The 55520-nt window shown below is 67.1% G+C and carries 52 protein-coding genes and 17 pseudogenes (1 of these 69 running past the window's edge); 33 read left to right on the plus strand and 36 right to left on the minus strand.

Annotation, left to right across the window (positions count from 1 at the left end; genetic code table 11):
* Positions 1 to 113: 113 nt before the first annotated feature.
* A pseudogene (locus IEY79_RS34560) lies at positions 114 to 517 on the plus strand (helix-turn-helix domain-containing protein); the annotation flags it as partial.
* 574 nt (positions 518 to 1091) lie between these two features.
* Here the strand turns inward: IEY79_RS34560 and IEY79_RS34565 are convergent.
* The 7 genes from IEY79_RS34565 to IEY79_RS34595 form a co-directional block, all read right to left on the minus strand.
* Positions 1092 to 2099, minus strand: a complete 1008-nt coding sequence (locus IEY79_RS34565) for an ABC transporter substrate-binding protein (RefSeq protein WP_229701381.1) — start codon at positions 2097 to 2099, stop codon at positions 1092 to 1094.
* A gap of 32 nt (positions 2100 to 2131) precedes the next feature.
* Complete coding sequence (locus IEY79_RS34570) at positions 2132 to 2905, minus strand: ABC transporter ATP-binding protein (RefSeq protein ID WP_189111627.1); 774 nt, start codon at positions 2903 to 2905, stop codon at positions 2132 to 2134.
* A gap of 1 nt (position 2906) precedes the next feature.
* Positions 2907 to 3962 (minus strand): FecCD family ABC transporter permease, encoded by a 1056-nt coding sequence (locus IEY79_RS34575; RefSeq protein ID WP_373292685.1) that lies wholly within the window; start codon positions 3960 to 3962, stop codon positions 2907 to 2909.
* A gap of 62 nt (positions 3963 to 4024) precedes the next feature.
* Positions 4025 to 5074: a pyridoxal-phosphate dependent enzyme gene (locus tag IEY79_RS34580; protein ID WP_189111628.1), complete on the minus strand. Its 1050-nt coding sequence runs from the start codon at positions 5072 to 5074 to the stop codon at positions 4025 to 4027.
* Positions 4995 to 6089, minus strand: a complete 1095-nt coding sequence (locus tag IEY79_RS34585) for a GHMP family kinase ATP-binding protein (RefSeq protein ID WP_189111629.1) — start codon at positions 6087 to 6089, stop codon at positions 4995 to 4997. The genes IEY79_RS34580 and IEY79_RS34585 overlap by 80 nt, the downstream gene beginning before the upstream one ends.
* Positions 6086 to 6940 (minus strand): Rossmann-like domain-containing protein, encoded by an 855-nt coding sequence (locus IEY79_RS34590; protein ID WP_189111630.1) that lies wholly within the window; start codon positions 6938 to 6940, stop codon positions 6086 to 6088. The genes IEY79_RS34585 and IEY79_RS34590 overlap by 4 nt, the downstream gene beginning before the upstream one ends.
* Positions 6937 to 7674, minus strand: coding sequence for a class I SAM-dependent methyltransferase (locus IEY79_RS34595; RefSeq protein ID WP_189111631.1), 738 nt, complete (start codon positions 7672 to 7674; stop codon positions 6937 to 6939). The genes IEY79_RS34590 and IEY79_RS34595 overlap by 4 nt, the downstream gene beginning before the upstream one ends.
* 350 nt (positions 7675 to 8024) lie before the next feature.
* Between IEY79_RS34595 and IEY79_RS34600 the strand changes: the two genes are divergently transcribed.
* Positions 8025 to 9311 (plus strand): MFS transporter, encoded by a 1287-nt coding sequence (locus tag IEY79_RS34600; RefSeq protein WP_229701382.1) that lies wholly within the window; start codon positions 8025 to 8027, stop codon positions 9309 to 9311.
* 192 nt (positions 9312 to 9503) lie between these two features.
* Here the strand turns inward: IEY79_RS34600 and IEY79_RS37725 are convergent.
* The 4 genes and pseudogenes from IEY79_RS37725 to IEY79_RS34615 form a co-directional block, all read right to left on the minus strand.
* A pseudogene (locus tag IEY79_RS37725) lies at positions 9504 to 9628 on the minus strand (MerR family transcriptional regulator); the annotation flags it as partial.
* Between the two features lie 849 nt (positions 9629 to 10477).
* On the minus strand, positions 10478 to 10678 hold the full coding sequence (locus IEY79_RS38260; RefSeq protein ID WP_308426715.1) for a DUF6766 family protein: 201 nt from the start codon (positions 10676 to 10678) through the stop codon (positions 10478 to 10480).
* A complete protein-coding gene (locus IEY79_RS38265; RefSeq protein ID WP_308426716.1) occupies positions 10675 to 10848 on the minus strand; it encodes a DUF6766 family protein in 174 nt (57 codons plus the stop codon). Before IEY79_RS38265 ends, IEY79_RS38260 begins: the two co-directional genes overlap by 4 nt.
* 159 nt (positions 10849 to 11007) lie before the next feature.
* Complete coding sequence (locus IEY79_RS34615) at positions 11008 to 11154, minus strand: hypothetical protein (RefSeq protein WP_189111633.1); 147 nt, start codon at positions 11152 to 11154, stop codon at positions 11008 to 11010.
* Between the two features lie 487 nt (positions 11155 to 11641).
* Between IEY79_RS34615 and IEY79_RS34620 the strand changes: the two are divergent.
* Positions 11642 to 12032, plus strand: a pseudogene (locus IEY79_RS34620) (VOC family protein).
* A gap of 57 nt (positions 12033 to 12089) precedes the next feature.
* On the opposite strand, the gene IEY79_RS34625 reads toward IEY79_RS34620, so the two are convergent.
* Positions 12090 to 12626, minus strand: coding sequence for a cysteine hydrolase family protein (locus tag IEY79_RS34625; protein ID WP_189111634.1), 537 nt, complete (start codon positions 12624 to 12626; stop codon positions 12090 to 12092).
* 193 nt (positions 12627 to 12819) lie between these two features.
* Positions 12820 to 13605: an Fpg/Nei family DNA glycosylase gene (locus IEY79_RS34630; protein ID WP_189111672.1), complete on the minus strand. Its 786-nt coding sequence runs from the start codon at positions 13603 to 13605 to the stop codon at positions 12820 to 12822.
* A gap of 337 nt (positions 13606 to 13942) precedes the next feature.
* Here IEY79_RS34630 and IEY79_RS34635 point away from each other — a divergent pair.
* The 3 pseudogenes from IEY79_RS34635 (at position 13943) to IEY79_RS34640 (ending at position 15685) form a co-directional block, all read left to right on the plus strand.
* Positions 13943 to 14752: pseudogene (locus IEY79_RS34635) on the plus strand (IS5 family transposase).
* A 64-nt stretch (positions 14753 to 14816) separates the two neighbouring features.
* Positions 14817 to 14954 (plus strand): annotated as a pseudogene (locus tag IEY79_RS37730) (SDR family oxidoreductase); the annotation flags it as partial.
* Positions 14955 to 15101: 147 nt separating this feature from the next.
* Positions 15102 to 15685: pseudogene (locus IEY79_RS34640) on the plus strand (Dps family protein).
* A gap of 121 nt (positions 15686 to 15806) precedes the next feature.
* On the opposite strand, the gene IEY79_RS34645 reads toward IEY79_RS34640, so the two are convergent.
* Both IEY79_RS34645 and IEY79_RS34650 read right to left on the minus strand, forming a co-directional pair.
* Positions 15807 to 16241, minus strand: a complete 435-nt coding sequence (locus IEY79_RS34645; protein WP_373292686.1) for an MDR/zinc-dependent alcohol dehydrogenase-like family protein — start codon at positions 16239 to 16241, stop codon at positions 15807 to 15809.
* Positions 16242 to 16290: 49 nt separating this feature from the next.
* The gene (locus tag IEY79_RS34650; protein ID WP_189111635.1) at positions 16291 to 16827 is read right to left on the minus strand and encodes a TetR/AcrR family transcriptional regulator; all 537 of its coding nucleotides are present in this window, start codon (positions 16825 to 16827) and stop codon (positions 16291 to 16293) included.
* 75 nt (positions 16828 to 16902) lie between these two features.
* Here IEY79_RS34650 and IEY79_RS34655 point away from each other — a divergent pair, with 75 nt between their 5' ends.
* From IEY79_RS34655 to IEY79_RS34665, 3 genes are read left to right on the plus strand one after another with little or no spacing between them, the layout of a single operon-like run.
* Complete coding sequence (locus IEY79_RS34655; protein ID WP_189111636.1) at positions 16903 to 17952, plus strand: aldo/keto reductase; 1050 nt, start codon at positions 16903 to 16905, stop codon at positions 17950 to 17952.
* Positions 17949 to 18668, plus strand: coding sequence for a DUF998 domain-containing protein (locus IEY79_RS34660; protein ID WP_189111637.1), 720 nt, complete (start codon positions 17949 to 17951; stop codon positions 18666 to 18668). Before IEY79_RS34655 ends, IEY79_RS34660 begins: the two co-directional genes overlap by 4 nt.
* An 11-nt stretch (positions 18669 to 18679) precedes the next feature.
* A complete protein-coding gene (locus IEY79_RS34665; protein WP_189111638.1) occupies positions 18680 to 19714 on the plus strand; it encodes an SDR family oxidoreductase in 1035 nt (344 codons plus the stop codon).
* Between the two features lie 507 nt (positions 19715 to 20221).
* On the opposite strand, the pseudogene IEY79_RS34670 reads toward IEY79_RS34665, so the two are convergent.
* Positions 20222 to 20864: pseudogene (locus IEY79_RS34670) on the minus strand (DNA primase family protein); the annotation flags it as partial.
* 280 nt (positions 20865 to 21144) lie between these two features.
* Here IEY79_RS34670 and IEY79_RS38125 point away from each other — a divergent pair.
* Positions 21145 to 21861, plus strand: a complete 717-nt coding sequence (locus tag IEY79_RS38125) for a hypothetical protein (RefSeq protein WP_268240669.1) — start codon at positions 21145 to 21147, stop codon at positions 21859 to 21861.
* A 177-nt stretch (positions 21862 to 22038) separates the two neighbouring features.
* Positions 22039 to 22261: pseudogene (locus IEY79_RS38525) on the plus strand (transposase); the annotation flags it as partial.
* A gap of 631 nt (positions 22262 to 22892) precedes the next feature.
* Here the strand turns inward: IEY79_RS38525 and IEY79_RS34685 are convergent.
* The 3 genes from IEY79_RS34685 to IEY79_RS34695 form a co-directional block, all read right to left on the minus strand.
* On the minus strand, positions 22893 to 23039 hold the full coding sequence (locus IEY79_RS34685; RefSeq protein WP_189111639.1) for a hypothetical protein: 147 nt from the start codon (positions 23037 to 23039) through the stop codon (positions 22893 to 22895).
* Positions 23040 to 23049: 10 nt separating this feature from the next.
* Positions 23050 to 23280: a hypothetical protein gene (locus tag IEY79_RS34690; protein WP_189111640.1), complete on the minus strand. Its 231-nt coding sequence runs from the start codon at positions 23278 to 23280 to the stop codon at positions 23050 to 23052.
* Between the two features lie 262 nt (positions 23281 to 23542).
* On the minus strand, positions 23543 to 23836 hold the full coding sequence (locus tag IEY79_RS34695; protein ID WP_189111641.1) for a hypothetical protein: 294 nt from the start codon (positions 23834 to 23836) through the stop codon (positions 23543 to 23545).
* Between the two features lie 145 nt (positions 23837 to 23981).
* Here IEY79_RS34695 and IEY79_RS34700 point away from each other — a divergent pair, with 145 nt between their 5' ends.
* The 3 genes from IEY79_RS34700 (at position 23982) to IEY79_RS34710 (ending at position 26996) form a co-directional block, all read left to right on the plus strand.
* On the plus strand, positions 23982 to 24347 hold the full coding sequence (locus tag IEY79_RS34700) for a hypothetical protein (RefSeq protein ID WP_189111642.1): 366 nt from the start codon (positions 23982 to 23984) through the stop codon (positions 24345 to 24347).
* Positions 24348 to 24513: 166 nt separating this feature from the next.
* On the plus strand, positions 24514 to 25071 hold the full coding sequence (locus tag IEY79_RS34705; RefSeq protein WP_189111643.1) for a hypothetical protein: 558 nt from the start codon (positions 24514 to 24516) through the stop codon (positions 25069 to 25071).
* Between the two features lie 935 nt (positions 25072 to 26006).
* A complete protein-coding gene (locus IEY79_RS34710) occupies positions 26007 to 26996 on the plus strand; it encodes a YihY/virulence factor BrkB family protein (RefSeq protein ID WP_189111644.1) in 990 nt (329 codons plus the stop codon).
* A gap of 28 nt (positions 26997 to 27024) precedes the next feature.
* Here IEY79_RS34710 and IEY79_RS34715 read toward each other — a convergent pair whose 3' ends face one another.
* The gene (locus IEY79_RS34715; protein WP_189111645.1) at positions 27025 to 27663 is read right to left on the minus strand and encodes a hypothetical protein; all 639 of its coding nucleotides are present in this window, start codon (positions 27661 to 27663) and stop codon (positions 27025 to 27027) included.
* Between the two features lie 73 nt (positions 27664 to 27736).
* On the opposite strand from IEY79_RS34715, the gene IEY79_RS34720 reads away from it, so the two are divergent.
* The 3 genes from IEY79_RS34720 (at position 27737) to IEY79_RS34730 (ending at position 30237) form a co-directional block, all read left to right on the plus strand.
* Positions 27737 to 28633 (plus strand): hypothetical protein, encoded by an 897-nt coding sequence (locus tag IEY79_RS34720; protein ID WP_189111646.1) that lies wholly within the window; start codon positions 27737 to 27739, stop codon positions 28631 to 28633.
* 47 nt (positions 28634 to 28680) lie between these two features.
* Positions 28681 to 29031, plus strand: coding sequence for a hypothetical protein (locus IEY79_RS34725; protein ID WP_189111647.1), 351 nt, complete (start codon positions 28681 to 28683; stop codon positions 29029 to 29031).
* 252 nt (positions 29032 to 29283) lie between these two features.
* A complete protein-coding gene (locus tag IEY79_RS34730) occupies positions 29284 to 30237 on the plus strand; it encodes a hypothetical protein (protein WP_189111648.1) in 954 nt (317 codons plus the stop codon).
* On the opposite strand, the gene IEY79_RS34735 is transcribed toward IEY79_RS34730, so the two are convergent.
* Positions 30215 to 30406 (minus strand): hypothetical protein, encoded by a 192-nt coding sequence (locus IEY79_RS34735; protein ID WP_189111649.1) that lies wholly within the window; start codon positions 30404 to 30406, stop codon positions 30215 to 30217. The two genes, IEY79_RS34730 and IEY79_RS34735, sit on opposite strands and share 23 nt — an antisense overlap.
* Between IEY79_RS34735 and IEY79_RS38130 the strand changes: the two genes are divergently transcribed.
* The gene (locus IEY79_RS38130; protein WP_268240672.1) at positions 30395 to 30529 is read left to right on the plus strand and encodes a hypothetical protein; all 135 of its coding nucleotides are present in this window, start codon (positions 30395 to 30397) and stop codon (positions 30527 to 30529) included. The genes IEY79_RS34735 and IEY79_RS38130 overlap by 12 nt on opposite strands.
* 32 nt (positions 30530 to 30561) lie before the next feature.
* Here the strand turns inward: IEY79_RS38130 and IEY79_RS34740 are convergent, their stop codons facing one another.
* Complete coding sequence (locus tag IEY79_RS34740; protein WP_189111650.1) at positions 30562 to 31380, minus strand: barstar family protein; 819 nt, start codon at positions 31378 to 31380, stop codon at positions 30562 to 30564.
* Positions 31381 to 31519: 139 nt separating this feature from the next.
* Here IEY79_RS34740 and IEY79_RS34745 point away from each other — a divergent pair, with 139 nt between their 5' ends.
* The 5 genes and pseudogenes from IEY79_RS34745 to IEY79_RS34765 all read left to right on the plus strand — a co-directional run.
* A complete protein-coding gene (locus IEY79_RS34745) occupies positions 31520 to 32155 on the plus strand; it encodes a hypothetical protein (protein WP_229701383.1) in 636 nt (211 codons plus the stop codon).
* Positions 32152 to 33414 carry a DNA cytosine methyltransferase gene (locus IEY79_RS34750; protein ID WP_229701384.1) on the plus strand — a complete coding sequence of 421 codons (1263 nt, stop codon included), beginning with the start codon at positions 32152 to 32154 and terminating at the stop codon, positions 33412 to 33414. Before IEY79_RS34745 ends, IEY79_RS34750 begins: the two co-directional genes overlap by 4 nt.
* A complete protein-coding gene (locus IEY79_RS34755) occupies positions 33414 to 34523 on the plus strand; it encodes a DnaB-like helicase N-terminal domain-containing protein (RefSeq protein WP_189111653.1) in 1110 nt (369 codons plus the stop codon). The genes IEY79_RS34750 and IEY79_RS34755 overlap by 1 nt, the downstream gene beginning before the upstream one ends.
* Before the next feature lie 635 nt (positions 34524 to 35158).
* On the plus strand, positions 35159 to 35920 hold the full coding sequence (locus IEY79_RS37750) for an SPDY domain-containing protein (RefSeq protein ID WP_229701392.1): 762 nt from the start codon (positions 35159 to 35161) through the stop codon (positions 35918 to 35920).
* Positions 35907 to 36647, plus strand: a pseudogene (locus IEY79_RS34765) (transposase); the annotation flags it as partial. The gene IEY79_RS37750 and the pseudogene IEY79_RS34765, both read left to right, overlap by 14 nt.
* A 3-nt stretch (positions 36648 to 36650) precedes the next feature.
* Here IEY79_RS34765 and IEY79_RS34770 read toward each other — a convergent pair.
* Both IEY79_RS34770 and IEY79_RS34775 read right to left on the minus strand, forming a co-directional pair.
* The gene (locus IEY79_RS34770; protein WP_189111674.1) at positions 36651 to 37010 is read right to left on the minus strand and encodes an acyl-CoA thioesterase; all 360 of its coding nucleotides are present in this window, start codon (positions 37008 to 37010) and stop codon (positions 36651 to 36653) included.
* 212 nt (positions 37011 to 37222) lie between these two features.
* Positions 37223 to 37783 (minus strand): OsmC family protein, encoded by a 561-nt coding sequence (locus IEY79_RS34775; protein ID WP_189111655.1) that lies wholly within the window; start codon positions 37781 to 37783, stop codon positions 37223 to 37225.
* Positions 37784 to 37946: 163 nt separating this feature from the next.
* Between IEY79_RS34775 and IEY79_RS34780 the strand changes: the two genes are divergently transcribed.
* Entirely contained in the window at positions 37947 to 38519 is a 573-nt protein-coding gene (locus IEY79_RS34780) for a TetR/AcrR family transcriptional regulator (RefSeq protein WP_189111656.1), read from the plus strand.
* 106 nt (positions 38520 to 38625) lie between these two features.
* On the opposite strand, the pseudogene IEY79_RS38530 reads toward IEY79_RS34780, so the two are convergent.
* The 4 genes and pseudogenes from IEY79_RS38530 to IEY79_RS34790 form a co-directional block, all read right to left on the minus strand.
* Positions 38626 to 38937 (minus strand): annotated as a pseudogene (locus tag IEY79_RS38530) (oxidoreductase dimerization domain-containing protein); the annotation flags it as partial.
* A gap of 82 nt (positions 38938 to 39019) precedes the next feature.
* Positions 39020 to 39436, minus strand: a pseudogene (locus IEY79_RS38535) (FAD-dependent oxidoreductase); the annotation flags it as partial.
* Positions 39425 to 40025: pseudogene (locus IEY79_RS37760) on the minus strand (citrate/2-methylcitrate synthase); the annotation flags it as partial. The pseudogenes IEY79_RS37760 and IEY79_RS38535, both read right to left, overlap by 12 nt.
* 298 nt (positions 40026 to 40323) lie before the next feature.
* Positions 40324 to 41061, minus strand: a complete 738-nt coding sequence (locus tag IEY79_RS34790; RefSeq protein ID WP_229701385.1) for a mycothiol-dependent nitroreductase Rv2466c family protein — start codon at positions 41059 to 41061, stop codon at positions 40324 to 40326.
* 942 nt (positions 41062 to 42003) lie between these two features.
* Here IEY79_RS34790 and IEY79_RS34795 point away from each other — a divergent pair.
* From IEY79_RS34795 to IEY79_RS34825, 7 genes and pseudogenes are all read left to right on the plus strand, one after another.
* Complete coding sequence (locus IEY79_RS34795; protein WP_189111657.1) at positions 42004 to 42744, plus strand: alpha/beta fold hydrolase; 741 nt, start codon at positions 42004 to 42006, stop codon at positions 42742 to 42744.
* A gap of 106 nt (positions 42745 to 42850) precedes the next feature.
* Positions 42851 to 43444: a TetR/AcrR family transcriptional regulator gene (locus IEY79_RS34800; protein WP_229701386.1), complete on the plus strand. Its 594-nt coding sequence runs from the start codon at positions 42851 to 42853 to the stop codon at positions 43442 to 43444.
* Positions 43445 to 43524: 80 nt separating this feature from the next.
* Complete coding sequence (locus IEY79_RS34805; protein WP_189111659.1) at positions 43525 to 44316, plus strand: SDR family NAD(P)-dependent oxidoreductase; 792 nt, start codon at positions 43525 to 43527, stop codon at positions 44314 to 44316.
* A gap of 732 nt (positions 44317 to 45048) precedes the next feature.
* A complete protein-coding gene (locus IEY79_RS34810) occupies positions 45049 to 45888 on the plus strand; it encodes a sulfurtransferase (protein ID WP_189111676.1) in 840 nt (279 codons plus the stop codon).
* A gap of 129 nt (positions 45889 to 46017) precedes the next feature.
* Entirely contained in the window at positions 46018 to 46722 is a 705-nt protein-coding gene (locus IEY79_RS34815; RefSeq protein WP_229701387.1) for a CatB-related O-acetyltransferase, read from the plus strand.
* A gap of 203 nt (positions 46723 to 46925) precedes the next feature.
* The gene (locus IEY79_RS34820; RefSeq protein ID WP_189111660.1) at positions 46926 to 47759 is read left to right on the plus strand and encodes a maleylpyruvate isomerase family mycothiol-dependent enzyme; all 834 of its coding nucleotides are present in this window, start codon (positions 46926 to 46928) and stop codon (positions 47757 to 47759) included.
* Positions 47760 to 47919: 160 nt separating this feature from the next.
* Positions 47920 to 48682: pseudogene (locus IEY79_RS34825) on the plus strand (transposase family protein).
* On the opposite strand, the pseudogene IEY79_RS34830 reads toward IEY79_RS34825, so the two are convergent.
* Positions 48645 to 49333 (minus strand): annotated as a pseudogene (locus IEY79_RS34830) (IS5 family transposase); the annotation flags it as partial. The pseudogenes IEY79_RS34825 and IEY79_RS34830 sit on opposite strands and share 38 nt — an antisense overlap.
* A gap of 20 nt (positions 49334 to 49353) precedes the next feature.
* Here IEY79_RS34830 and IEY79_RS38605 point away from each other — a divergent pair.
* A pseudogene (locus IEY79_RS38605) lies at positions 49354 to 50059 on the plus strand (transposase); the annotation flags it as partial.
* A 30-nt stretch (positions 50060 to 50089) separates the two neighbouring features.
* Here the strand turns inward: IEY79_RS38605 and IEY79_RS34840 are convergent.
* Complete coding sequence (locus IEY79_RS34840; protein WP_189111661.1) at positions 50090 to 51127, minus strand: GlxA family transcriptional regulator; 1038 nt, start codon at positions 51125 to 51127, stop codon at positions 50090 to 50092.
* Between the two features lie 43 nt (positions 51128 to 51170).
* Between IEY79_RS34840 and IEY79_RS34845 the strand changes: the two genes are divergently transcribed.
* Positions 51171 to 51938: an NAD(P)H-dependent oxidoreductase gene (locus IEY79_RS34845; protein ID WP_189111662.1), complete on the plus strand. Its 768-nt coding sequence runs from the start codon at positions 51171 to 51173 to the stop codon at positions 51936 to 51938.
* A gap of 300 nt (positions 51939 to 52238) precedes the next feature.
* Here IEY79_RS34845 and IEY79_RS34850 read toward each other — a convergent pair.
* The 6 genes and pseudogenes from IEY79_RS34850 to IEY79_RS34870 form a co-directional block, all read right to left on the minus strand.
* Positions 52239 to 52399, minus strand: a pseudogene (locus IEY79_RS34850) (IS1380 family transposase); the annotation flags it as partial.
* A 430-nt stretch (positions 52400 to 52829) separates the two neighbouring features.
* On the minus strand, positions 52830 to 53159 hold the full coding sequence (locus IEY79_RS34855) for a MafI family immunity protein (RefSeq protein ID WP_229701389.1): 330 nt from the start codon (positions 53157 to 53159) through the stop codon (positions 52830 to 52832).
* A 17-nt stretch (positions 53160 to 53176) separates the two neighbouring features.
* Entirely contained in the window at positions 53177 to 54112 is a 936-nt protein-coding gene (locus tag IEY79_RS34860; protein WP_189111663.1) for a site-specific integrase, read from the minus strand.
* 7 nt (positions 54113 to 54119) lie between these two features.
* Positions 54120 to 54449, minus strand: a complete 330-nt coding sequence (locus IEY79_RS38610; RefSeq protein WP_444544907.1) for a zinc finger domain-containing protein — start codon at positions 54447 to 54449, stop codon at positions 54120 to 54122.
* A gap of 157 nt (positions 54450 to 54606) precedes the next feature.
* Positions 54607 to 55161: pseudogene (merB, locus tag IEY79_RS34865) on the minus strand (organomercurial lyase MerB); the annotation flags it as partial.
* A 199-nt stretch (positions 55162 to 55360) separates the two neighbouring features.
* On the minus strand, positions 55361 to 55520 hold the final stretch of the coding sequence (locus IEY79_RS34870; RefSeq protein WP_189111664.1) for a dihydrolipoyl dehydrogenase family protein. 1190 nt of this gene lie beyond the right edge of the window; only the last 160 of its 1350 coding nucleotides appear in the window; the start codon falls outside the window, past its right edge; it ends in the stop codon at positions 55361 to 55363.

Consider the following 55520-nt stretch of genomic DNA (forward strand, 5'->3'; position numbering starts at 1 on the left):
CATCAGTCAACTCATGACGTCTCACCACGACTTACCAACGACCAACAGACTTTGCGGACACGCCCTAGGACTGCGCCGCACCGGAGGTCTTCGCGTCCCACCGTAATGCCCGGTTGACCGTTCATGGCAGGCGGTTGCTGGTCGACCGCGTCCGTTCCGGGCGGCCGGTGGCGCATGTCGCCGCCGAGCTGGGTGTTTCACGGCCCACCGCTCACAAGTGGGTGCGCCGGTGGCGGGCCGAGGGCGCACCCCCGCCACCGTCGAAGAACAGGTCTGCGAGCTGAGGCGGTCCCGCAAGCTCGGGCCCGCCCGGATCGGCCCGGTCCTGGGCCTGCCCGCCTCCACCGTCCACCGCATCCTGACCCGCCACGGCCTGCACCGCCTCGCCCGGCTCGACCGGCCCACCGGCACCGTGATCCGACGCCACGAACGCGACCGCCCCGGCGAACCGATCCACATCGTTGTGAAGAAACCCGGCCGGATCCCCGACGGTGGCGGCCACAAGGCCCTTTGGCGGGACGCCGGTCAACCGATCCGCGTTCAGCCCGAACGGTCGACTGCTGGCCAGCACGGCCGATGAGGCACCGTCCGACTGTGGGACACGGCCGATGTGCGCGAGTCAGCTGCGCTGGCCCCCATGAGCGCGCCCCCAAGGCCGATCAGGCCGACCAGGCTTTCGGTTTCCACGTGAACGATTTTCCTGGATCGCGTGGTTCGCTGAGAGCGATTCCCTCAACTGGTCACATCCACAGCTGGGTTTGGTCCACCAACCGCACGCCGCGCAGTACGCGTGTACACGGGCAGCTATGCGCCCGGCGATCTTCCGTCCTCACGCACACGGGTTCTCCTTTATCTCCGCCACGAGGGTCTCAGCTCGTCGGTGCTCCCGGCCCCGGCGGCCCGGGTTGCGGAGACGACAGCGCCCCGCCGTGCGACGCGGTACGAGCGGTCTTCTGCTCGGACGGTGTGTCCTTGGCGGTGTGGCGGTAGCGCGACGGTCAGGTACCCCGCCCCTCCACTTGTGTGCGTTGTCCCGGGGCGTCCCGGGCATGTGGATACGCCCCAGTGCTCCGGATCGGCCCCCATGGCGGTCAGGGATTCAGCGAGGTAAGGTATGACGCGAATTTCTCCAGGCCGTCGATGTTCCGAGGTCCGCTGATGCCCTCGTTGTAGTCGAGGACGAAGAACTGGTTCTTCCGCACGGCGGGCAGTGCACTTGTCAGAGGCGACGCCTTGAGGAAGTCGATCTTCTCCTTCGCGGGCTGGTCTCCGTAGTCGAGGATGATGATCACCTCGGGTTCCGCCTGAGTGACCGCTTCCCAGTTCACCTGGGTCCAGCGTTCGTTGAGGCCGTCAAAGATGTTGCGGCCCCCGGCGGTCTTGATGATGTCGTTCGGCGGGACCTGGCTTCCGGCCGTGAAGGGCTGGTCCATGCCCGAGTCGTAGAGGAATACCGGGAGTGGGTCGGCCGCCGGCGTGGGCGCCGTCGCCCTGACCGCGTTCACGCGCTTCTTCAGCCCGTTGACGACCTCGGTCGCCTTCTCCTCCACGCGGAAGATCGCGCCGAGCCGTTCGAGGTCGGTGTAAAGACCGTCGAAGGGAGCGGTCTTCTCGGGGAAGCCGGGGTAGTTGTAACAGCTCTCGGCGTGCATGAAGCTCTGGATGCGGAGCCTGTCGAGGATCTCGGGCGTGATGCCGCGCTGCTCGCTGAAGCCGGAGTTCCAGCCGGCGACGACGAGATCGGACTTCTTAGATACGACGAGTTCCTTGTTGAGGAGGTCGTCGCTGAGCATTTCGACCTTGGCGTACTCGGCGGCCCAGGGTGATTCGCTCACCGGCGGGTTGGCCGGGGGCATCACGTAACCAAGTACGTGGTCGGTCAGACCGAGGCTGAACAGCTTGTCGGCGCTGCCGCCTTCGTAAGCGACGGCTCTCTTCGGGACGGTGTACGGGACGGGTTCGCCACATCGCCGCACCATAACGTCGGCGTCGGCCTTCGGGTCGGTGTCGATGTCGGCACCGCAGCCGCCGAGCAGGAGGGCGACGGTCAGGGCCGAGCCCAGACGGGCGGGGCGGCGTATCGCGGGACGTGAGGACATTTTCGTCTCTCTCTTCATGGGGCTGATCGGAGTCATAGGTGTGGGATGAGTGCGTACAGCAGTTGCGGATCACCGGTGCGCGGATGGCGGACGACATCGGCGCGGACGCCGAACACCTCCCGGAGGAGTTCGGCGGTGAGGGCCTCCTCGGGGGTGCCGGAGGCGACGAGGCGTCCGTGGGAGAGGACGGCGAGCCGGTCGCAGGCCGCCGCCGCCAGGTTGAGGTCGTGCAGGACCACCAGGACGGTCGGGCCCAATCCGCGCAGCAGGGAGAGCAGTTCGATCTGGTGGCGGACGTCGAGATGGTTGGTGGGTTCGTCCAGGACCAGGATCTTCGGCTCCTGGACCAGGGCGCGGGCGACCAGGACGCGCTGGCGTTCGCCGCCGGAGAGGGTCAGGATCCCCCGGCGCGCGAGGTGGCAGATGTCGAGCCGGGCCATGGTGCCGGTCACCAGGTCCCGTTCTCGTGCGCTCAGGTTCTGGTTGCCGCGCAGGTGCGGGGCTCGGCCCAGGGCGACGACCTCCTCGACCGTGAAGTCGAGTTCGACGGTGCTGTCCTGGGTCATGGCGGCGACGGCCCGCGCGCTTTCGCGCAGGGTCAGTGAGGCGAGGTCGAGCCTGTCGACCAACACTGTCCCGCAGGTGGGTTTCAGCGCGCGGTAGACGCATCGCAGGGCGGTGGACTTGCCGCTGCCGTTCGGGCCGACGAGGCCGATCACCTGGCCGGACCTGGCCTGCAGGGACAGATCCCGCACCAGGGTCTTGCCGTCCAGGGAAAACGTCACGCGGTCAAGGGTGAGTTCCATGTCAGCGGCCTCCGAAGAGATAGCTCTTGCGGCGCATCAGGGTGATGAAGACCGGTACTCCGACGAGCGCGGTGATGACGCCGATGGGCAGTTCGCGGGGGGCGGCCAAGGTGCGGGCGATCAGGTCGGCCCACACCATGAACACTGCCCCGGCCAGGGGCGCGAGGGCCAGGACACGTGCGTGTCCGGCGCCGGTCAGCAGGCGTACGAGGTGCGGCATGACCAGTCCGACGAAGCTGATCGCGCCGCTGACGGCGACCATGACTCCGGTGAGAAGGGAGGCGAGGACGAGCAGGGATCGCCGCTGGCGGTCGGGGCTGATGCCGAGGCTGACGGCGGTCTCGTCGCCGAGTGCCATGACATCCAAGGAACGGCTCCGCCGGTGCAGCACCGCGATGCCGAGCAGGACGGTCGCGGTCACGACCGGCAGGACGGACCAGCTCGCCGCGCCGAAGCTGCCCATCGTCCAGTACAGGACCGTGCTCGTCGCTTCGCTGGTGGGCGCGAGGTAGATGATCACGCTCATGACGGCCTGGAGTCCGAACGAAACGCAGACGCCCGTGAGTACGAGTCGCAGCGGGGAAAGCGCGCCGCCGCGCGAGGAAGCGAAGTACACCAGGAAGGAGGCGAACAGCGCGCCCGCGAATGCTCCGCCCGAGACCGCGTGCAGACCCAGCCCTGCAAGCCCCCCGGAGACGGTGACGCCGACCGCGCCCACTGCGGCTCCGGAGGAGACGCCGAGGACGAACGGGTCGGCAAGCGCGTTGCGTACCATCACCTGGACGGCGACACCGACTGCGCTCAGCCCGGCGCCCACCAGAGCCGCGAGCAGCACGCGCGGGGTGCGGATCTCCCAGATGATCTGGTAGGTCGTGATGTCGACGGCCGCGACCTCGCCTCCGGTGAGCGCCGCCCACAGGAAGCGGGCGGTGTCGGCGGGAGGGACCGGCGCCGGGCCCAGGCTGATGGCGAGGAGTACTGATCCCGAGAGCAGTACGGCGAGGGCCGCGCACGTGGCCGCGACGGCCGCCGGGCGGTGGAGCCGTCCCTCGGGCACGGCGGCCGGAATCCCGGGGCTACTGGTCTCCGGGACCTCTGTGGGCGTGAGGTTTCGGAGTATCAACGGGTTGGCCGTTCCGTTGAGTTGGTCTTCAGGGGCGGGCCACCGGCCGGTTGCGGAGCGGGGGCGCGGTTCCAGTCCATCCGCGACCAGGGGTGGGCGAGATCGTCGAGAGCGGCCACGGTGCGCGGAGTGAGGGCATCGGCCTGCTGCGCTGTGTGATGGCGTGCGAAAACCGAGTCTGTGTAGCGGTGGCCGGTGTCGGCGGCGATGAACACGAAGGTTCGCCCGGGGTCTTGGTTCCGTTCCCACCGGGCGGTGAGGTAAGCGGCTCCCGTGGAGAGTCCGGCGAACACGGCGTACCGGCGCAACAGGTCGACGCTGCCGGCGAGGGCGCTGCCGAAGCCGAGCCAGTGCAGGGTGTCGTACAGGGAGTGGTCGACATTGGCGAAAGGGATGGAGCTGCCGATCCCGGCGATGATGATGTCGGGGTCGGGCACGCGGTCGCTGCCGAAGGTGACGCTGCCGAAGGGCTGGACGCCGATCAGGCCGACGCCGGGTGAATTTTCCCGCAGCCGGCGGGCCAGCGATCCCGTCGAGGCCCCGGATCCGACTCCGCCAACCACGCTGAGAGGGCCGGTGCCGGTCTCCTGGTGGACGCGATCGGCGATAGCCCGGTAGCCGAGATAGTGGATGTCGTCGTGGTACTGACGCATCCAGTGGTACTCGGGGTGCCGGGCAAGTATCTCGCCGATCCGGGCGACTCGTCGCCTCTGGTCGAGCTTCAGGTCGTCGCTGGGGTCCACCTGCTCGAACTCCGCTCCCAGTACGGCGAGTTGGGTGCGCAGGGTGTGGTCCACGGTCGTGGAGCCGACGATGTGGCAGCGCATGCCGTAGCGGTGGCAGGCCAGGGCGAGGGCGTAGGCGTAGATGCCGCTGGAGCTGTCCAGCAGGGTGTCGCCGGGCCGTACGGCTCCGGTGGCGAGCAGGTGTCGTACCGCCGCCATGGCGGACACGACCTTCATGGACTCAAAGCGCAGACAGACGAGACCTTCGTCCAGGTGAATCAGGTCCGGCCGTCCGATCGCGTCGGCGATGTGCTCGTCCATGGCGGGACTCCTCGGTGGTCGTGACGGCGGTGTTGGGAGTGAAGGAGGTGATGGACGCGATGGGCTCAGCGGGCGTGTGTGTCGTGAAGGTGCGGGTCACGGGAATGCCGTCGCGGTCCAGTGCGCTCACACAGCGGCGGAGGCGGGCTTCGAGGTCCGTGGCGGCGGGGTCGAAAAGCAGCCCGGCCACGCAGCCGCTGTGCGCGATCTGCACTCCCACGGCCCCGGTGCGCTCGGCGACGCGCGTCAGACGGTCGAATTCCGGCTGGCGCAGCACCCGTTGGGCGCGCCGCGCGCTCTCGGTACTGACGTGCCCGAGCAGCCGGGTGTCCTTCTCGGCGAGTGCTCGCCGCAGCAGCGAACGCAGCCGCTCGTAGGCGCGCACGTCGTCGTCGCCCCGGGCCGGAGACGGCAGGGCAAGGGTGTCGACGGGCCGCCCGGCGCCCAGCGCGCAGCCGACCACCACCGCGGGCGGCAGCGCGTCGCCGAGTACTTCGAGGATCCGGCCCTCCCGCTGGGCGAACAGCAGAGGCCGGCCGTCGAGCATCAGAGGGTCGGACGCCCGCTCCGCCCGTACGGCGATACGGGCGACGGTCCGCGAGGGCAGCCGCAGTCCGCAGGCGTCCGCGACCGCGCGTACGGCGGCGATGACATCGCTGCTGGAGGAGCCCATCCCCAGTCCCACCGGGACATCACCGCTGAGCCTCAACTCCAGTCCGCCGAGGGGGGTCTGGGGACGCCGCAGGCGGCACTCCCGCAGGGCGAGTACCGCGGCGCGCAGGGCTTTCGTCCGGTCGGGCGGGTTGACCGAGTGGCTCCCGGGCGGGGCGTCCGGGCGGAGCACGGCGTCGGCGCGGGTTCCGAGGCCGGTCAGCGGCAGGGTGACCAGGGCGGCGCGCCGTCGGCCTCGGGCGTCGAGGAAGACGCCTTGCAGAATCTCGCCGTGGTGGCAGCCGGCGTAACCCGTGCCCGATGATGTGCGGCCATCCCCATCGAGCGTATGGACATCGGTCATACGTCGTCCTCGGCAGTCGCGCGGTAGCGGTAAAGGGTGGTCGGCTCGGCGCTGAACTGGGAGAACGGGAACGGCTCCGCGGACAGGGCGGTGACGCCCGATCCCAGGAAGGCCCGTGCCACCGCGCTGCCCGTCTGGGCGTAGACGATCAGCGGCACGGCGCGTTCGCGGCAGCGGGCGAGGACGGTGTCGAAGGTGCCGTTGCTCAGCGTCATTCCGGTGGCGATCACAGCGTCGGCTTCTCCCAGCATCGTCTCCGTGCTGTCGCTGACGGGGTCTCCCCACTGGGTCGTACGGAGATTGAAGTCGCAGGGCAGCGGGACACCACCGCGCTCGCGGATCGCGGCGACCAGCGGGTTGACCACGCCGATGAGCCCGACCTTCGCACCCCGCGCGACGTCCAGCAGACCGGCCACGGCCGTGTCCCGGACCTTGGCCCGGATCTCCGGGGTTCCTGCGGGCAGCGGTACCCGTTCGGCGCCTGCCGTCCGGAGGTGCGGCTCGGCCTCGGTGAGATACGCGTCGAGGGCGGCGATCCGGATCGGCCGGGGAGCCTCTCGCAGCAGTACGTCCAGGGGCGCCCCGGACGCTTCGCGGCAGATGCCGGGGTCGACTTCACCGGCTTCGAAGGCGCAGGCGCCGAACGATCCGCCCAATCTGATCAGGACGTACTGGTTGAGATAGGTGGCGTCGCCGCCGGCGAGGCGTGTGCCGTGGTGGATCCAGAACGCGCTGGTGGCCGTGAGGCCGGCGGGGTCCGGTCCGTGTGCTCCCGCCAGGACATCGGACATCAGCTGGTCGACACTGCGGGGACGGGGACGGAGCCGGGTCGGGGACGTTCGCCCGGTCATGACCGGCCTCCCCGGGTCAGCCGGAACAGGAAAGTCAGGACGCCGTCCCGCCAGTCGTGGAGATGGTCGATCTCGACGGTGAACCCCTGGTCCAGGGCGTCGCCCACGATGGTGGGCAGGTCGGCCGTGTTGGAGACGATGAGGAAGACCTCACCATTCTCGGCCAGCAGATCGCGGTCGCGGATCTGCCTGAAGAACCGCGCCAGTAGGGGCGCGCCCACGCAGACGTTGCGCACCACGTCGGGGTCCTCGCTGACTCTCCGGCTGACAGCCGGTGGGTTGAAGGTGATGACGTCCAGCCGCACCCCCGGAGGCAGGCTGCCGAACATGTCGCCCACCAGGGGAACGAAGGCGGTGCCCTCGCGCGATCCGACCAGCCGCTCGTAGTGGCGGGCGGCGGTGCTCACGCTCTCGGCGTGGACGTCGAACGCGTAGATCTCCTGGGCTCCGCGGACACCTGCGGCGACGGCTTCGACTCCCAGCCCGGCACCCATCGCGCCGTACCTGCGCCCGCGCACCTCGATCCGGCCGTCGAGCAGCCGCTCGTGGATCATCCTGCTGGTCGCCCCCGGCAGGAAAACGCCCGGCGGGGCCTCGAACTCCCAGCTCTCCCAGGTGTAGGCGCGCGTGGTGTGCAGATCGGATTTCGGCTGGTTGAGAGCGATGATTCGCGCTTCGGGAAGGGGCGGCGGAAGCTGTTCCAGCAAAGCGGGTCCGGTCGCGGTCGGGTCCATCAGGTCTCCTTGGCGCAGCGGCTGTGAGCGGCTGGATCGTTCTCATCAACGGGTGGGGCGACTGCCGACTCGGCCTGGACGGAGGGGTGTTGGCGGCCGGGCGGGTTGCGGCGTCGGGTGGCGGCGGATATCGGGGTTACGGGACAGATATGGCCAAGCCCCCGGCGAGGAAGGGCGAACCAGTCCGCACTATAACGATAATCGTTTTCATCTTGCTACCCTTGGGCGTCCGCGAGCGGCCGGGCCGCTCCGTACACCGCCGCCGTACGACGTCACGAGGCCCGCCCTGGCGGGCAATTGACCATGGCGGAGCCATAGCAACCGACTCCCGATGTCAGGAGCGTCACACCGTGCCGAGCGCACCCAGCGCGACAGATCTCGCCAAGTCCGCCCCACCGCCGAGGCGTTCCGTGCTGCGGGACACCGCCTTCCTACGGCTGTGGTCGGGGGCCACCGCCTCGGGGCTCGCCACGTGGGCTCTGCCGTTCGTGCTCGGCCTCGCCGTGCTCGACCGCGCACTCTCGCCCGCCGCACTCGGCCTGCTCCTGGCCGCCCGTACCATCGGCTTCCTCGCCGCGGTCCCCGTGGGCGGGGTGCTGGCGGACCGGCACTCGCGGCGCGGAGTCGTCCTGTGGTCGGGACTGGTGGCCGCGGCCTCCGCCCCGCTGCTGGCCGCCGGACTCGGGCGCTCGCTCCCCCTGATGGCGTTCGCCGCCGCGCTCGCCGGAGCCGGGCAGGGCGCCTGCCGGCCCGCCTTCCAGGCGCTCACGGCAGAGGTCGTCGACGCCGGGCGCAGGCAGCAGGCCAACGCGGCTATGACCCTCTCGGTCCGGGTCAGCACCCTCGCGGGACCCGCCCTGACCGCCCTGCTCGCGGTCGTCCTCAGCACCGGGGCGCTGCTCCTGGGGATCGGCGTGCTCTGGCTCGCCGCCGCGTTCGTCCCCGGGCGAAGGACACCGGGCACACAGGGCACGCCAGTCGCGCCCGCCAACGCACACGAACGCCCCTCGTTCCTGGCGGAGTTCGCGGACGGAGTGCGTGAGGCGCGCAGGCACCCCTGGTTCCTTGCGACACTCGCCGCGCTCACCGCCGTCATCGCCACCGGATACTCCGCCACCGGAGTCGCGCTGCCCCTTGTCAGCCGGGACCGGTACGACACCGGCGTGGTCCTCGCGGCGGCCACCACCGCCTACACCGCCGGAGCCCTCGCCGCCGCGCTGCTCATCGCCCGCTGGCGCCCGCCTTCCCAGGGATGGGCCGCCCTCGCGGGACTGGCCGCCTACGGCTTCGCACCCCTGAGCCTTCTCTTCCCGGTGCATCCCACGGCCGTCATCGCCGCCTACGCCATCGCGGGAGTCGGGATCGAGCTCTTCAACGTCCCCTGGTTCACAGCGACCCAGCGTGAGGTGGCACCGGACAAACTCGCCCGCGTCTCGTCCCTCGACTTCATGCTGTCGTACGGCCTCGCGCCGGTCGGCCTCGCACTCATCGCCCCGGCGATCGACACCTTCGGCCCACGCGCCGTACTCACCGTCTGCGCACTGACCTGCTTCGGGGCCCCGACCGCCGCCGCACTGGTCCCCAGCGCACGCCACTTCTCCCGCCGGCGCTCGCCGACCGAGGGCCCGACGGCCTGAACGTAGGCGTCGTCAGGGGCGGGGCACTCAGTCGTCGTCCACGGGGTTGCCCTGGGGCCGTGCACTGTCGGACACCGACCGGCACATCTACACCGTGACAGTGGTCCTGGGCGCTGCCACGGTCGGGGCCCTGGTGGGACCGGCGGCACTGCATCGCATCGGTGAAGCGCTCATGATCTGACACCCGTTCTTCAGGAAAGCCTCGCCGATGGCGCGGAGGAAGGCGGGTGTGGTGCCGAGGATCTCGGCGGCCGGCCCATGGTGTAGGCGGGGTAGTCGTCGTCGTCGAGACGGCCGAAGGAGTCGTCTGCTGTCATCGCACCTCTCTCGTGGAACACGTTGGAGGGGCCCTGGTGCCGTACGGCACCAAGGCCCCGAAGGAACTGCTACACCATCTGCCGGCCCTGTTACTGCGCCGACCTTCTGTGTCCGCACGACCGTCCGGGAGAGGACGGGCACTGCGGGGATCGCGGTTGCTTGACCGGAGACCACCTCACTATCGATGTCCTGCGGTACCCGAGCTCACTGTTTCCACCCGGGCGATCCTGATGGCGCTCGGCTCCTCCGTTCTTCCCTCTGGGATCAATCACTTGCCTACTGCCGGTACTGCGCACTGCTCTGTACTACTGGTGATGCGAACCGCTGGTGACCTTGAGGAAGCGTCACTCTCCGGCAGCCAGCCCCGTCGCCCGTCCTGCGTCTGCTCTGGCTTCGGAACTCCACCAGCACCGACCTGCACTTACGTGTACTGCTACCGGCAGTTCATCTCTGCCGGGCCTGCTCGACCTCTTGGCTACAGGCAAAACACTAACCCCAGCAAGCCGCAGATGTCTACTCCGGCCATGACAGATTTTCTGCGAGGACTGGCAACGAAGTCCTGTCGTCCACAAGCCCGGAAACTGCACCGGAGCGGGGTGTGAGCACCGCGGGAGCACGACAATCCGGCGAGAGGGCTGATGGCGCCGAACGGCGACCCCGGTGCTCGATCCGCGGATCAAAAACGGTCTCCACCCGGACGTCCCTCTTGCCCTGCCAGGTCAGTGCGCGCATGTTCCGGCTCCCTCGGTGTGCTGTCCCGGTTCCGTTCGCGGTGCCTCGGTGTCCCCGTCGGCGGCTTCGAGTACCCACCCCGCACGGTTCAAACACCCGTAAAGCCCCCGGAAGACTCACCCCTCGACGCCGGTGGCGTCGTGCGGGGCGCCGACGGGTTGGGACTCCGGAGAGCCACGCTGGCGCAGGTAGACGGAGAGGAGGGCCATGGAGGCGACAGCAAGAAGCTCGGACGGCCAGTTCTGCAGGCTCCTGCTCCAGGAGTCCGCGGAGACCATGTACTCGGACCAGCCGATGGGGCCCTGGAGCTGCCTCAACTACTGCTCGTTGTAGGCGGCGACGCGAAGAAGCCGACCTGTGTGAGCCCGTCCGCGGCGAGCCGGTTGTTGAACTCGGCGCAGCCGGCGACCGCCTGACCTGCCAGAGCGAGCAGGAACGCGATTCCGAAGCCCAGGCTTATGCCGTTGTCGCGTACGAAGCAGCGCACGCCGCGCAGACTCGCGGCAGCACCTTCGGTACAGCTCGGCACCGCGTGTGGGGGGCGGCGGTGCGGCGCCGGTCATCGCTGCATCAACCCCACCGCGAGGAGGTAGGCGAGACCGCCCAGGACGACGGTCAGGCAGATCGCGAACATGGTGCACACGCGTCAGCCTCCTTTGACCGAACACCGGTAGGGGTGGCCGGGGTGGGGCTCGCACCCGGCGGGGACGACCTTCCAGCCGTCCGGGAACTGCGACAGGAACAGCGTGTCCGACACCAGTACGGCACGGGCCTGGCGCCCGAAGACGTCCACGTGACGTACCGTGCCCCCGGCCGGGAGGTCTTGAGCGCCGATGGCGCGGGCGCAGGTCTTCTTCTCCGAGTCCTCGACCTCATCCCGGGGTCTCCGGGCCCAGCGCCGCGCGAGCCGCCGCCGGGTCGCCCGCGTCCAGTCCGCCTCTAGCGGCAGCGACGCTCCCCAGTGCGCTCGTGGGCCCCGCCGCAGGCAGTCAGACAGAGCAGAAGAAGCGCCGACGTGCGACGAGTACCAGTGTGACGCGTAGTTCTCGGCTCATACCGGTCCCCTCTCCCGCAGGCACACGTAGCGCGCCGTGGTGGGCTGCCGCATAACCGGAACCACGGCGGACACGCCTGGCCCTCGCATCTGAATCGCAGTTCTCGGTCGATCGATCACCTCACGGATGCCCACCGCCCCGGGTGCGTTCTCAGGCGCGTCAACCGTTCGCCGCCGGGCAAGCCGGTCCCCAGATGCCAGAGCGACCCCCGAAGGAGGGCTTCTCGTGCTCAGGCTTGGTTTCCCGGTGATCGGCGTGGTGGACATCCCCCGTGCCGTGGCCTTCTGGACCTCGGCCCTCGATCTCGTGGCCACCACGGAGTGGCAGAAGGAGACATGGCGGACGCTGGACCACGCGGACGGATCCGGCAGAGCGCTGGCCCTGATGCGCAGCGAGTCGTCGGCATCCGCCCGTCCGCGGATCCATCTCGATCTGCTGGTCGACACCACCGCGGAGCAGACGGCGGAGGGTGGAACGCCTCATTGCGCTGGGCGCCGACAGGGCCGCCTGGGAGTATCCGCCGGCGCCGCATTTCGCCCTCCTCACCGACCCGGACGGAAACGCGTTCTGCGTCGTCGACCTGAGCCGATCGCCCAGCGGCAGCCACCCGGAATAGCTGCCGGGCGGTGACAGGCCCCGAACTGAAGCCGTCCCAACCGGGCAGCACCAGGAATCAGAACTCTACCGAGACGGTGTTCAGGAGGGTGACGTTCATGTTCCGTTCCATCATCCGGAGGGCGGCGTCGGCCAAGTCCGAGTGGATGTGGGCGACGGCATCACGCGGCACGGTCACCCGCAGATGCCGGATGTGCGCGTCCAGTGCCGAGTAGAGCACGCACTGTTCGGTGACCTGGCCGCAGAGAATCACGTGATCGACGTTGAGCTGGGACAACAGGAAAGACAACGGTGTTTCGTAGAAGATCGAGTGCCGCGCCTTGATGACGAAGAGGGAATCGTCTCCCGGCCGCAGGGGTTCGACCAGATCGGCATGGGGGCCCGCGAGCGCCGTATCGACGATCTCGCCGTGGTGGGAACGCCACTCGCCGAAGTTGTCGTTGACGTAGATGATCGGCACCTTCCGGCGCCGGGCCTCGTCGATCAGTCGCGCGATGCGAGGAACGGCCTTCTCCGCCGACGGTACGAGGAGGCCGGCGTCGGGGTGATCGTAGGTGTTGATCATGTCGATCACGATCAGCGCGGACTGCTTCATGATCTCCATGGTGCCGCAGCCTTCCCCGTCCCGCTTCCCGGTCGCGGACGCGTTCGGGGCCGGGCACTCAGCCGTCCGCGGGATTGCCCCGGTGCCGACGGGGCGGAGAGGCAACGCAAACCCACCCGTGCTTTGCCACCACCGGGGCTGCCGCCGAACATCCCGGCTTCCGGGCCACACATCAAGAGAGAATTCAGGACACCTCAGGTTGGCACCGCGGGCACCACACGGTGCCGCGCCCCCCGATACGGCCTCTGTGCAACGACTCACCGCAGCGCGGGCACGGAGCACCGGCTGCGTCACGGTGTCCCGTGAGCCACGTATTTCTCGGCGGCACGCGACCTGCACGTATCGCGGAACGCAACGTACGGCGCATTTCGGTATACAGATGGTCTTGTTCTTCACGGGTGAGCCCGTTTGCCTTCCGGGCCGGGTTCAGCCGGGAACGCCAAAGGATCTCGTCGACCAGGAGATTGCCCAGACCGGCCAGCGCCGACTGATCGAGGAGAGCCTGCTTGACGCTGCCACGCCGCCCGGACAGCAGTGCCTCGAAAGCGGTGGGTGTCACCTCTGTGGCGTCAGGTCCCTGATCGTGGAGCATCCGGGTGACGCCCGGCTCGTCCAGCAGCCAGAGCCCCTTGAGCTTGCGCTGGTCCCGGTAGCGGAGCTGCCGGTCGCCGGTCAGCGCGAACACGACACGGTCGTGGCGGTGGAGCGGGTCGTCCGGTCCGGAGCAGAGGAGTTGTCCGGTCATTCCGAAGTGCAGTAGGACCGTAGGGCCGTCGGTCCGGGCAAGCAGCCACTTCCCATGCCGCTGGGGCTCGGCGAATCTCCGGCCCTCCAGATCACGTCGCAGCCCTCGTCCACTCACCCCGTGTAGGACACCCGTGTCGTACACCTCGACTCGTTCGATCCGCCTGCCCACAGCGCAGGAGACGAGTACCTTTCGGAACGCTTCGACATCGGGCAGCTCAGGCAAGCCGCTCACCGCCACTCTTCACGTACGAACCCATATGGCCATGAAGCACCAATCACCACCGACGTGCCTGCGACGGCCGGGAGCGCTCAACCTCCTCATGGAGTCCCCGCATGGCCGTCCGATGGCCAGTTCACGCTGCAGGCTCTCGCGGAGTTCACCGCCCTCTCACTGATCGAGCAGCACTCGTACACGGCGAGCAAACTTGGCGATCCGGGGGCACTTCGAGACAACGACGACCGCGCGCCATCCGTCGTCGGTACGCCGCACGGCTGAGCCGCCCTCCGACACGCGCCCTAAGACGTCGTTTCTTATGGCTTGATCGTTCGTTGAACCGTGCATGACGGACTTGGTTGAGCGGTTGGTGCCGGATGAGTTGTGGGTGCTGTTCCGTCGGGTGGTGCCGCCGACGGTGGTGATACGTCCGCAGGGTGGTGGCCGGGCTCGGGCGGGTGATCGTGAAGTGCTGGCGGCGATCCTGTTCGTGGCGACGTCGGGCTGCACGTGGCGGCAGTTGCCGCCGGTGTTCGGGCCGGCCTGGCCCACGGTCTACCGGCGGTTCGCGCAGTGGTCGGAAGCGAGAGTGTGGGGCCGGCTCCACCGCGTCGTCCTCGACGAACTCGGCACGCAGGGCGAGCTGGACTGGTCGAGGTGCGCGATCGACTCCGTCAGCGTGCGGGCGGCAAAAGGGGGTCACTAACGGGACCGAATCCGACCGACCGTGGCAAGCCGGGATCGAAGATCCACCTGATCACCGACCGGAAAGGACTGCCGCTGTCGCTCGGCATCTCCGGCGCCAACATGCATGACAGCCAGGGCCTTGAGCCGCTCGTGCGCGGGATCCCGCCGATCCGCTCCCGGCGTGGCCCGCCGCCGCCGACGGCCCGCCAGGCTTCACGCCGACAAGGGCTACGACTACGACCACCTGCGCCGATGGCTCCGCAGGAGAGGCATCCGCCACCGCATCGCCCGCAAGGGCATCGAATCCTCACAGCGGCTGGGCCGACACCGATGGGTCGTCGAAAGGACCGTCTCGTGGCTGGCCGGCTGCCGACGTCTCCACCGACGCTACGAACGCAAAGCCGAACACTTCCTCGCCTTCGTCGGCATCGCAGCCACACTCATCTGCCACCGCCGCCTCACCAAATAAAACGACGTCTAAGACGGAAGAGTGGTCGGGGCTGCCGCGGAACTCAACCGGTCGGTCCTCCGGCACCGCCGGCTTCGGCAAGCAGTCACCCCTCGGCCGACCCGCCCCGCCTGCCGAAATGGCACCCGCGTACGTCTTCCTCGCCTCCACTCAGGCCAGTTACATCACCGCGGAGAGCGTCAATGCCACCGGCGGCACCCCTCCCCTGCCCCGGAGACGGACTCGCTGGCAGGGTCGCATGTTTGGGGTAGACGGGAGTGGTATCCGTGTGCGGTCGGGCGCCGGACGCTGCCGCGCCGGGAACTGCGATGCGGCAGAGGCAAAGCCATACGACCGTAAGGAGAGGCCCATGTCGGAATCACACAGCACCACCCCGCGGTACACCGGTGCCGGGCATGACAACGTCGCAGGGCGGCGAGGTCACCCTGCTGCTGCGCACGCGGCTGCACGCTCTCAATGAACTAGCCCTGACGCTCAAGCCTGTGCACTGGAACGTCGTGGGCCCGCACTTCATCGCGGTGCACCAGATGCTGGACCCCCAGGTGAGCGCCGTTACGGGAGATGGTGGACGCGACCGCCGAGCGGATCTCCACCCTCGGCGGCTCCCCCACCGGCACCCCCGGCGTTCTGGTCGCCGAGCGCAGCTGGGACGACTACGCGATTGGCCGCGCGGAAGCGATCGAACACCTCGGAGCGCTGGACCTGGTCTTCACCGGGATCATCTCGGACCACCGGGAGGCGGTCGCCGCCAGCGAGGAGTCGAACACCGTCAGCCAGGACCTGCTGATCGAGCACCTGCGCGGCCGCGAACTCTTCCAGTGGTTCATCCGCGCCCACCTGGAAAACTCGGGCGGTTCCCTGAGCACGAGCGACCAGACCTCCGGGACAGGGGCGGCACAGGCGGCTGGTGAAAGGGCACGCGGAGCGGAGTGAACCGGATCCCGCCCCCATGCTCTGCGGACCTCAGTCAGGCTTGGTCGTTGGGGCTTTCGCGTCGCTTGCACGTCAGAGGACGGGGGTTTTGATCCCCGTCGAGCCTGTCCTGGAGCGTCTTCTATGCCTGCGGCCCGTCCGCCGGCGGGCAGCCGGTGCGTCGCGAAGGGCCGACGCCCAACGGGTCCTCGTCGGTGAGAAGCGACAGGATGTCGTCGACCCAGCGTCTGTCATTGGCCTGGCCCATCCTGAGCTGGATCTGCTTGTCGAACATGGTCAGCATCGGAAGCGGGCCGGCCGTTCCGCCGTAGACGCCACACAGGGAGACGTTGCCACCGCGGCGGACCAGGTCGATCGCGGCATGGACGGCGCGGCGCCGGTCGACTCCCATGGTGGCCCTGAGACGTTCACCAACGGCGTCGACAGGCGCTCGGAGGCTGCTCGGCGCTGAGGGGGAGCCGGTAACGACGCCCCAGTGGTGAAGTGTTGGTATTCGAGAGCTGCGCAATTCGTGGTTCTTTGCCGCAGAGCCGAATGGCGCGTCGGTCACCAGCACGAACGGGACTGTAAGTCGTTCACTTGACGGGCGCCGTCGGGTCCGCGTTTTACGGGCGCGGGCGGAGTCCGTCGAGGATGAGCGCGAGCATGTGGGGAGCCCTGTCCGTGGGGCTGGAAGGGGCGCGCCAGAGGGCGCCGGTGAGTTGGAGGAAGTCTCCTGGGTTGGCGTCTGGGCGGATGCTTTCGTCCTTCTTGCCTGCGTCGAGGAGTTCTGTGATGGCGGCGATGACCGGTCCGTAGCTCTGCTGGCTGATCGCCTGGTGCGCTCCCGGACCGAGAGCGTCGCCGAGGCCGTGCTTTCTGCGCATGGCCTCGACGAGGTCGGTCGTCCAGTCGCGGAGCGCCTCCAGCGGAGGCATCTGGGCCAGCAGGTCGGGCACGGTGCCGACGATGCGTGCCACTTCGTCCTGGTATACGGCCAGGACCAGCGACTCGCGAGTGGGGAAGTTGCGGTACAGGGTGCCCGCGCCGACTCCGGCGCGCTGGGCGATCTGGTTCATCGACGTGGCGCCGTCCGCCGCGAGCGCTTCGCGTGCGGCGGCGAGGATGCGCGCCCTGTTCTCACGGGCGTCTGACCGGACCATGGGGCCTCCCATTGCTAAGTGGAGAGTTCTCCACTACCGTATGCGGGGAGCTCTCCACTTACTTTAAGGAGCGTCATGCGTTACATCAAGCTCGGCACCACAGGCCTCGACGTGTCCCCGGTCGCGATCGGCGCGATGTCTTACGGCGAACCCGACCGCGGGCACCCCGTCTGGTCGCAGGGTGAACAGGACGCACGCCCGCTCATCAAGCACGCGCTGGAGGCCGGGATCAACTTCTTCGACACCGCCAACATCTACTCCAACGGTTCCAGCGAGGAGATTCTCGGCCGGGCACTCCAGGACTTCGCGGACCGTGACGCGGTGGTGATCGCCACGAAGCTGCGTCATCCGACGCGGCTGGGACCCAACGGTCGCGGCCTGTCGCGCAAGGTGATCATGACCGAGGTCGACCACTCGCTGCGCCGCCTGGGCACCGACTACATCGACCTCTACCAGGTCCACCGCAACGACCACTCCACCCCTTGGGAGGAGACCCTCGAAGCGCTCAGCGACCTCGTGAAGGCCGGCAAGGTCCGCTACCTCGGCGCGTCGTCCATGCACGCGTGGGAGTTCGCGAAGGCGCTGCGCCTGCAGAGGCAGAACGGCTGGGTGCGGTTCGTGTCCATGCAGGACCACTACAACCTGCTCGCCCGTGAGGAAGAGCGGGAGATGCACCCACTGTGCCTGGACGAGGGCGTCGGCACGATCATCTGGTCGCCGCTGGCGCGGGGCCGCCTCACCCGCGCCTGGGACGACGCCCGCTCGACGGTACGCTCCGAGACCGACGGCGCCTACGCGGACCTGCTCTACTCGCCCGCCGAGGAAGCGTCCAACCACGCGATCGTCGACGCCGTCGGGAAGGTCGCCGCCGCGCACGGCGTCAGCCGCGCGCGGATCGCCCTCGCCTGGCTGCGCCACCAGCCCGTCGTCACCGCCCCGCTGGTCGGTGCCGGCTCGATCCTGCAGATCGACGACGCCGTGGCTTCGCTGGACGTCGAACTGACCGACGACGAGCTGCGCGCCTTGGAGGCCCCGTACACCCCCCGCTACGACTGGCAGGGAGTCTCGGACGAAGCCGAGATGGAGGCCATCCGCCAGCGCGTGCCCGGAATGGCTCTCGCATGAACCCCATCATCCGCTCCGGTCCTGCTGCCCGCGCCGGAGCCCTCCTCATCCTTCTTGGCCCGCTCGTGTCCTGGGTCGCGGAGTTCATCACCGCGGCCGCATGGCACGACCCGGCATACTCTCCCCTGTACAACTGGGTCAGCCACCTCGGTCTGACCGGCCCGCCGCAGACCGCATTCGGACAGGTCGCCCACTCCCCCCTCGGTGCGGTCATGGACACCGGCTGGGTTATCTACGGCACCCTCCTGATCATCGGCACGTTCCTCGTGTTCGACCCGCGCGAGGGCGCCCGCCCGATCATCATCATGAGCCTCGCCGTCCTCGCCGGTGTCGGAGTCTCGCTCGTCGGCATCTTCCAGGGCTCCAACGCCAACATCGACAACGGCCTGATCGCCTTCCACACCTTCGGCGCGCAAGGCGTCATGCTCGCCGGCAACATCATGGCGATCGCCGTCGGAACCAGCGGAACCCGCGTCGGCCTGAGCCGGGGCCGGTCGATCGCGAGCACCGCGCTCGGCACCACCGGACTGATCGCATTCCCCCTCTTCATGTCCAACGTGTTCACCGGCTGGATGTGGAACATCGGGCTGTTCGAGCGCACCGTCATCTACCCCATCATGATCGGCCACGCGCTCCTCGGAAGCAGCGTGGCCGCCGCCCAACGCCACCGTGCGACGCACCGGTCGGCGCCTGTCACCGTACGAATCCAGAGCTGAAGGAGAGACAGATGGCCCAGGTACTGGTCACCGGAGGAACCGGCTTCATCGGGAGCTGGTGCATCCAGGCCCTGCTGGATGCCCGGCATACCGTCCGCACCACGGTCCGTGACCTGAGGCGCGAACCGGAGCTGCGCTCTTGGCTGCATGAGGCCACGCCGTTCGACGACGACCGCCTCACGGTCGTACGCGCCGACCTCGAACAGCCCGAGGGCTGGGATGCTGCCGCCGCCGGCTGCGACTTCGTCCTCCACGTCGCCTCGCCGACGCTGCGTCATACACCGGCGAACGACGACGAACTGGTGGTCCCGGCACGCGAGGGCGTCCTGCGGGTGCTGCGCGCCGCCCGTGACTCCGGTGTGCGCCGGGTCGTCCTCACCAGTGCATTCGGCGCCATCGGGATCGGGCACCCCCCGCGCTCGACCCCATTCACCGAACAGGACTGGACAAACATCGACAGCGACATCCCGCCCTACCAGCGCTCCAAGACACTCGCCGAACGCGCCGCCTGGCAGTTCGTCAAGGACGAAGGCGGCGGCCTGGAACTGGCAGCGGTCCACCCCGTGGGGGTCCTTGGACCCTTGCTCGGCCTGGACGACCCGCCATCCCTGCGGCTGGTCCGCCGAATGCTCGAAGGAAAAGTTCCCGCGTGCCCTCCCTTCGGGATGGGCTTCGTCGACGTACGCGACGTCGCGGATCTACACTTGCGCGCGATGACCAATCCTGCAGCCGTCGGCGAACGCTTCCTGGCGACCGCCGGGCACAGCCTGCGCGTCATCGACATCGCACGCATTCTGCGTGACCGCATCGGCGAGCGCGCCTCGAAGGCCCCGTCCCGTGAACTCCCCGTGTGGCTCGCACGCACCCTCAGCATCGTCAACCCGGAACTGCGACTGCTCAGGCATCAGCTCGGCCGGGATCTCGACGTCACAAGCGCCAAGGCGGAGCAGCTCCTCGGATGGCGAGCGCGCCCCATCGAGGACACCATCCAGGACACCGCCGAGAGCCTCCTCGCCCACGGCATCGGCACAAAAGCCGACTCGTAACCGACCGCCGCGGCAGTCCTCCACCAGCCCTACGCCGCACGCTCCTCGGCCCCCACCTCGCGCCAGCCGCACTCGCTCGCGCGGCCCACAGGAAGTGAAGAAGGTCCGCAAGTCCCCTTGCATCGCGCGGCCTGGGTATTCCACGGCGAGTGCGCCAACCACACCAAGAAGTACCGGTTGAACGGCACATCGTACGTAGCGGTCGGCCGAACAAGAAAGGCTGGCCCCCGCCATCCCACCCTCGTCGAGCTTCGCCTCCATGGACGAGCGCCACGGCGGCCAGCACGGCCGGGCCGAGTTCGTGCAGTACCCGACCCGATCACCGACATCCGTGACCTGTGTCGGGGCCGCTTCAGCAGCAAAGAAGTCCGCGCCAGAAAGGCTGTCCGTCGCCTCCACCGCGGTTCGGCCACGAAGGCCACCGAGTACCTCGCCGCACGCGCCGTCGAGGCTCTGGCGTCCCCCGTCGACCCGCGCAAATCCGGTTCCCCGGTCCAACTCGTTGGTGCGGACGGTGGCGGGTCCGGTGAGGGGGCCGCAGGTTTCGAGGTAGAGCTGGGCGCCGTGGATGAGCCACGTGAGGATGCCGGGGCCTTCGCTCTCGACGAGTTCCTTGGCCAGGTTGTCGATCTTGCGTGAGGCGGGGACGACGCGGTCGAAGTGGATCAGGCGGATCCGGCGCCAGAAGGCGTGGCCGCCGGTGCCGACTTCGGGGCGGTGGTTGCCGAGGGGCCAGAGTTTGTGGGTGGGCTTGAAGTTGAAGAAGTTCTGCCGCATGCGGCGGGCCATGATGCGGTCGCCGCCGGTGAGGAGTTGCCGCGGGATTCGTCGAACTTGTCCTTGGGCTTCAGCTCGGAGCACACGACGATGCGGCGGCCGTGGAGTTCGGTGAGTTCGGTGGAGTGCTCGGAGAACTTGCCCTTCTCCATGAGGAAGCCGGGCGGGCCGCTTGGGCGTAGTCGCCGAGGATCTGTGTCATGACATCGAGCAGGACGGACTTGCCGTTGGCCCCGGTGGCGTAGAGGAAGGGCAGGACCTGGGCGCCGATACCGCTGGTGACGGAGTAGCCGAGCAGCAGGTGAAGGAAGCGGATGGTCTCCTCGCCCTTGGCGTCGTCGCCGAAGGTGTCGTGGAGGAAACGGAGCCAGCGCACCGCCTGCGCCCTGGTCGCCGATCCGCTGGCCGACATGGGAGCCCACCAGCCCTACGTGCTGACGTCACATGGGGACATCCTGATCGACCGGCTCGGCGACTTCCGCAGCGACGTGACGGGCTGGGACGGGTAGAACCGCCCTGTGGCGAGGACGCGAGGTTCCACCGGAGTGACCCCCGGCCCAGGTGTGTTCTCTCGGATCCTCGGAGGGAACACACCTTGCTCGTACAAACAGCAGAAGGCCCGGCCCCGGGCATTCGTGGCCCAGGGTCGCGGCATGCGTCTGCGCCCTCTTTGCCAGCGCGTTCTGCCTGAGTGCGTCATCCGCTGCTCGTGTGTGTATCCGTGGCTGCTGTACCTCTGCCGTGTCCTTATCGGGGAGGCTGGAGGGGGCGGCATGCTGATTGAGACGGTGTTCCGGAGAGATGACGTGCCGGTGGCGGACCGGTTCGACTGCTGGCGTGAACTGATCAGCCAGACGCATGCTCCGCTGGAACTTCACAGTGACCACCGGGCGGATTTCCGTGCTTCTCAGCGCCTGCTGGACCTTGGTGCCGTGGGCGTCACTTTCAACGGGGTGTCGGCCACCGGGGTCACCGTTAACCCGGCGGGAACGTCGCTGACGGGTAACACGCCGGTCGGCACCCCGGGCAACGCGACCATCCAGGTCGGCACCCCGGGCAACGCGACCATCCAGGTCACCACCCCGGGTGGCAGTGCGACAGTTCCCGGCGGATTCACCTACGTCCTGCGGCGCGTCTACGTCACCAACGCCTTCTCGAACAGCGTCTCGGTGATCAGCACCGCCACCAACGCCGTCCTCACCACCATCACCGTCGGCAACAACCCGAGTGGGCTCGCCGTCTCCCCGAACGACACCCGCGCCTACGTCACCAACAGCGGCTCCAACACCGTGTCGGTGATCACCATCGCCACCAACACCACCAGCTCCATCACCGCCGGCACTGGCCCGTTCGGCGTGGCAGCCGCCTGACCGCCCGACGCGGACGACCCCCGCGAAAGCGACACGAGACCCCTAACTGCGTCGGTCAACATCTGACACCTCCAGGCAGGGCAGGCCTGACTGACGGCCGCGTTCCCTACACAAAGCGGTCAGTGGCCGTCCGGGGTGATCGGCACTGGCACCGCCCATTTCACGCCGAACTTCGCGAGGGCGAACCTGCTCGGCATCACCCCGAAGCCCGCCCGGAAAAGGCACCGCGCAGGGCTCCGGACCGGGGAAGACCCGCTGGGTCGTCGAGCGGACCTTCGCCTGGCTCCACGAGTTCAAGCGACTCCGGATCCGCTTCGAGAGACATGCCGACCTCCACCTCGGACTCCGCCACCTCGCCTGCGGCATCATCTGCTTGAGACGACTCCGAACCTCATTCTGAAACAATCAGTTAACACCGACACCGCATGGACCGAACGGACCAGCGCACCCCTCACCGAACGCACTCTCACCACGGTCACCCGCCCGCTGACCGAATTCGGCTGGACCAGACCATCAACGGACACCACATCAACTGGCCCACACCCCACGGCGAAACCGGCCTCCGCCTCCACCTCGCCGCCGCAGTCGGCGCAACCATCGTCCGCTCCAGCCCCATCTGGACCCTCTGGGGCGGCAACACCACCGAACAGCCCGCCCGGACCATCGAAATCTCCCGCCACACCCCAGCAGCCGTGCCCCAGGGCCTCGCCTACGAACTCGCCCTCACCCACCCAGTACCCACCGCCCACGCACCGAAGGCGACCCGCAATGGACACGAAGCCCTTCGTACGGCGGCACGCACAGCACCGCCAACGGCTGCAGGCCACCCCATCCGGAGCAGGTAGCCAGGCACCGACTAGGTGTAAAACTGACGGTGGTTATTGACAGGTGGGTCTCCCTCGTATCTAGGAGATCTGCATGCTGACCGAACGCGATCTATCAAGGCGTGCTAAACACCGGCCAGACACCCTACGAACGACTCCGACAGAAGGCCCAGGCCCCACTGTCATAAGCCTCCGTCAGCTGCACACCTAGGGCAGGCTCGGGCCTTGGTATCGAGGCGCCTCGGATAGGCCGGCTTCTTCCAGAGCGAGCCGCAGTACTTCGGCCATCGGGACGTCGACCGACTCGGGGGTGAGCATCGGCTCGGGCGCATCGCCGCGTATCACCTCGGTCATGTCGACCCCGTCAACCGTGAGGCCCCGGATCGGGTTGTGGTTGGTCCCGATCTCCATGACCTCGATCGATGGCGGGGACCAGGTGGTCGCGGACGAGGCGGACGAGGGGGTACTCGATCCGGTTGTGGTCGATGCCTTGGGCGTCGCACCAGTCGAGCCAGACATCCGGATCATCGCCGTCGTTGAAGCCCCACTTGGACAGCAGGTCATAGCTGAACAGCGTGATGGTCGGCTCCGTCATGCTCGGCATCGTCTCACCATCTCCGGGTGGTCTTGAGCTTGGGCGCCCCGGTGCGGTTCCCCCCGCCCGAGTTGCAGGCGCGGTGCGCTGGCCGGGTTGAGGAGGCTGCCGCCGAGGGCGTGGCCTGCGGGGTCGTATCCGTGGCGGGTGAGGTGGCGGTGGATCCGTACATGGATGGTGCCGGGCTTGATTCCGGTGGCGGTTGACGCTGCGTAGGCGTCGGTGAGGACGGGCTGCTGCATGGCTCCATGCTGAGTGAGCGCTACCAGCCATCCGGGTAGGTGGCCCACATCTTTTTGATGCTGTGTTCCAGATCCGGGCGGGTCGCGCCAATCAAGAAGAGCACGTACAGCATTCGGTCCAAGCCGCCGCGATCGTACAGGCGTCGTCCGATGGCGATGATCTCGGGCAGGTACCTGAGCGCTCTTTCACGGGTCTTGGCGAGTCTGATTAACCGGTGGGCCATGAATTCCGCGTAGCGGGGCGATCCGTCGTCCACCGGTATGCGCCGTGCTTTTCTAGGGCCGTAAGCCCACTCATGCAGCTTCTCTATCAAGATCAAGGCCCCTCTCCCAGGCGCTCGTTGTGCGGGTCCCATACCGCAGGTTCTTCGCGTTCACGCCCCGGTGCGGCAGGAAGACCATGAGGCCCCGCCGCACAATGAGTATGCGGCGGGGCCTGGTTGGTCAGGGGCAGGGGAAGTGCGACGGCGGGTAGTGCCCGGCGGCGAAGACCTGCCCGGCGGGTGGTCGATGGGCCAGTTCCTCCACCTCGACATCGCAGCCGGGACCGGCGCCGAGTTTCTCCCGGCCCGAATCACCACCACCCCCGAGCGCATCCAGCGCAAGCACACAAAGGGCTGGACATCGAAAGGCGCCCGATACGTCGGCCGCGGCGCACGCTGGGACAACCCCAGCCGAGTCATCCGACGAGCCGACACCGGCGGCTGGCACGTCGAGCACGACAACGTCGGCAACGTCGGCGCATTCTCCAAGACCGAGGCGCACCGCTTCGCCGTCGACGCCTACCGCGCCCACACTCCGACGCGGTCGGCGACAGCAGGGTGAGGGACAGGAGGTGACCGCGTGGCGCACGGGTGCGGACGAGCACCCTGCCGTTGCGCAGGTGGTCGCTCTCATAGACCCCGCCGGAGTGCGAGGCGTCTGCGGGAATGGTGGTGTGGGTGTGTCGGCGCGCGCCCGCGTCGTCCTCGCGAGGAATTGTGGAGCAACGATGACGGTGACGGGTTGGCGGAGTACACACGATCTGGGACTGGCGGTCTGGTTCGGCGGTGCGCTGATGGGCGCAGTCGCGGTCAATCGTGCTGGTGAGGGCGAGGAAGCGGCCTCGACGGAGGGGGTGGCGGCGCACGGGTGGGCGTTGTGGGCCCCGGTGAACGCCATGGCCATCGCCGCGCACCTGGCCGGCGGTGCGGCAGTGCTGGCGGACAACGCCCCTCGGGTTGCCGCACAGAAAGGCGTGATGGCCACGACAGTCGCGAAACTGGCGGTCACCGCCGGGGCGCTGGCGGCAACCGCGTACAGCGGGGTCCTCGGCAGCAAGGTGAAACTGGCTGCCTCGCACAAGCCCAGCCACCGGGAGAAGGCCGAGCGGCATCCGATCGACCTCGACTCGGCACGCCGGCAACTGAAGATCGCCCAGTGGGCAGTACCCGCGCTGACCGGAACCCTGGTCATCCTCAACGCCTGGCAGGGCGAACAGCAACGTCCGGCCGAGCAGGCAGGCGGCATCCTCGAACGGGCGCGCCGCATGGCCGACCTCGCCAGCTGACCCACCCCGGCCCGTGCGCCCAGTCTGTACGGGCCCGCCCAGGGCGTCCGTCCGGGCCTTCGGCTGCACGGCCCGAGCTCCTTCACCCCCTCGGGCAGCCCGCCGGCGAACTCCCCGCCTCGTCGATGTTCAGAACGCGGGAGAGAGCGCCATGCGGGGACGATGTCGCCCTGTGCGTCCCGCGACAGCACCCTTCTGCGCAGGAGTGGTGGAGGTGCGGTAGTGATCTCCCTCGGCGCCCAGTGTGTGATCCGGGTCGATCGGCACATCACTGCTCCAGCTCCGTCCGCGCCGGCTTGCCTGGTTGAGGTACCTTGCGCGGATGCGGGAGGCATGGATGCACGGCGCGGCCATCCCGCGTCACCGCTTTCCGCCTCCTCCGCATGCGCCTGGCGGCGCAGCGGCTGCGGCAGTCAGGGGGTCACCCTGACGCCGGGCGGCGCGACTTCGCCGCTCGGCCTCCGGCCCCGAGCAGGCTCGTCGCCGAGAACTCCCCGCGAGTCAGTTCCGGGCGCGCGACCCTGGAAAGGAGGGTCGGAAGGCCGGCCCGCACCGCCTGCACGTCCCGAAGCCAGGCAGGCACGTACACGGTGGACGCCCGGCGCTCGATCGCGTCCACCAGACGGCCGGCCACATGTTCGGCGGGGTTCGACGTTGCGGGCGGGCGCGGTACGTCCGTGGGGTTCGGGCGCGCTCCCGCGCGGCGAAGCGCGGTCGGCCGTCACGATCTGGGCGTGTCCGGGACGCGCCCCGCGACCTCGCAGTTAGGGCCGTCCAGCAGCTTGGTCTGCGGATCGGTTCATTGGCCCGGTCGAACTTGGCATCGGATGGGTCAGGCCGATGGCGGGAGGCGTCACGCCTGTCGAAGCTGGTTCTGTTGTATTGAGTCGCGACGAAGCGCTTGTCGCGTGCCCGCCCTATGGAGCTGATGAAGAATGGTGGACAACGTCCCTGACAGCGGTCCCCAACGTGGCGACGGGCGGGGGGAGCAGGGCGGCGGGGGCCCACATCCGGTCAAGGGGCCGACGGACTTGCCGAAGGAGTCGTGGCGTGGGGTTCTGAAACGTACGGTGCGGGAATTCAGGGAAGACAACCTGACGGACTGGGCCGCCGCCCTGACGTACTACGGGGTACTGTCCATCTTCCCGGCGTTGCTGGCCCTGGTGTCGATTCTCGGGCTGCTGGGCACTTCCAGCATCCAGCCGCTGATCGACAATGTGGGGAAGCTCGCTCCGGGGACCATCAGGACTGTGCTGAACAGCATGCTGACGCAGCTTCAGAACGGTCAGGGCAAAGCGGGGCTCGCACTTGCCATCGGAATCGTCGTTGCCCTGTGGTCCGCTTCGGGATACATCGCCGCGTTCATGCGCGCGTCCAACGCTGTCTACGACATCGGCGAGGGTCGGCCCGCGTGGAAAACCCTGCCCACCCGGTTCGGTATCACGGTCGCGGTGATCGTTCTTCTGGCAGCCATCGCGGTGGGGGTGGTGTTCACCGGTTCATTGGCGCACGAGACCGGGCGGGTCCTGGGAGTGGGGAACACCGGCCTCACCGTGTGGACCTACGCCAAATGGCCGGTGATGATCGTGCTGTTCAGCCTGGTGATCGCCGTGCTCTATTGGTTCGCTCCGAACGTCAGACGCGGATTCCGCTGGATCAGTCTCGGCAGCATTCTCGCCGTCCTCATCTGGATTATCGCCTCTGCCGCCTTCGGCGCGTACGTGGCCAACTTCAGCAGCTACGACCAGACCTACGGCAGTTTCGCCGCGATCATCATCTTCCTTGTCTGGCTGTGGGTTTCCAACATCGCCATCCTCCTCGGACTCGAATTCAATGCCGAGCTGGAACGTGGCCGCGCCATCGAAGAAGGCCATCCGCCGGACGACGAGCCCTACGCCGAGCCCCGCGACACACGAAAACTGTGACCGGTACCAACCACCCGACGCCCAACGGTTAGCCGAACCCGGCCTCCGCGGAGTGTTCGCGTGCGTATTGCGCTGGTGGCAGAGCCGCCGCGGTGGTGGTCGTCACTACCAGGCTCATCTGCATCACCGCCGCCAGGTCCGACCAGCCGGCGAGTACCGCGACACGACCCCGCAGGAGTGGAGCGAGTTCGAGGAGCACTTCGACCGCCGGAAGGTCGAGCTCGGGACCTGCGGGCGCCCCTACGGGACACCCTGCCAGCACGAACACGCTTGCGTCCGCTGCCCGATGCTCCACGTCAACCCCAAGATGCTGCCCCGCCTCATCGAGCTGGAAGAGGACTTGCTCGGCCGACGAGCGCGGGCTGAGTCCGAAGGCTGGATCGGTGAGATCGAAGGCATTGACCTCACCCTCACCTTCCTCCGCACCAAACGCGAGGAATCCCAACGCCGAGCCCAGCGACCCGCGGTTGACCTCGGCATCCCCAAGACCCGCACATCCCCCAGACCACGGGAGGTCCATTGACAAGCTACATACCCAATCCTCACCTAATCGGGTGATGTGCAGAGCGGCACCGCGACCCTGAAGCGTGACAAGATCGCCCCGCTGCTCAAACAGATCATCGACGCCCCCGGCCTGGACGAGCAGGTCCTGATCCTCTCCGCCCATGGAATCCGGTCCGCCGGATCCTCCAATCCACGGACACTCGTGGGAGGAACGGCTGCCGTTCTACGATCGGATCGTGAACACGGAACGGGCTTCTGCCCTGCTGCTCGTAGCGATGTACCAGCGACTCGACGGTGTTGCAGGCACCGAGGTTGAGGTGAACAAGCTGCCCGGTTGGGAGGACTTGGGAGACGAACGGCTGCTGACGTTGACGGCCCACCTCGAGCGGGCAGGCATGGCTGTTTCGGGGCTCGCGGCGTCAGGGATGTCGTGGTGCCTCTCCCCCGCTGGCGTGCTGAGGGCAGAGAACCTGCTTGAGCAGCGGAATCGTCCGGTTATCCGGTACGACACGGCGCTCAACGGGCTCATCACGGCGGCAACGGACAAGTTCCCGAAGCACAGGCTCAAGGTTCAGGACTTCCTGTCGTCTGAGCACGCGCAGATCCTCGATGACGTGTTGACGCTCGACGAGATTTTCAGCGCGATCGACTACCTCGAGACTGAACAGTTCGTCACAGTTGAACGTGACGCCAGCCGTCCAACGGCGATCACGCTTACTCCCCGCGGCCGGAAATGTGGATGGAATACCAAGGTAGACGTTCAGGGCTTCTTGGCTGGTCAGCACCCTGTGGGCATTCAGAATTCCTGGTCCGTCGAGGTCTACGGTGGCGCCAATCAGATTGGCCCGGGCAACGTCCAGACCAACAACTTCGGCCTCAACGCTGAGCAGGTCATGAAGCTTGTGCGCGAGGTCAAGGGGTTGGTTCCTTCCATGGACGTGCCGGATCCTGTCCGCGAGCGGATCACCGAAGATGTCGAAGCCCTTGAGCGTGAGGCAGAGCGCGAAGAGCCCCAGCCTGCCAGGATGCGCCGGCTCCTCGAAGCACTCCGAGAGAACCTCGACCCCGCGAAGACGACGTCCTTCGGGGCCGCCGCGGCCGCCGCACAGAGCGTCATTTCGCTCATGATGTGAGTGGACCAAGATCCGAAATAACACAACGCAGCCACATGGAGGAAGCCTTGAGCGATCAGCAACACAACAACACCTGGAACGTCACGGTGAACGGCGGGGCACCTCAGATGGGCACCGGCAACGTTCAGCACAACACCTTCGGCTACGACCCGCAGCAGCTGGCTGCCTTCACCCGAGAAGTCCTGGAGGCCGCTCACAGGGGAGACGTGCCGGCTGAAGTCGAGGCCGACGCAGAAGCACTCCAGGCTGAGCTTGCCACGTCTGAGCCTGACGAAGGGCGCGTGCGTCAGCTCACGCAAAGGGTCTGGGAAGGCACCGTGAAGTACGCACCGCCCGTGCTTGCGACGGGCGCCGCGCAGGCTGTGGCTGGCTTCCTCGGAATTCCTATCGGGTTCTGACGTTCCTGCCGTGGCTCGCGCGGTACCGGCTTGGCCGACACCGTGGGCGCCCTGGTGTCCCTTCGCGGCGGCGTCACCTCCGTACGCGGCGCCGCTGCCGACCATCTCCGACTGTCCCCGCCCAGCCAGCCCGGACGTTTGGCCGCTGGCGGGGCCTCGGTCCCAGGCCATGCCGTTCTTCAGCGGCCCACTGGCCAGGCCCCATGCCTAGGAACCCATCCGGGCCGCACACCCAACACATACGATCGGCTCGTGACGTTTGAGACCGAAGCAGACCTGCTCCTGCTCTGGCTACGTGAAAAGACAGCAGGCATGGACAACCGCATTTCTGTCGACCCTCACAGATCGTGCGACTGGTCCGAGGTCGCGAAGGGGGAAGTGTTCAGACTGGTCGCGTGGCTTGCCGAGCGCGGCCTCGTCAACCACGACGGACAGCACCACGGACAGCGAAACGCCGGGTGCAACAGCTTCACGACCAGGTGCACTTTGACCCCCAAAGGCGTCCACGAGGCGGAGCGTCTCCTCCAGCTACGAGGCAACAAGCTGCACCGGTTCGACACCGCAGCGAACGGTCTCATTGTCGCTGCAATGGACGATGTCCCTGGCTACCACGTTGTGGTGCAGGACTTCGCTGCATCCGACCGTGCTGTCTTCCTCGGCCAGCGAATCGACGCGGAAACGATCGCGAAGGCCGCGGCCTTCCTGGTGGACAGCAAGCTGGCCACCGTGTACTCCCGATCGGTCGCCATTCGTCCCCGAGAGGCTTTCGACCCGTCGTACGCACTCGCCCTGACCCCGCTTGGTATCCACTGCGGGGACCAACACGTCAACGTGAGGAAATTCGTGACCACCCAGAGAGACGCCCGCCCGGTCACCCACAACATCTACGGCGGCAACAACCAGATCGGGGACCACAACACCCAGACCAACAACATCGGGTTCCCCCCAGACGACCTCGCCCAGTTCGCCCAGCAGGTCCTCGCCGCCGCCGTCACCATGGACGTCCCTGAGCCGATCCGTGAGCGGATCACGGAGGACGCTGAGGCGCTGCAGCGCGAAGCGGAGAGGGAGGAGCCGCAACCCAGCCGCATGCGACGAACCCTCGAGGGCATGAGGGAGAGCCTGCTCCAGGCGGGCCAGGATCAAGCCGCGCAGAAGCTCATCGAGATGACCGGAAGCTTCCTCATGACGGCCAGCGGCAGCTGACCAGCAGCACGCGACGCGAGCGCGCCCAGTCGTTCATGGTCCCGTCTTCGCCCGCGCCTTCCTCGTGGTCGTGCCGTACGGCCAGGCGCGCGGGCAGGACGGAGATCCTGCCGTGGCCCGGCGGCCGTACCGGCCGACCGACACCGTGCGCGCTCTGGTGCACTCCCACGATGGAGGCTCCTGCCTGTGCTGCGCCACGGCCGCCGACCTGACGACCCACCACCGGGTGAACCGCGGGATGGGCGGCGCCGAGGAGGACGGCGAGCTCGCGCGCGCCGAACTGGCCGCCTGAGTCCAGGACCAATGCCTGGAAGCGACCAGCCGTCACCGAAGGATGACGTTCACGCCCCGTTCCTCGAAGATCTCCAGGAGGAGGTCGAACAGCACAAGCTCACGGTCACCGGCGGGCACGCGCTCTACCAACCGTTCCCGAGCCTCGGCCGAGGAATCCCAGTGCAAGGTGAATGGAGCAGTGGCGCCCCACCCGCCGCGCAGGCAGTCGTCTAGAGCGTCAAGGTTCCAGCCGAAGTATCCGCCGGGTCCGTTGATGGCCTCACCGATTGCACAGTAGAAGCTGTCTTCGTCGACCATGTGCTGGCCGTCCAGGGCGAACACCTGGCCTGCAGGCTCATCGTGCTTCCCCTGGCGTTGGTATGCCCGGGACCACAGGGCTACCGACAGCCACGCGTGTCGATCCTCGGGTGCGAGTTCGTGCCACATGCCGGTGCGGTTCAGTTGACCCGTGCGGACCAGGTCCCACGCTCGTTCTGCTCCGGGCAGGGCGTTCTCGCACCACAGCGTCACTGTGACGTCGACGAGGCCGGTTCCAAGGGCGGAAGGTTTGGCGTCGACGATGTTGACCTCGTTGACGAAGTAGGACCCCATGGTGGCACCGTTACCGTCGAGAAGGGCGAGCCATGCGTTCCCCGCCATGGCGCGACGACTACCGACATGATCGAGGCTCTTCAGTAGGCCACCCTGCGGAAAACAACCTTCCAGGTGCACTCGGCGTGCGCCCTCCTCATCCGGCAGAGGCGTGAAGAGCCCCTCGGCCTCGTGAGCAAGGCCCCAGAAGTCACTGTCGTCCTCGTCCGAGGTCAGCGCGTACTTCTGCCCCTCGCTGGCCCGCCCTGATGTTCGCATCGCACCCCCAATGAGAGCGCTGATCTTACCGACGCTCGACAACTCACCGGGCAGTCGTCGGCGCTGCCCCCACTCCCATCCCATCTATCTCGGAGGCCCATTGACGAGCCACATAGCCCCGTTCACCCATGAGAGTGAAGTGCAGAGAAGCACCGGTGAATATAAAATAAAACCAATCAAAAAGAAGGTGCGTGAACTCCTCGGCTGCCCGCACCCAATACGTATCCCCAAGGGCGTGTTCGTCGAGCAGTGGGTCGGCATCTCCAGCGACGAGTTCCACCGCGCCAAGGACGCCGATGTGAAATACATGCGCAACCGGCATCCACTCATTACCGATATGAACTGGTCCCGGTCCGACTGCGTCCGCTACCTCACCTCTCTCGGGCTCGCCGACACACCCAAATCGAGCTGTCTGGGGTGCCCGTTCCACGGCAACGCCCAGTGGCGGCACATCCGCGACACGAGCCCCGAAGAGTGGCAGGACGTGGTGGAGTTCGACTCCGCGATCCGCAAGGGCAACGCCCGCGCGAACGCGGCCGGAAACCGGCTGCTCGGGCAGGCGTTCCTGCACCGCTCGCGCATCCCGCTCTCCGACGCGCCGATCGACCACGTCACGGCCTCCGAATGGGCCGCCCGCCAACAGCAGCTCGGCGACGGTGAAACACCCGACGCGGACGAGGCGGAGCACGGGGCGGCCGACGGGTGTTCCCCATGGGCCTGCCGCGGCGACACCGAACAGGGTCCGGCGCGGGACGGCTTCGGGCTGGCTTCTTGATCCTGGACCTGTTCGCGGGTCCCGGTGGCTGGAGCCATGCCCTGACCGTCCTCGGAGTACGGGACATCGGACTGGAATGGGACCCATGGGCGTGCAGAACCCGTGTGGCTGCCGGTCAGTTGACGGTCCGTACCGACGTGGCGATGTATCCGGTGTGGCCTTTCACCGGTCGGACGTACGGGCTGATCGCCTCTCCGCCGTGCCAGGCGTGGTCGATGGCCGGCAAACGCCTCGGGCTGCTCGACCAGCCGCTCGTCCATCAGGCAGTCGCCGACCTCGCCCAGGGGCGCGACACCCGCGAACGGCTCCTCGCCTCCTGCCGCGACGAGAGATCTCTGCTCGCGGCCGAGCCCATGCGCTACCTGGCCGCCCTCAACCGGCACGGCCAGCCGGAATGGGTCGCCATGGAAGAGGTACCCGACGTCCTGCCCTTGTGGAAGCAGTACGCCGCGATCCTGCGCCACTGGGGATTCTCTGTCTGGACGGGGATCCTCAACGCGGCCGACTACGGAGTACCGCAGACACGGAGGCGGGCCATCCTGCTCGCCTCCCGCGTACGGACCGCCGAACCACCTGAGCCGACACACGCCCAGGCCGCCGAGCCCGAGAGCCTATTCGGGCCCGGCCGCGAGCAGTGGGTCTCCATGGCCACCGCGCTCGGCTGGGGAGCCACCGACCGCCCCGTGCCCACCGTCTGCGCCGGCGGCGGACCCGGCGGCGGGCCCGAGCCGTTCCCCTCCGGATCACGCAAGACCCTCACCGACGCCCGCGACCGCGGCACCTGGACACCACGGGCAACCGGTAGCCCGTCGTCGCCCCAACGGGAAGACCCTGGTCAGCCCGCGCCGTCCGGCACACGGGACAACCCACCCGTCGGCCGACCGGCGACGGCCGAAGCGCACCGCTGGTCGTGGTCGCTGCGCAGCAACAACCAGGCCAACGCCACCATCCGGTCGCTCTCCGAGCCGGCCGGCACGCTGTTCTTCGGACACCGCGCCAACGAGTGCGTCTGGGTGCCCGAGCCCTCGGAAACCCGTCGGGCAGACGTCGGGCAGCTAGTGGTGCCGGAGTCGATCCGGATCACCGCCCGGGAAGCCGGTCTGCTGCAGACCTTTCCCGCCGACTACCCCTGGGCGGGGAACAAGGGGCAGCAGTTCTCCCAGATCGGCAACGCCGTCCCCCCGTTGCTCGCCGCGCACCTCCTCGCCCCACACCTCCAACTTCCCCTCAACCCCGACGACTTCACATTGGCTGCCTGATGCTCCACACCGCCGGCCCCAACAGCGACGACGTCTCACCGCCTCCGCCCCCGGTGTTCCACGTCGAGCAGGCACTCCTCGGCGCTCTCCTCCTCGAACCCCACCGTGCCGCCGACCTGACCGGCATCACCGCCCAGGCGTTCTCCACCGCCGCGCACGCCGCGCTGTTCACCTCGATCCGCTCCCTGCCAGCCCCCGAACCCGCCGAGCACGCCACGAGCACGACGTGGCTCAACCAAGTGCTCACCGCCGCCGACGAGCAGACGCGCGGACTGACCACCGCCTACCTGCACCGCCTGGTCCAGCTCTGTCCCCAGCCCCGGCACGCACCCGCGTACGCGCGGATCATCGAAGCGGAGCACTCCCGGAGCCAGTTGCGCGCCGCCGCCCACCGCCTCATCCAGACCGCCCTGGACACCTCGCTCCCCCACCCCGTGGCCACCACCCTCGCCGAAGCCGGCGCCTTCACCACCGTGGTCGACAACATCGCGAACCGGTTCCCGCCACACCCAGGCTCCCTGCCCCGCACCCCCACCACGCCGGTCGCCGTGCACGACGAGGAAGCGAATGAGGAGGAGCAGGTGCTCCTCGCGGCGGCGACCGCCCGGCCCGCCAGTGTCGAACGGATGCGGTGGCTGACCCCCGGCGACTTCACCCACCCCCTGCACGCCGGGCTGTGGCAGTGCCTGACCACCATGGCCCGGCGCGGCACCCCCATCGACCCCGTCACCGTCCGGTGGGAAGCACAGCACCACGGTCTCCTCACCCACGGGACTGAGCCAGCCGGGGCGCTCAGCTTCCTCGGCGAGCCGTCCGGGTGCGACCCGCAGTACTGGGGCGAGCGGATCCTCCAACGTTCCCTCCTCCACATCGCCCAGAACACCGGCCGGACCGTCGAGACGCTCACCCACGACCCGGCCACCACGACCTACCAGCTCATCGTCGGCGCCCGCCGCGCACTCGCCGACCTGAACACCGTGCGTACCCGCTGGCATCTCGCGACCACACCCCCGCAGGTCAATACCCCCACGCAAGCCAGGACCTCGGCGCCGCCACGCGCCGGCCCGCCGCCGACCACGGCCCCTCCCGCCGTACGCGCCTCCCGCTGACCCCCGAACCCACTGGTGGCCGGACCACGTTGGTCCGGCCACCGACAGAAGAGAGCACCGCCTTCGTGAGCACACCGTCCGTCGACGCGCAAGTCCGCCTCGACACCCACCCCACGCACCCCAGCGCCGTGACCGCCAACCTCACCGGAACCCAAGCTCACATCCCCCTCGTGGGCCTAGCAGCCGCCGACTGGCACGTCACGGCCGACAACCGCCTGGTCCTGGCCCGTATCGACCACGAGGAGTCCTACTGGGCCGAACAGGCCGCCCGGCAACTGAGAGCCGACGGAATCACCGTCGAGATCACCCCCGAACTCCGGGAAGCGATCGACGAAGAATGGACCTGGGCCAACTACCCCATGCCCTGGTGCACCCGCGATGAAATCCGCGAGGTCTCCAACCAGGCACAGAAGATCTACGACGACATCCGCCACAGCCGCCTCCTCATCCACGCCCACGCCCAGGACGGGCACACCACCGTCGCGGTCGGGACCTACCTCGACACCGGCAAGAGCGTCTACCTCCACGGCGAGAACCACCTGCGGCAGATCGCGAACACCTTCGACTCCCCCGCCCAGGCCCTGACCGCCTTCGAGGAAATGCACGCCGACACCATGCTCCCCGGCCCCGCACCGATGACCGACACCGAACGCGACACCGCCGAAGCCCGAACCACACCCGCCACACCGACAACCAAGCCTGAACTGTCCAGCGCGGGGGCGGACACCGCGCCCGCCCTCGTCACCGCCGGCGCCCACGAGGCGCTGTTCGCCTCGTTCGTCGAGGATCACGGTGAGTGGGAGAACTACCGGACATGGTCCGACGACGCCTCCGTCGCCAACCATGAATCCCTCACCCTGCGCGTCCAGTTCGACCACGAAGCCCGCGACCGGGACATCGCATGGACCATCGCCTCCTACCAGTCACCCGTCGGGGAACGCACCTGGCACGTCACCGCTACCGCCGGCACACCCACCGACATGATCGAAACCCTTCTCAAGAGCCTCGATACCGACACCGCATGGATCGAGCGGACCAGCCCGCCCCTCACCGAACGCACCCTGACCACGGTCACCCGCCCGCTGACCGAATTCGGCTGGACACCGACCATCAACGGCCACCACATCAGCTGGCCCGCACCCCACGGCGAAACCGGCCTCCGCCTCGATGTCGCCGCCGCCGTCGGCGCAACCACCGCCCGCACCGGCCCCGCCTGGACACTCTGGGGCGGCAGGAGCGCCGAACAGCCCGCCTGGACGATCGAGTTCTCCCGCCACACCCCGGCCGCCGTCCTCCAGGACCTCACCTACGAACTCGCCATCACCCACTCCACACAAACCCAGCGAGCGCCGAAGACCCCCCGCGGACACGAAGCCATCCGCCGCCGCTTCCGGTGAGAAGGCCCTGCGGGCCATCCGTGCCGCGCGGGCTGAAGTCCGCCGACATATCTGGCGGTTGGCCGACCGGAAAGCGCCTGATGCGGGCGGGACGGTGACCGTGGACCTCGACGGGGTGCTGGTGATCGCGCAATCGGACAAGGAAGACGCCGCACCCACGTGGAAGAAGACCTACGGCCACCACCCCCTGATGGGGTTCGTCGACCACGGGCTGGGCGGCACCGGGGAGCCGGTCGCGGCCCTGCTCAGACCAGGCAACGCGGGATCGAACACGGCCACCGACCACATCACCGCCGCCCAGCTGGCCTTGGCCCAACTGCCGAAGAAGTACCGGCGCGGGCGCCGGACCCTGATCCGCACCGACTCCGCGGGCGGCACCCACGACTTCGTCGCCTGGCGCGCCCGGCGGGGACGGTGGCTGTCCTACTCCGTCGGCATGATGATCACAGCCGCGATCCACAGCCGCGTGCTGAGGGTTCCGGCATCGGCCTGGACACCGGCCGTCGAAGCGGACGGCGAGATCCGTGACGGCGCCTGGGTCGCCGAACTCACCGGAGACATCCTGACCGGCTGGCCCAAGGGCATGCGGCTGATCGTCAGGAAGGAACGACCCCACCCCGGGGCCCAGTTGCGGCTCACGGACGCGGACGGCATGCGGCTGACCTGTTTCGCCACCAACACCTCGGGCCGGCCGATCGCCGAGCTCCGCCATCGACTGCGGGCGAGGATCTCAGGCTTCAGGGCCCTGGATTCGATCGAACCCCGCTCGATGGCCCTCAGACCACTCGGTGGGGCGCATCGTCTCTCCGCTTACATTCACGATGGTCCGCGTACCGCGTGCATATGTGGTGCTGCCATCACGGTTACATACGCGGAATCCCATTGTTGCCGATGTGCGGCCTATCCGTTCGGTCCAGAGGTGGACGGCGATTTCTCCATTGCCGATCAAAGGGAGGTCGAACACGATGGCGACTGCCTTCACGACGTGATGGGACGGCACGGCTTCTTCGGATCTGCCGAACCCCAGACTAAACGCGTACGTGTTGAAAGCACGTTCAGCCATCACAGCGTAACGGCTGTTATGCAGCATCCCGTACGGGTCAAGGTCGTCGAAGTAAACATCCAGCGGGATCAAGACTCCGTAGTCGACGGAATCGAATATGGGAGATGATCCAGTCGCGTCAACCACAAGAAAGTCCTTTCATGCCGTTTCTTCTCCGGGCCCTCCCTGACTGTCGGGAGGGCCCCTCCTCGGCCCTGTTCGCGGCGTGTGGCTGCCGTGCACCAGCCACGCCTCTGTGGCTACTGAGCCTTGTCCGTCACCAGCGTCGTCGTCACCTTGACGGAGTTGGCCAGTGTCTCCCTGATCGGGGAGCGCTGCTGGACGAGCTCGGTCAGCTCCTCGAGCTGCTCGGCCGTCGCGTTCGGCGACTGCGCGTGGACGTCCACCCGGATCTCCTGTGCTCCCGGACGGATGGACTTGTCGATGCCGAGGAAGCCCTGGAGATCGAAGTCGACCTGCAGATCCAGGCTCAGAGAGCTCAGCTCGATGCCGCGCGTGGCTGCGACCGACGCGTAGGTCACCGCGTAGCAGCCTGCCAGGCCCTGGAGGATGTACTCGCCAGGGTTTGCCGCCTTGTCCGTGCCGAGCAGCGCTGTGGGCTCGTCCGACTCGAAGGTGTACGTGGCGGTACGGCTGGCGATGACTTCACCGTTCTGCCGGGGGACGGTCGTGGTGGCCCGCTGGTGAGCGCCCCCGCTCCATTCGGACTGGACGCCGAAGGTGACCTGGGCCAACTCCGGCTTGTCCCGGACCGCGTCCACGGTCTGTCTCAAAGCGTCCATGTCGACACCGTTGATCATCAATCTCTCCCTGTCGCCTTCATGTAATCGATCCACCGGTCCTGGGTGACGGCCTGATCCTGCATCCACGACTCGGATCGAACAGAACTGTCCGTTCGGTTGTACCACGGTAAAGATTCCGGCCTGTCGTGTCAAACAGATCTGTTCGTTCGATACTGGTGACATGGAGAAAAAATCAAGCGCGGTGCGTGAACGGCTCCTTGAGACAGCGGACCGGCTGTTCTACGCAGAGGGCATCCATGCGGTGGGCATCGACCGGGTGATCGCTGAGAGCGGTGTGTCCAAGTCGACCATGTACGTCCACTTCCGCACCAAAGAAGATCTGGTGGCGGAGTACCTGCGCCGCCGCAGCGACACCATGCGCGTCCGCGTCACACGGGAGGTGGAGGCTCGGGAACAGATGCCGGTCGAGGGGCGGATTCTGTCCGTCTTCGACGTGCTCCACGAGGTGATCTCGGAGCCCGACTTCCGGGGCTGCGCATTCGCCAACGCGGCAGCCGAGTACCCCCACCACGAGAGGGTGAAGGAAGCCGTCGCGCGCGACCGCGTCTGGTTGCCGGCTCTCTTTTCCCGTCTCCTAGGTCCCCCTGGGGCGGAGGATGGCCTGCTGGTGGCTGCGCTCGTGCAGGTGTATGACGGCGCCAATGCGGCCGCTCATCTCGACCGATCGAAAACGAGCGCACGCACCGCCCGGAAAACCGCCGAACTGCTCCTGGCCGCCAGGCAGCCGGCCTGAACAGCAGAAGGACTGCCGACGTGGGGACTGACCATGCACCGGCACCTTTCGAGCATGGCCGGATGGATCCAGTACTCCCCCCCTTGGCCATGGAATGGGCCTGCGGGCCGATGGGCATTGCCTGGACGAGCGGCTGGATGAGTGTCGATGACTCAGGCCCAATGATGTGCGCGCCCAGCAGCTTTCCGGTGGACGGATCCGCCAAAACTCCGGCGAAGCTGGTGGTGTCCTCCTTCGCCCACCCGTATGCGACACCGCTGTACTCTCGTGTCGCGGACACATAAGCACGCCCCGTCGCCCAAGCTTCTTGCTCGGTGATCCCAACCGAGGCAATCCTTGGGGACGAGAAGACGGCGTGAGGCACGTAGCGGTGGTTCGAGGTGCGGCGCTCGTCGGGGTGTACCAGGTTGTGCTGCACGGTCTTGGCTTAGTGGTTGGCGACGTGTTTTGAGCTTCCATGGAGAGGAGACGTCGCCGAGGGCCCAGACTCCAGATACCGACGTCACCTGCTGAGCGGCCACTACAATACGGCCGTCTGGATGCAGTACGAGGCCTCCCGCAGCAGCGTCCACAAGGTCGGAGTTGGGGCGCCGGCCTGTGGCAACAAGCAGTTCGTCAGTCTCCAGCATTTCCGCACCTTCAGGACTCTCAAGGTCGAGCAGCAGGACGCCGCCTTTGCGGGCGGCCCTCAGTAGTTTGCGGTTGAGACGTACATCCCACCGGTTCTGTGCCGGTTCGGTAAAGCGTCGCGCCACGTCGATGTCCTCCTTCCGCAGCAGTACATCGCCTCGGGCGATGAGGGTGGTCTCGACGCCGTTGGAGGAGAACACAGGGCTAGCTCGCTGGCGACGAAGCCTGATCCGAGGATGGTCATGCGGCGCGGGGCCCGGTTCATGCACATCACAGAGGCAGGCCACCAGATCGGCGCCGGTGGACCCGATCACCCGCGCGGTGAACGTCGATGGGTTGAAACCGTGGTCTAGCGTCGCCACCAGGTACTGCTCGATCACTCGCGCATGCACTGGGTCCGACTCTGAACCCGTCATCATGTAGAGGTAGTTGGCGGCGAGTCCGAGGTCGTCGCGCGGCGCGAGCGGCTCCTGGCCACGAGATCCGCTGCAGTGCCGTCAGGATCGGTGTCGTACAGCGGGCCCAGGCCCGTGGCGGAGCCGTACAACGACAGCGCGGTGCGCAGTCCGGCGAGCGGACCGGTCGCCCGGGCGATCGCCTGCAGCGCCTCGGCGACCTCGTCTGCCAGGTGGCGCAGTGCGGCGACGCGGGCGGCGAAGGCGGCCGAGGCCCCACATCAGGCACCGTCCCGTGGAACATCAGGTGCCAGACGTCCTCGAAGCCCCGGCTCGCCGCCAGTTCGATCGCGGAGTACTGGCGGTAGCGGTAGAAACCGTCGGTTCCCCGCACGTCCCCGAGTGCGGTATCGGTGACGATGGCGCCCGCCAGTCCTCGCGGTACCTCGACGGCCGCCTGCCGCAGCCTGGCGTCGGACATGATCTCTCAATGTGAGGCGCCTACGCCCCGACCGAGGGGCAGGGCTGAGCATGTGCGAGGCCGCGCGAAGGCACGGATCGAAGCCGAAGCCCCCTAACTTGTGGCTTGGCTCCCGGTAGCCCCGCTGGTCGTGGTCGCCGTGCTCGCCGACCTGGCCGCACGGCCGGATAACAGATTGACCGTTTCGTGCTCCGACCACGCGATGGGTTGCTCCGACCACATCGCACGACCGCGGTAGTGGATCGTGTTCCAACCTGCGGCGGGATCCGCCGCCGGCTGCCGGGGGGCCCTGGCAGAGCTACTTCTTGAGTCTGCGGCTTCCGGCGTGCCAGTCCTCGGTCTTGCCCGTCTCCTGCGCTGTTACGCCGAACGACGGTAGTTGCGGACGCTCGCGCAGGCTGCGCTTGAGTTCGGCGAAGCCGGGGAACCGGGCGAGGCCGATGACGTGATCCCACAGCACCCCTGCCTGTTCCTCATCGGGCAGCCGGCTGATCACCGGTCCGAAGAAGGCGATGCCCTCCGGCGGCTCGAAGTGCACAATCGGCGTGCCGACATCCTTGCCCGTCAGCGACAGCGCCTCGTCGGACTCGGCCTGTATCTCGGCATCTCGGGCCGTGTCGTCGAGTGCGTCGACGAGCGAGGTCGGAAGGTTGGCTTCGGCGAGGGCACCGGCGGCGAGGTCGGGGGCACCTTGCCAGCCGGGGTCCCGGCCCTCGTCGGGTCCGGCCTCCATGATGCGCGCGCCGAAGGCCGCGTAGAGCGGGCCGATCGCCTCGCGTCCGTGCTTCTCCCGGGCCGCAGACGCCACTCGCAGCAGTCGCAGGCCCGCGGTGTGCTGTGCGTGGTACTCCTCAGGAAAGTGGGTGTCGTAGTCGATGTGCGAGTTGATCAGACGCAGTGAGATGAACCGCCAGTCGACGGTGTAGTCGCGCTGTGCCTGAACGATCCGGATCCACTTGCTCGTCATCCACGCGAACGGACAGATGGGGTCGAAATAAAAGTTGATGTCGGCGTTCTTTACCGAAGTCATGTCCATGTCAGCATCCTAGGTCGACTGGCTTCACGATCAGGGGCAGGAGGGGCAAACGTTCCGCAGACAAGGTCCGTGGAACGTCTATCTGGTAGTGGTCACGACGACTGTCCTTCATGATCAGAGCCTCGGAGAGATGGCCTCCGGCTCACATCGAGCCTCCGCAAACGCGGCGACTCGGACCAGCCTCTAACCTTTACATCAGTGTGAAAGCAAATCGCTTTGCGAAAAGCTTCGCCTCAACTCATGCAGGCGGCCGATGAACGAGCAAGCGAGCGGTTCGGTTCGAGCAGGGGGGAAGAGGCGACGGCTTGGGCTCCGCGCACAGCCGCGCCCAGGGGGCGATGGCGACAGTCTGCCTGGACTGCGCGGCTGGGCCGCTCGGGGGCAGGGTGGCTTTGCAGGACCGTCGCCGACACGGGTGTCAGGCATCCCACCGCCACCGCGAAGCACTTCTGTTCCCCAGGAACAGCAGCACGTGAGACGCCTCGGCGGTCGGGTGAAAACGAGCGGCCGGCGTACGCAGGACCTGGCGAGAGAAGAACACCACACCTCCCGCACATTGGGGTACCGGTAAGAACCGTGCCACCAGCCGCAAACGGGAGTGATCAGTCCGCGGCCCTGGAGTGTCGGCGCAGTTCCGGCGCACCCGTCGCCTCGGCGAGCGCGAGGCGACCGCCCTTCAGATCAGGCACGCAGTTGTAGATCGTTCCTGGAGACGCCGAGGAGCTCGCGGTCAAGGTGACGGTGTTCTCCGGTCCGGTCGGACAAGCAGGTAGCGGGCGTGGCGCAGCCGCTTCTCCGGCCTCGCGAGCGGGCCCGCGATAGACGGACGTCGCCCAGCGATGAGCATGATTGAACATACTGTATGGTCATTACGTAAGGGTCTCGTCGACCGATTCTGCGCCGTGGGGCGTGCACGGCAGGACCTGCTTGAGGAGATGTGCTGTGAATGCGAGTGTGAGCCGCCCGACGTTCCTGTTGGTTCCGGGGGGCCACCACGGGCCGTGGGTATGGGAGCGGTTGCAGCAAGTTCTGGAGAGCGATGGCTGGTCCACGCGAGCGGTGAGCCTCGTGAGTGCGGTGGAGGACCCGTCGGCAGTTGAGCCGCTGCCGGGCATGCATGACGACGCCAAAGTGATCAAGCGGTCCTTGGAGGCGATAGCCGGCCCGGTGATCGTCGTGGCGCACTCCTATGGCGGGGTACCGGTCACTGAGGCGATCGACGCGGCTTCCAATGTCGTGCACGCCGTGTACGTGGCGGCCTACATGCTCGAGGTGGGCGAGGGGATGTTCCAGATGCACGGCGTGCCGGTCCCCGACTCGCTGGTGGGCCTGCGTCCGCCGGAGAACCCCGATCTGAATCTTCCCGCAGGCTTCTATGACGGTGACGCCTCGAATCCGGAGACGGTCGAGGCGATGGCGAGGCTCGTCCCGCAGACCGTGCGTGCCGACTTCGAGACGGTGACGCGGGCGGGCTGGAAAACCGTGCCCAACAGCTATGTGATCCCGGACAACGACGTGTCCACCGTCGCTGCGGTCGAGGAAGACATGGCGAAACGTGCCGATGCTGTGTACCGCGTCCCTGGTCACCACGCGCCCTTCTACTCCCACCCTCGTGAATTCGCAGAAGTTCTGACGAAGATCGCGACGAACGCGGCGGCGGTCAGGCCGACGCAGGATGCATGAGAGCCGCGCGGAGCGAGGCATTCCCTCTCCCTCTGCGTAATCCCACACAGACGAGAGGAAGTGCGAGTTGCGATCCGTTACGCGACGCAGGTCCACCCACCATGCGGTGCAAGCAGAGGCGACCGAGGCTCGCCTGCTGTCGGCGGTGACGCAGCTCCTTGGTACAGGCGAGCCCTTCACGGCGATCAGCGTGCAACGCATCATCGACCAGGCTGGCGTCTCACGAGCCACTTTCTATGCACACTTCCGCGGAAAGTCAGACATTCTGGCGCGCCTGTCCGCTCAACTGCGTGAGTCGCTACTGGCACTGGCCCGCCAGTGGGATCCAGCTGTCGGAGAAAACGGAGCAGACCGGTATACCCGGTTCTTCGAAGAAGTGATCGTTGTTCACCGTACCCACCGCAGCCTGATCACCGCGATCCGCGAGGTGGCGGCCTACGACCCAGAGGTGAGCGACTTCTACACAGCCGACCTCGAAGGGTTTGACGAGCACGTGCTGGAGACGCTGCTGGCCGAGCAGGAAGCAGGGTCAACGACACGCGATCTCGATGCTGTGGCCGCGAGCCGGATCATCGTGTGGGGAGGCGGACAGGCGATCGCCCGCCACATCAGCGTCGACGACGGAAGCGGCGACGCCTCATTCGCCCGTGAGCTCGCCAGGATCTGGTGGTACGGCGCCTACCGCCGACCCGCCGAGTGACGCGTATCACGAATTCGAGGGCAAAAAATAATCCCTCTGTTGCCCTGAATGCCATATTCGACGATTAAAAGGACACAACAATGACGGACAATACACTCGATGGTCTGCCCACTCACCCGCTTGCCGGCAAGACGGCGGTGATCACCGGCGGTGGGCGGGGAATAGGAGCGAGTACGGCTCTCCTCCTCGCCCGTGCGGGTGCGCGGCTCGCGCTGGTCGGCCGCCGTGAAGAGTCGATGAAGGCGCTGGCGGACAGTTTGCCGGGTGTCACGGTAGTGATTTCGGCAGACCTGTCCCGGCCTGAGGCTCCCGAGGCGGTCTGGGAGGCTCTTATCGCACAGCTGGGCCAAGTCGACGTCCTCGTCAACAACGCCGGCCAGTTGGGCAGCTTGACGCCTGCTCAGAATATGACGGCCGAGGAAGCCGACGCGCTGTGGGCACTCAATACGCGCGCACCTTTGCTGTTGGGCGCGAAAGCTGCCGCGCACATGGCAACGGTCGGCGGCGGGAGCATCGTCAACGTGACCTCCGCAGTGGGAAGCGACCGGAGCATGGCCAATGTAAGCCTCTACGCCACCACCAAGGGCGCAGTGGACGCACTCACGCTCGCTCTGGCCGCAGAATGGGGTCCCGCGAACGTACGGGTCAACGCGGTCAGGCCTGCCGTGGCCCGTACGGACTTCTCCCGCGCCGTCACGGAGAATCCGGCGCTGGAGGAGATGCTGACGAAGGAATACGTCCTCGGGCGGCTCGGCGAGCCGGAGGACATCGCGCAGGCCATCCTCTTCTTCGCCAGTCCTGCCAGTTCCTACGTGACCGGTCAGCTGCTCAGCGTCGATGGAGGGTGGGGCTCCGTTCACGCACGCGGGTGACGCACGGCCTACCCGCAAAGGTCGGCACACAATGCAGCGTCAAGTGACGGTCACGCTCACCCGCGAGGGGGCTAGGTCCTGTCCTCAAGACAGGCCACCGGTCTACCACTGCCAGCTCGGGTGAGGGCCAAGCACGGCGTTTTCTGGGTGCTTCAGGGTGTAGGCGAAGCTCCGTGAAAGCGAGGAAGTGCTTAGCCTTGCGCAAATGACCGCCAGCGAAAACGACGGCAGTCGGCAAGACCACACACTGCACGTTCGATGGTCGACCAGGAGTGTTGCTACGACTGGTTGAACCCGGACAACACGGATCACGGGCCTTCGCCGACCTCTGCGACCGGCTCGGAGTGACCCGGTCGACATCAGCCGACAACGCGGCCTGCGAAAGCTTCCACGCCGGCGTAAACGCGAGATCTTCCAGGGCGCCCACGGCTAGGGCTGTCCCGTAATCCCCGGTGGATTGGCGCGCGGCGTCGGATGCGGTGCGTCGCAAGGCGGAGGGTCATCCTCGTACTGGGCGTATTCGGGCGATCCGACAACGCGGCGAGGTGCCGTAGCCGACGTCGTGCGCCCACCGGGGATTACGGGACAGCCGTTAAGGCGACGATGGCACCTACCGTCGGACCGTCTTTGCCCGGTTGACTCGCTATTTTGCCTCCAGGACAAAAAACTTGCCACTCAAGTGAGCCTATTACTATACAGAGCTGCAGTAAGACGACTTCCATGGAGAACAATATGAGCCGAGCCAGCACACTGGTCGACGCTGATTGGGTGTACAAGCACCTCGATGATCCTAACCTCGCTCTGATTGAAGTCGATGAAGATACGGCCGCATACGACACCAATCACATCCGCGGGGCGCTCAGAATCGACTGGCGTTTGGATCTGCAGGATCCTGTTCGCCGAGACTTCGTGGACCAAGACGGTTTCGAAAAGCTCCTGTCTCGCAAGGGCGTAAAGCGCGAAGACACTGTGGTTCTGTACGGCGGGAACAACAACTGGTTCGCGGCATTCGCCTACTGGTATTTCAAGGTGTACGGGCACGAAGACGTACGACTGCTCGATGGCGGGCGCAAGAAATGGGAACTCGACAGCCGGGAACTGGTGAAGGAAGTGGCTACCCGCCAGCCCACCACGTACAAGGCATCAGATCCGAACTCATCTCTTCGAGCCCTGCGAGATGACGTCCTGGCGGCCACCGGTTCACTCAATCTCGTGGACGTGCGTTCGCCCGAGGAGTTCTCGGGCAAACTCAGTGCCCCCGCCCACCTGATCCAGGAAGCGGCCCTCCAGCGAGGACACATCCCCACCGCAGTCAATGTGCCATGGTCCAAGGCCGCCAACGACGACGGCACCTTCCGCTCCGATGACGAGCTCGCGGCGCTGTACGGAATTCTCGATTCCGAACGAGAGACCATCGTCTACTGCCGTATCGGAGAGAGGAGCGCGCACACGTGGTTCGTACTCAGCGAAGTCCTTGGATACGAGAACGTGCGCAACTATGACGGATCATGGGCCGAATACGGATCCCTCGTGGGTGTTCCCATCACACTGCTGACCGCAGACGAGACCTGATCCACTCCGTCCTGGCCCCATCTGGTCGGCGAGCGTCAGCCGAATGGGGAACAGGGGCTGCGAGCCACCGAACGCCGCGTGGCGAGCCACTGATACACACCGACACAGTCACCAAGGATGGTCCACAGCATGACCACGTTCCCCGATCCCGCAAACCCCCGCATCCCCGGCATGATCAAAAGCGAGCGACGTCCCGGACTCGTCGAGGCGGCCGAGGACGTCACCGTCTTCCTCAAGCCGCTCATCAAGTCACCCAAGATCGAGGTCGGTGAATTCACCTACTACAACGACACCGAAAACGCCGCCGGCTTCGAGGACAACAACGTTCTCTATGCGTATGGACCGGAAAGACTGGTCATCGGTAAGTTCTGCTGCCTGGCCATGGGGACGAAGTTCATCATGTCGCCGGGAACGGATTACCACATGCCCGGTGGCGCCACCTCGTATCCCTTCTTCATCTTCGGCGGATCGTGGCTCGAGAAGACGGCCGACTTGCTGCCCAATCTTCCTAGCAGGGGCGACATCGTCGTAGGCAACGATGTATGGATCGGTCGTGAAGCCGTCATCATGCCCGGCGTCACCATAGGCGATGGTGCGGTCATTGGAGCGCGGTCCCTGGTCACCAGCGATGTCGCACCTTACAGCGTGGTCGGAGGCAACCCCGCGAAAGAGATCAAGAAGCGACTTCCAGACGAGGACATCGACCGCATGCTGCGCATCGCCTGGTGGAACTGGCCTGCCGAGGACATCACCGAGCACGTTCGCACCATCTGGTCTGCAACCCCGTCGGATCTGGAGGAGCTTGCCAAGAAGATCGGCCGTCTGGGCGGCTGATTAGATTCCCGTCTCGTAGAGAGACAGGAATCCTCAGCGAAGCTGCCCGAAACACGAGTTGCGTTTCGCCGGCCTCGACGAGGCCTCTGTAGTGGCCGATTCCTGCATCTTTGGACCGGGCCACTGCAAAGCCCTTCACTGAAGATCTATAACCAACTCAGAGGCAGTTGCGCGAGCCGTCACTACCGCTTCAAAAAGCACGAATGGTTGATCCGGTGAACTCACGTACGACTTACACGATTTCCGAGATTGAAGGATGGAGCGAAGGCGCAGAGGCGGTCTACGCAATATTGCGTCGCCGTCGGCACGCACTTCTTGAGCTCTTGAACAACATCGACGAATCTCAGTTCAACGCACAGTCTCGATGCACGGACTGGTCGGTGCACGAAGTGGTACGCCACGTTCGTGATATAGCCAACGTGCATATATCTATGCTAGATGAGACCGAATTTCCTTTCGGAAACCCCAGGAGCTTCAGTCCGAAGACCTCCCCCGCCGCATGGATGAGGCACTCGGAGGGTGAATCCGTGAAGGAGACGGTGGATGAACTATCGCAATTGATCCAACGGGAAGGGGAGTTGTTCCTCCGGCGCGTTATGGAAGGGTCCTCCGAAGTGAAGCAGGGTCCACTTCGGAGAGAATTGCACTGGTCCGTGTTCAGCACCCATACGATCTGGGATGCATGGATGCATGAGCGAGATATATGCCTTCCCCTAGGATTTGACGTTCCACTGGATGGCGAGGAATGTCGCCTCATGGTGATGTACACCCTGCTTGCCGCCTCGGCGCCTGCCGCTTATTCTGGAGACTACGTGGAGACAGCGATCAAGCTATACGGATCACCTGACTGCACGTACCGCATAAGCCACAACAATTCTCACGTCTACGTCCAGACGGGAGGCCGAACAGACGTCGGTGGCGATATGGCAGTGATCCTGGACAGCCTCGCAGGACGTGGGCCTGAACTGTCGGAGATACTCAGGACGTCAAGTGAAGCAGTACGGAAACTCTCGCTTCTTAGGGCCGTGGCGACCTGATGACGCCACCACCTGATAGGACTCCGTTAACAACGGCTAACACAATGAGCCTTTTCCAAGCTGGCAGCGCTGACCCCGAGCTGAACAGCCCTGCGCAACGACGCAGCTCCTGGTAGACGGGTTCTCCACCAAGATCACCCGTGTCTGCCAGAAGCTTTGGCTGCTTGTCTACCCGTCCTCGATCGATCTGTCCAGCCGCACCTCGCGGTTCCTGACCGGACAACCGACGGCTAAAGGGCAGGGCATCGGGACCGGTGGCGGCGCCTTTCCGCCGCGCGTCCGGCCCTGCTCGCCCTGGCCCACCTGCGGTGCGGTACCTACGCCCAACTTGCCGCCGAATTCGGCATCGGGATCGCGACCGTCTACCGCTACGTACGCGAAGCCGTCGACGCCCTGTCCGCCCTCGCCCCTTCCCTGGCCGAGGCGATGCGGACGATCCGGGATAAGGCGTTCGTCATCGTGGACGGCGCCCTGCTGCCGATCGACCGGATTGCCGCCTACACCGCCTACTATTCCGGGAACCATAAGCGCCATGGTATGAACATGCGGGTCCTGACCGATCCGTTCGGACGGCTGCTCTGGGCCTCGCCGGCTCTGCCCGGCTCGACGCACGACCTGACCGCCGCGCGATGGCACAGGATCATCGAAGCCCTCACCGAAGCAGGACTCAAATGTTGTGCAGACAAGGCGCGTCAAGGCGTTGGCGGACCTGTCCGGGTGCCGTTTCGGGGCCGGGCCTCAAGCAGCGGAAGCGCCGCCACAACACCACCTACGCCAATATCCGCTGTCTCGGTGAGCAGGCCATGGCCACCCTCAAAGGCTGGCGCCTCCTGCGGAAGCTCAGCTGCAGCACCAACCGAATCACCGACGTCGTGAAGGCCGTCTGTCGGCTCTGCGTTCCCAGCGGATGCGGAGGCGTTTGAAGCCGTGGAGCCGGGCGAGGCTGCGTTCGACGACCTAGCGGTAGGTGCCCAGTCCGGTGCCGTGGAGGGGTGCCGTGGCGGGCGATGGCCGGCACGATGCGGCGTTGTCGGACCTGGTCGCGGTAGATGTCGTGGTCGTACCCACGGTCGGCGAAGAGTGAGTCCGGCTTGCGTTGCGGGTGCCCGATCCGGCCGCTGACCGGTGGGATGGCGTCGATCAGCGGCATGAGCTGGGTGCCGTCGTTGCGGTTGCCGCCGGTGAGGATGACGGCAAGCAGTGTGCGGTGTCCGTCGGTGATCAGGTGGTGTTTCGATCCCGTTCGGCCACGGTCGACCGGACTCGGTCCCGTCCGGCTCCCCCTTTTACAGCCCGCACGTGGCTGGAGTCGACCCCCGCACGCGACCAGTCGGGACGGGGCGCCTCGTTGAGCTCGGCCAGCAGCACTTCGTGCAACTGCTGCCAGACGCCGGCCTCGTTCCAGTTCGCGGTCGCCGCCAGCAGGTCATGCCCGACCCGAAACCCAACTCTCGGGTCAGGAACTCCCATTGGATGCCGGTGTGCAGCACGAAGAGGACCCCGCACAACACCTGTCGGTCCGGCAGCGGCTTCCGTCCAGGGTGCCGGAACCGGCCTTCCTTGCGTGGCAGCAGCGGCTCTGTCCACTACCCGGGTGGAGGGGACATGGCGACTGCTGAGGCGTCATGGCCGGTCCTGGCAGCAGCCGGCCCGCAGGGCAGTCGAACGTGACGGCGAGGCAGTGGGGTTGTGGAAGGAGGAGGTGTGGCCGCAGGTAAAGGCACGGCGGCGGCCCAACGGAGCCTGGATCGTCTGCGAGGATGAGGCCGGCCAGTCGCTGAGGCCGCCACGGGCGAGGTCCTGGGGCCGGGTCGGTCGGACGCCGGTCGTGCGCGTCCGGGCACGGGGTTCAGGGCGGGTTTCGACGGCGGGACGGTCTGTTTCCGCCCCGGAGACCGCTCCCGGCTGATCTACAGCTTCCGCGTCCACCGGGGCCGCAGGGGCGAGCCCAAGGGGTTCACCTGGCAGGGCTACCGCGACCTCATCGAGCGGGCGCACAGCCAGCTCAAAGGCCCCGTCGTCCTGGTCTGGGACAACCTGCGTACCCGTCTCATGCCGCAGATGAAGGAATCCATCGCTGCGAACGAGGACTGGCTGACCGTCTTCCGCTTCCGTCCTACGCACCTGACCTCAACCCGCAGGAAGGCATCTGGTCTCCGGGGAAACGGACGATCGGCAACCTCGCGGCGGCGAACCTCGACCAGCTCGCCGCCGTGAAGCGCAGTCTCAAGAAGTCCCGGTACCGACCGCAGCTCATCGACGGTTGCCTCACAGGCACCGGTCTGACCCTGACCAGCTGACACGATCAGGCCGACAACACATATTCAAGTTCAGTAGCCGGGCTGGGCCGCCGGTTCGCCGCGGAACGTCGACCGGTACGCGCTCGGCGACACGCCCAGCGCCGCCTGGAAGTGCTGGCGCAGCGAGGCTCCCGTGCCGAAGCCAGCTTCCGTTGCCACCCGGTCCACCGGGAGGGCCGACTCCTCCAGGAGCTGGCGGGCGCGCTCGATTCGTTGCTGCGTAAGCCACTGCAGCGCTGAGACGCCGACCTCCTCGCGAAAGCGGCGGGTGAACGTGCGGGTGCTCATCGACTCGCGTGCCGCCAGCTCGCGTAGCGTCAGCGGGCGGTGCAGGTTGTCCAGCGCCCAGGCTCGGGCGGCCTTTGTCGACGACGTTCGGGGCTCGAGCACCGGGCGGCGGACGAACTGGGCCTGGCCGCCCTCGCGGTGCGGGGAGACGACCGTGCCGCGGGCGACCTCGTTGGCCACGGCCGTGCCGTGGTCGCGGCGGATCATGTGCAGGACCAGGTCGATCCCGGAGGCGACGCCGGCGGAGGTGAGGACGTCGCCGTCGTCGGTGTAGAGCGCGCACGGGTCGACGTCGACCTTTGGGAACCGTTCCTGCAGGTCCGCAGCGGATTGCCAGTGCGTGGTCGCCGGGCGGCCGTCTAGCAGGCCGGCGGCGGCCAGCACGAACGCGCCGGTGCAGATCGACGCGATCCGCGTGCCCTCCCGGATCCCCGCCAGCGCGGTGCGCACCGGCGGGGCCAGCTCGCACGCGGCCGACTCATAGTCGGCCATCGACGCCGAAACGATCACGGTATCGGCCTCCGCGAGCGCTTCCGGACCGCGGTGGACGGGGATGACAACGTCGGAGTCGGTGCGCACCGGCCCTGGCTCGGGCGTGCAGGTGACGACTTCGTACAGCGGCTCGCCTGCAGCCGAGCGCGCCTGACCGAACAGCCGCTGGACGATGCCGAGTTCCATTACGAGCATCCCGTGCCGCACCAAGACGGCGACGCGGTGGCGGCCGGGGTGCGTGAACGCTGCGGACGAAGACATGGCCCGATTCTTGCACAGATTGTCCATCAGGCCACTCGCTTACGCTCCGCGACGGCCTGATGATCGAATCATGAACTTGTTGTGGGTATTCGCCCATCCCGAACCCCGCTCGCTGAGCGGCGCCCTCCGCGACGACAGCCTCCAGACACTCCGGAACCTCGGCCATGACGTCCGCGAGTCGGATCTGTACGCGATGAAGTGGAATCCGGTCGTCGACGCGACCGACTACGGCACCGAGGCCGCCGACGAGCGGCTGCAGGTCGCGGGGGCGTCCGCCCGCGCCTACGCCGGTGGCACGCTGAGCCCTGAAATCGTTGCCGAGCAGGAGAAACTGGTCTGGGCGGACGCGATCGTCGTGCAGTTCCCGCTGTGGTGGTTCGGCGTTCCCGCGATCCTCAAGGGCTGGATCGACCGCGTGCTGGTGAAGGGTTTCGCGTACGGCCTGTCCGGCGATGACGGCCGCACGCTCCACTACGGCGAGGGCAGACTGGCGGGCAAGCGCGCGATGGCGGTCGTGACGGGCGGGGCCAGCGAGGCGGCGCTGGGCCCGCGCGGCGTCAACGGTTCACTGGACGACCTGCTGTTCAGCCTCCAGCACGGGACGTTCTTCTACACCGGGATGTCGGTCCTCCCGCCGTACGCGGTGTACGGCGCCGACCGGGTGCCCCCGGAGCAGTTCACCGAGGCCCGCGACGCGCTGCGCGAGCGGCTGCGCACGCTGGAGACGACCGAGCCGCTGCCGTACCGCTCCCGCAACGGTGGCGACTACGACGAAAACATGGTCCTCAAGGAGGCGCACGTGCCCGGTGAGACCGGGTTTGCGATCCACCTCCGGTAACCACAGCGCGGGCCGGGTCAACAGGACATCGACACCGTCCTCGAGCAGTGCGCGCACCACCGCAGGGCCCACATGGTGCGTGTAGCCGGTGACGAACGTCTTCCTTCCCCGATACCTCACCGGATCGCCTAGATGACGCCCGTCTCCATCAGCAAGCGCAGACCGATCATCGTCAATGCCGGGCACCGGCCGTTGAGTGCCGTATGTAGAGAGACGAGCGAGAAGGGCGCCCATCCGCTGCCGCTCGGCGCTGTGGGGTGACGAGAACCTAGCGGGTGGCGGCGCGGCGCAGGGGCGTCACGCCGCCACCGGCTCGGAAGCCACCTGGCCGAATATGGCCGGCTCGGCCCGCAGTATGCCCACATCTGCAGGCAGTCCCCGCCGAGCGCGATGGACAGCGCCACATCCAGCAGAACAATGTCCGGACCGTGCACCGCACGGGGCTTGCGCCACGGAGCAAGCCATGGCGTCCAAGCCGGACTCGCGGACCGTCTCGGCCAACAGCATGCGAGACCCCGCCGCCGCCCTCGACGCGGACACGCGGAAAACCTGCTCCGCATACTCACCTGGAGAGTGCTTCTTTCCGTGCAGCCAACAGGACTCTAGACAAGCCCTATCGCTGCAGGTCAGGAGCACCCCTCGCATTTTTGATCTAGCCTCGGACCCCGTGCCGAGTGAAAGCACGAGTTAAACGCGGACTTCTAGTCGATCTGGTGCGGACCGCATCCGCCGCAGCATGATCGGAGAGGTTCTCCGCGAACTGCAGCACCGATACCAGCGCCGGCCGGCCAGGGGACAGCACCAGCCTTCCATCGCAGAGATAACCGGCCACGGGACTGGTGGGCTCGCATGTTGAGGTGTCGCGTATTCGACGCCTGTGAAGGAGTCCCGTCACTCAACGTGTGTGTCGTCGCTCTCCGATGCGGCTGCGATGTGGCGCCGACAGAGGTCTGCTGAGGTGAGGTGCGGCTTGTCGAGAACAGATGAGTAGAGGTTCATCTCACGAGCTGCCTCGTCGAGATGCTGCCAGAAGGCCAGCGGAAGCTCGTGGTCATGCCCCAGATCGACAAGGTCGTCGAAGGCGAGTCCCAGTTCATTGTGGTCGAGCCACTCCTGCACTCCGCTTGGGTCGATCTCTGCTGTCTCGGTAAGGCAGGACATCGCTGCAGTGAGATGGTCGCGAGTGGTGGTCCACGAAGAGGCAAGCCGGTGATCAGTCACCTGAAGATCCTCTCGGATTAGGTTCGGCCGTGGTCACCGGGGGCGTATCGACCCCAGGTTCCGCCAGCTTCGGTGACCAGCCGAGTGGCGGTCTTGTCGTGGTAGCCGAGCGCCTTCGCGATGACGGGGGCTGGGGCCTGAAGGACGAGCTGCCGGATCGCGGAAGCCCTGCCGCGCTGAGGAGGGACGCCGATCTTCCGCAGGTGGACTTGGAGGCTGACCGGATTCATCGGCTGTCCGGGGTGGCGGCCTGGGAAGAGCCACTGTGAGCTTCTGCTGCTGGCGTATGGCAGGTGCTGGCAGGACTGGACGTAGGCCCGGATGAGGTCAGCGACGGGCTCCGGCAGCGGGGACGGAGGGTCTCCCAGCCGGACGGTGACGGTGGCACCGTCGTCGAGGACGTCGTCGACAGTGAGGCGGACGATGCAGGTGACGGGTTGCGCGTAGAGGAGAACGAGCGCGGCCGCGACCCGGGCCCGCAGAGGTAGCGAGTCGTCGTTGAGGATCCGCCGGAGAATGGCGAGTCGGCGGTGCTGGTGCAGCGGCGCTTCGTCCTGGTTGATGACCTGGGGTGGCAGCGTGAGGTGGGGCATCCGGCTCGTCTTCATGCACCAGCGCAGAAACGTCTGGGCCGGGCGCCGGGTGGCCAGCTTCTCGGTGTGCCAGGCGTCGAGGTCGGCCTGCTGGCAGTGTTCGATGGTGCGGTCTCGGTCGGCGAGCCAGGCGAGGAAGGCGGCGGCCTGGGTGACCTCCTGTTTCGCCTGGCTAATCTGGGAGCGTCCCAGAGGCCCCTTCTCCGCCTTGCTCCGCAGGCGCCGCATCTGGTGCCAGGTGACGAAGTGCTGTAGACGCCGACGGTGTTCGGGGCCCTCGATGACGGCGAGCCGTTCGGTCAGCCAGCGCTGATAGAGCATGAGCTGCCGGTCGACATGTGGCAGGACGCCGCTGTCCATCAGCAGGTCACGTAGGTGAGCGACGGTTCGCCAGGGTGTTTCCTGGTGCAGCCCGTCGTGGGTGAGCGGAATCGTGCCGGTGGTCAGGCCCCGGAGGAGCCGGACGACGTTGGGGTTGCGGAGCCAGATGAGTCGGCTCTTGGGCCGGGTGCCGGTCGGCGGGGACGGGGATCTCCAGTTCTTCGCGGAGCGCGGGGACGAGGACGAAGCGAGGGGTGTGGTACTTCGCGGCGGTCTTCCCGCCCCGGGTGCGGCAGGCGCTGCCGGCGGGCGCGTCACAGTTCGGGCAGTCGTGATGTTCTACCGCCAATGCTGCCTGATCGGGCGTGAGATCCATGCGGGCAGTCTCTCAGAACCGCCTCGCACAACATGCGGGTTTCGAGAGGACTTTTGCGAGTAGCGACCTGCGGAAACGGGTCGGCTCCCGGGGCTGTCGCAGAACTCTCACAGATGGTCATTTATGCGAGACCGGGAGCTTGGCTGGTGAGAGCGGTTTAGCAGCAGTGGCGCGGGGTCGGCGCGTCGATGAGGGTCTGGGTGAGGGGGCGGCCGAGTTGGTGGGCGTCGGCGACGGGCAGCGTGCTTGTGCCGGGGTGGTCGGTGAGCCAGTTCTGGGCGGCTTCGGGGTGGGCGAAGAAGTGGACGTGGTTGCAGAAGGCGGAGCGGACGGAGGTCATGTCGTCGGGGGTGATGATCGAGACCACGGCGTCAGCGGGGTTGAGGTCGGTGACGCCGGTGGGGGTCACGGTGAGGCAGACGGGGGTTCGGGTGGTGTGGCAGGGGGATTCGACGTGGGCGGTGCGGCCCAGGACTGCGGGGAAGACGAGGGTGTCCAGAGCGCACCATGTGTAGAGCTGTACGCCGTCGATCGTGAAGTGATGCGGGGTCGGGCGCTGGGTCAGGCCGCTGCCGATGACGCGGCCGGCGTCGTCGTACTCGGTGTCGGGCATGGCGGCCAGGGCCTGGCGGATCTCGTCTTCGGATCGGTGGGTGGCGTCGGCGATCTGACCGGGGGTGACGGGTTGTCCGGTGGCGAGGAGGTGCAGGAGGGGGCGCCAGAGCTAGGGTTGGGCACTGGCGCCGCCGCCGTTGAACGCAGTGGTCAGTCGGGCGGCGAGCTGTCGGGAGGCGGGATTCACAGCGATCCTTTCCGCAGGTCAGGAGCAGGGGTTGATGTGGGTCGGGTCCGTGCGCCGCTTCTCCCGGCCGCGCGGGGGAAACGGCGCACGGGAGTGTGGGCCCTCTTCCTTACTGCGGCAGTGCTTCGAGGGCGGCGAGGTATGCCTCGCTGTAGGTGGGGAATTGGGCTGCCTGGTCCCGCAGGACGGTCAGGGGGATGCGGGCGCGGATGGCGAGGGATGCCTGGTGGATCCATTCGCTGGCCAGGGGGGCGACAGCGTAGGCGCCC

This window comes from Streptomyces camponoticapitis, from assembly GCF_014646115.1.
GTDB lineage: Bacteria > Actinomycetota > Actinomycetes > Streptomycetales > Streptomycetaceae > Streptomyces > Streptomyces camponoticapitis.

What these genes read in the sequence shown, in the direction of transcription:
- IEY79_RS34565 (WP_229701381.1), bottom strand. Translation starts at nt 2,099, where the DNA reads ATGTCCTCACGTCCCGCGATACGCCGCCCCGCCCGTCTGGGCTCGGCC.
- IEY79_RS34570 (WP_189111627.1), bottom strand. Translation starts at nt 2,905, where the DNA reads ATGGAACTCACCCTTGACCGCGTGACGTTTTCCCTGGACGGCAAGACC.
- IEY79_RS34580 (WP_189111628.1), bottom strand. Translation starts at nt 5,074, where the DNA reads ATGGACGAGCACATCGCCGACGCGATCGGACGGCCGGACCTGATTCAC.
- IEY79_RS34585 (WP_189111629.1), bottom strand. Translation starts at nt 6,089, where the DNA reads ATGACCGATGTCCATACGCTCGATGGGGATGGCCGCACATCATCGGGC.
- IEY79_RS34590 (WP_189111630.1), bottom strand. Translation starts at nt 6,940, where the DNA reads ATGACCGGGCGAACGTCCCCGACCCGGCTCCGTCCCCGTCCCCGCAGT.
- IEY79_RS34595 (WP_189111631.1), bottom strand. Translation starts at nt 7,674, where the DNA reads ATGGACCCGACCGCGACCGGACCCGCTTTGCTGGAACAGCTTCCGCCG.
- IEY79_RS34625 (WP_189111634.1), bottom strand. Translation starts at nt 12,626, where the DNA reads ATGAAGCAGTCCGCGCTGATCGTGATCGACATGATCAACACCTACGAT.
- IEY79_RS34650 (WP_189111635.1), bottom strand. Translation starts at nt 16,827, where the DNA reads ATGGTCCGGTCAGACGCCCGTGAGAACAGGGCGCGCATCCTCGCCGCC.
- IEY79_RS34655 (WP_189111636.1), top strand. Translation starts at nt 16,903, where the DNA reads ATGCGTTACATCAAGCTCGGCACCACAGGCCTCGACGTGTCCCCGGTC.
- IEY79_RS34660 (WP_189111637.1), top strand. Translation starts at nt 17,949, where the DNA reads ATGAACCCCATCATCCGCTCCGGTCCTGCTGCCCGCGCCGGAGCCCTC.
- IEY79_RS34665 (WP_189111638.1), top strand. Translation starts at nt 18,680, where the DNA reads ATGGCCCAGGTACTGGTCACCGGAGGAACCGGCTTCATCGGGAGCTGG.
- IEY79_RS38125 (WP_268240669.1), top strand. Translation starts at nt 21,145, where the DNA reads ATGCGTCTGCGCCCTCTTTGCCAGCGCGTTCTGCCTGAGTGCGTCATC.
- IEY79_RS34685 (WP_189111639.1), bottom strand. Translation starts at nt 23,039, where the DNA reads ATGACCGAGGTGATACGCGGCGATGCGCCCGAGCCGATGCTCACCCCC.
- IEY79_RS34690 (WP_189111640.1), bottom strand. Translation starts at nt 23,280, where the DNA reads ATGACGGAGCCGACCATCACGCTGTTCAGCTATGACCTGCTGTCCAAG.
- IEY79_RS34705 (WP_189111643.1), top strand. Translation starts at nt 24,514, where the DNA reads ATGACGGTGACGGGTTGGCGGAGTACACACGATCTGGGACTGGCGGTC.
- IEY79_RS34710 (WP_189111644.1), top strand. Translation starts at nt 26,007, where the DNA reads ATGGTGGACAACGTCCCTGACAGCGGTCCCCAACGTGGCGACGGGCGG.
- IEY79_RS34715 (WP_189111645.1), bottom strand. Translation starts at nt 27,663, where the DNA reads ATGGGCGGAGAGGATCAGGACCTGCTCGTCCAGGCCGGGGGCGTCGAT.
- IEY79_RS34740 (WP_189111650.1), bottom strand. Translation starts at nt 31,380, where the DNA reads ATGCGAACATCAGGGCGGGCCAGCGAGGGGCAGAAGTACGCGCTGACC.
- IEY79_RS34755 (WP_189111653.1), top strand. Translation starts at nt 33,414, where the DNA reads ATGCTCCACACCGCCGGCCCCAACAGCGACGACGTCTCACCGCCTCCG.
- IEY79_RS37750 (WP_229701392.1), top strand. Translation starts at nt 35,159, where the DNA reads ATGACCGACACCGAACGCGACACCGCCGAAGCCCGAACCACACCCGCC.
- IEY79_RS34770 (WP_189111674.1), bottom strand. Translation starts at nt 37,010, where the DNA reads ATGCTGCATAACAGCCGTTACGCTGTGATGGCTGAACGTGCTTTCAAC.
- IEY79_RS34775 (WP_189111655.1), bottom strand. Translation starts at nt 37,783, where the DNA reads ATGATCAACGGTGTCGACATGGACGCTTTGAGACAGACCGTGGACGCG.
- IEY79_RS34780 (WP_189111656.1), top strand. Translation starts at nt 37,947, where the DNA reads ATGGAGAAAAAATCAAGCGCGGTGCGTGAACGGCTCCTTGAGACAGCG.
- IEY79_RS34790 (WP_229701385.1), bottom strand. Translation starts at nt 41,061, where the DNA reads ATGGACATGACTTCGGTAAAGAACGCCGACATCAACTTTTATTTCGAC.
- IEY79_RS34805 (WP_189111659.1), top strand. Translation starts at nt 43,525, where the DNA reads ATGACGGACAATACACTCGATGGTCTGCCCACTCACCCGCTTGCCGGC.
- IEY79_RS34810 (WP_189111676.1), top strand. Translation starts at nt 45,049, where the DNA reads ATGAGCCGAGCCAGCACACTGGTCGACGCTGATTGGGTGTACAAGCAC.
- IEY79_RS34815 (WP_229701387.1), top strand. Translation starts at nt 46,018, where the DNA reads ATGACCACGTTCCCCGATCCCGCAAACCCCCGCATCCCCGGCATGATC.
- IEY79_RS34820 (WP_189111660.1), top strand. Translation starts at nt 46,926, where the DNA reads ATGGTTGATCCGGTGAACTCACGTACGACTTACACGATTTCCGAGATT.
- IEY79_RS34840 (WP_189111661.1), bottom strand. Translation starts at nt 51,127, where the DNA reads ATGGACAATCTGTGCAAGAATCGGGCCATGTCTTCGTCCGCAGCGTTC.
- IEY79_RS34845 (WP_189111662.1), top strand. Translation starts at nt 51,171, where the DNA reads ATGAACTTGTTGTGGGTATTCGCCCATCCCGAACCCCGCTCGCTGAGC.
- IEY79_RS34860 (WP_189111663.1), bottom strand. Translation starts at nt 54,112, where the DNA reads ATGGACAGCGGCGTCCTGCCACATGTCGACCGGCAGCTCATGCTCTAT.
- IEY79_RS38610 (WP_444544907.1), bottom strand. Translation starts at nt 54,449, where the DNA reads ATGGATCTCACGCCCGATCAGGCAGCATTGGCGGTAGAACATCACGAC.